The following is a 54,768-nucleotide window of genomic DNA, read 5'->3' on the forward strand; positions in this document are numbered from 1 at the left end:
ATTGGTGGCCAGCGCGCGGCCCACGGCCAGCATCTGCTGCTCGCCGCCCGACAGGGTGCGGGCAAGCTGGGCGCGCCGCTCGGCCAGGCGGGGAAACAGCGCGGCGATGCGCTCGATCGTCCACGGGCCGGGGCGGGCGGTGGCCAGAAGGTTCTCCTCGACCGTCAGATTGCCGAAGCAGCGCCGGCCCTCGGGGCACAGGCCAAGCCCCAGCCGCGCCGCCCGGTGCGGCGGCAGGCGCGAGATGTCGCGGCCCATGAAGGCGATCTCGCCCGAGCGGTGGGGCAGAAGGCGGCAGATGGCGCGGATGGTCGTCGTCTTGCCCATGCCGTTGCGGCCCATGAGCGCCACGACCTGCCCCGCGCGCACCTCGAGGTCCACGCCGAACAGGGCCTGGGCGGGGCCGTAGAAGGCGGTCACGTCGCGCAAGCGCAAAAGGGCGTCAGACATCGGCGGCCTCGGGTCGGTCGTCCTGTCCCAGATAGGTCGCGCGCACCGCCGCGTCGGCGCGGATCGCGGCGGGCGGGCCGTGAGCGATGACGCGGCCCATCGCAAGAACGGTGATGCGGTCGGCCAGGCGGAACACCGCGTCCATGTCATGCTCGACCAGCAGGATCGGAACCTCGCGCCGCAGGGCGTCGAGCAGCTCGGTCATCTGCGCCGCCCCTTCGGGGCCCATGCCGGCCAGCGGCTCGTCCAGCAGCAGCGCGCGCGGCGCGCCGGCCAGCGCGCAGGCCAGCTCGAGGCGGCGGCGCTCGCCATGCGAAAGCTCGGCCGCGGGAACGTCGGCCCGCGCCGCCAGCCCCACGCGCGCAAGCGCGGCGTCGGCGGCCTCGGTCAGCACGCGCTCGCGCGTCAGCGGCCGCGCAAAGCCCCACGCCCCGCCCGCGCGCGCCAGCGCCCCGATCATGGCGTTGCGCCGCGCCGAAAGCGGCAGCGCCAGCGTCGAGACCTGGAACGTCCGCCCCAGCCCCAGCCGCGCGCGCCGCGCCGGCGACAGGCGCGTGACGTCGCGCCCGGCCAGCAGCACGCGCCCCGCATCGGGCCGGATCCAGCCGGCGATCTGGCCGATCAGCGTCGACTTGCCGGCGCCGTTCGGCCCGATCAGCGCGTGGATCTCGCCCGCCCGCAGGTCGAGCGAGACCCTGTCCGAGGCCACCAGCCCCCCGAAGGCCTTGCACAGCCCCTCGACCCGCAGCGCCGTCTCAGCCATGGCGCGCCCTTCCGGCCAGAAGGCCCAGCAGCCCGCCGCGGGCGAACAGCGTCACGCCCAGAAGCAGCGCGCCGAAGACCAGCACCCAGCGCTCGGTCGCCGCGCCCAGGAAATGCTCGAGCAGCACGAAGGCCGCCGCCCCCGCCACCGGGCCGCCCAGCCGCCCGACGCCGCCCAGGATGACGAAGGCCATCAGCTCGCCCGACATCTTCCACGACAGCGCCGAGGGGCCGACGAACCCGTTCAGATCCGCATTGAGCGCCCCCGCCACCGCCGCGACGGCGCCCGACAGCGCGAAGGCGGCCAGCCGGACGGGAAAGGGATCGACCCCCGCGCTCGCCAGGCGCGCCTCGCTCAGCCGCGCCATGGTCAGCGCCGCGCCGAAGCGCGCGCGCATGATGCGCGCCGTTCCCGCCAGCGTCGCCGCCAGCCAGGCGAAGCAGATGACGAAGAAGGTGAGGGGGTCGTAGACGTCCAGCCCCTCGATGCCGTTGCGCAGGTAGATGGGCAGCCCGTCCTCGCCGCCATAGGCCGGCCAGGAGATGGCGAAGTAGTAGAACATCTGCGCGAAGGCGAGGGTGATCATGATGAACTGCACCCCCGAGGTGCGCAGCGACAGCGCCCCGATCAGCAGCGCCGCCAGCCCGCCCGTCGCCGCCGCCGCGGCCCAGACGACGATCATGCGGTCCGTGCCGGACACCACGATGGGCCAGGTCGTCAGCGGGATCTGGTTCGCCGCATGCCATGCGGCCACGCCCGCCGCATAGCCGCCCAGTCCGAAGAAGGCCGCATGGCCGAAGCTGACCATGCCGCCGAAGCCCAGCGCCAGGTTCAGCCCCGCCGCCGCCATGGCCAGGATCGCCACGCGCGCGGCCATGTTGACGTAGAAGGGCTCGCCCATCGCATGCGCGCCTGCTGCCGCCGCCGCAAGCGCGGCCAGCAGCGCCAGCGTCGCCCTGGTGTCGCGCGCGTCCTCAGCCATCGGCCGGAAACAGTCCCTTGGGCCGCAGAACCAGCACCGCGGCCATGAGCATGTAGATCAGCATCGAGGCGACCGCCGCGCCCGCGCCCGCCGCCGTCGCGGGGTCCCAGACGCGCTCGAACAGCGCCGGCAGCAGCGCGCGGCCCATCGTGTCGGTCACGCCCACCAGCATCGCTCCGGCGAAGGCGCCCTTCACCGAGCCCACGCCCCCGATCACGATCACCACGAAGGCCAGGATCAGCACCGGCTCGCCCATGTCGGCCTGCACCGAGCGCAGCGCGCCCACCATGGCCCCCGCGAACCCCGCCAGGCCCGCGCCCAGGGCGAAGACGGCGGTGTAGAGCAGCGCCACGTTCACCCCCAGCGCGGCCACCATCTCGCGGTCGGATTCGCCGGCGCGGATGCGCATGCCCAGCCGCGTGCGCGCGATCAGCGCGTGCAGCCCGGCCGCCGCCGCAAGCCCCGCGGCGATGATCGCCAGCCGGTAGGCCGGGTAGGCCCCGCCGCCCGGCAGCGGCACGGCGCCCGACAGCGCCGCCGGCGGGTCCAGCCACAGCGGCTGCGGGCCGAAGATCCACCGCGCCGCATCCGAGAAGATCAGCGCCAGCGCGAAGGTTGCCAGAACCTGGTCGAGATGATCGCGCCCGTAAAGCCGGCGCACGACCAGGAGCTCGACCGCCGCGCCCGCCGCCGCCGCCGCCAGCGCGCCGCCCGCGAGGCCCAGCCAGAACGATCCCGTCTCGCGCGTCAGGAAGGCGCAGGCATAGGCGCCCGTCATGAACAGCGCGCCATGGGCCAGGTTGATGAGCCCCATGACCCCGAAGATCAGCGTCAGCCCGGCGGCCGCCAGGAACAGCATCACCCCCAGCTGCACGCCGTTCAGCGCCTGCTCGAGCGCCAGCGCCGCGCTCATGGGCGCGGCCCCGGGCCAGGGCGGCGGGCGGCGCCCGGCATCGGCGGGCGCCGGCGGGCGGTCACATGCGGCATTGCGCGGCGTAGGCGTCCTGCCGGTCGCGCATGGCGACGCCGATCAGGCGGTTGGTCGGCTTGCCGTCGCCGGGCACGACCTCGCGCACGTAGATGTCCTGGATCGGGTGGTGGTTGGGGCCGAAGCGGAACTTGCCGCGAACGCTCTCGAAGCGGGCGGCGCGCAGCGCCTCGCGGAAGGCGTCGGGCTCGTTGACCGGGTCGGCCGCGTCCAGCGCCGACAGGATCAGCCGCGCCGCGTCATAGCCCTGGCTGGCGTAGAGCGTGGGCGTGCGGCCATAGGTCTTGCGGAAGGCCTCGACGAAGGCGCGGTTGGCCGCGTTGTCCAGGTCATAGGCCCATTGCGAGGTGTTGCGCGCGCCGATCGCCGCGTCGCCGACCGCGCCCAGGATCACCTCGTCGAACGAGAAGGCCGGGCCGAAGACCGGCAGCGTCATGCCCGCGCCGGCATATTGCTTGAGAAAGGCGATGCCCATGCCGCCGGGCAGGAAGAAGAACACCGAATCGGCGTCCGAGGCGCGGATGCGCGCGATCTCGGCCGCATAGTCGGTCTGCCCGAGCTTGGTGTAGAGCTCGCCGCCCACATCCGCGCCGAAGGTGGACTTGAAGCCCGTCAGCGCATCGGTTCCGGCCGGGTAGTTGGGCGCCAGGATGAAGGGCCGCTTGAACCCCTGCGCCTTCATGTAGGCGCCCATCGCCGCGTGCAGATCGTCGTTCTGCCAGGCGACGTTGAAGTAGTTGCGATGGCAGCCGCGGCCGGCCAGCGCGCTGGGCCCCGCATTGGGCGAGATGTAGAACACCCCCTGGCGCACCGCCGAGGGCACGACCGCCATGGCCAGGTTCGACCAGATGATGCCGGTCAGGATCGCGACCTTGTCCTTCTGGATCATCTCGTCGGCCAGGCTCTTGGCCATGTCGGGCTTGCGCGCGTCGTCGCGCACGATCAGCTCGACGTCCTTGCGCCCGGCCTGTTCGAGCGCGAGCTGGAAGCCGTCGCGCACGTCCACCCCCAGATGCGCGCCGCCGCCCGAAAGCGTGGTGATCATGCCGATGCGCGTCGGATCGGCGGCGGCGCCGCCGGCGGCGACGATGGCGGCCAGCGCGGCGCCCAGAATTCGCTTCTTCATCCCTCGGTCTCCCTGTTGCGCGGATCTTCCCGCCCGTCGGCGCGGGGGGCGTCCATGGGCACAGCTGGACGCAACGCGGCGCCGATTGCAAGCCCCCGCCCGTCGCGCCCGCTCAGCCTTGCTGCATGCGGGCGATGGCCTCGGCCTTGGCCAGAAGGGCGCGGGCGGTCTCGACGTGCAGGTTCTCGACGATGCGCCCGTCCACCACCGCAAGGCCCTTGCCCTCGGCCAGCGCCTGCTCGTAGGCCTCGACCTGACGGCGCGCCAGGGCCAGATCCTCGGCCGAGGGGGCGAAGAGCTCGTTCGCCACGGCCAGCTGGGCGGGGTGGATCAGCGTCTTGCCGTCGAAGCCCATGCGCCGGCCCTGAAGGCACTCGGCGCGCAGACCCTCTTCGTCCAGATAGGCGTTGTAGACGCCGTCCACGCAGGCCAGGCCATGCGCGCGCGCCGCCAGAAGGCACATGCCCAGCGCGGTCAGCAGGGGCTCGCGGCCGGGCACGTGCTCGGCGCCCAGCTCCTTGACCAGATCGTTCGTGCCCAGCACGAAGCAGGCCAGCCGCGGCGTCGCGGCGGCGATGCGCTCGGCGGCCAGCACGCCCTGGGGGGTCTCCATCATCGCCCAGATGGCGCAGCTTTCGGGCGCGCCGGCGGCGGTCATGCGCCGCTCGACCTCGAGCAGATCCTCGGGGGCGCCGACCTTGGGCACGAGAATGGCGTCGGGGCCGGCCGCGGCGGCGGCTTCCAGATCGGCCGCGCCCCATTCGGTGTCGAGGCCGTTGATGCGCACCGCCACCTCGCGATGGCCGAAGCCGCCCTCGCGCACGGTGCGGGCGACCATCTCGCGCGCGGCGGCCTTGTCGGAGGGGCCGACCGCGTCCTCTAGGTCGAGAATGAGCGAATCGGCGGGCAGGCTGCGGGCCTTTTCCAGCGCCCGGGCCTTCGAGCCGGGCATGTAGAGAACCGAGCGGCGCGGGCGGACGATGCGGGCGGGATGGGTCATGGCGTGCGGTCGGGTCCGTTCGTGTGATGGGGCCGCGAGGCGGCGTCTTTCGGGTCGGCCGAAGCTGTATCGCGCCGCAGCATCGTGCGCAAGAAAATGTCGCGTCGCGTGCATCGCGTGCGGTTTCGTTGCGCGCGCTGGGCGGCCCGCGCCCGCGTTAACCGTATCTTGAGCCTTCCGCGCCATCCTGATCGCAGCCGCCGCCCGCGGCGCGCGGCCTCCGGCAGGGGGCGCGCGGCGGGCGCGGGGTCCGCGAGAGGAACCGGCGTTCCGCAAGGACCCCGACGCGCGGCCGGTCCGCGTGCGCGGCCGCGGGCGCCTCAGGAGGCGTCGAGCAGATGATCAGGCCCATTCTCATTCCCTTGCTTCCGGTTCTGGCCGCCGCGTCATGCGTGGCGGCGACCGCAACGGCGGACGATGCGGCGGGCGTTTCCGCGCCCGCCGCCGCGGCGCGCTTCGCCGCGCCGCCCGCGCCCGCCGCGCCGGCCGAGGCCGCGCCCTTCATCCGTTCGGGCGCGATCGCGGCGCGCGCGCCGGGCGCGTCCTGCGGGCCGCGCGCGCGGATGCTGGCGCTGGCGCGCGGCCCGCGCGGCGCGGCGCGTCGGCTGGGGCTTGGCCTTGAGGGCGGGGACGCGGTGGTCGAGCTGTTCGCCGAGGAAGGCGGCGCCTGGCGCATCCTCGTGACCGACCCCGAAGGGCGCAGCTGCCTGGCCGCGCAGGGCGCCGGGTGGATCGGGACCGCGCCGACGCCCGCGCCCGCCGGCCGCGAGGGCTGAGGGCCCGCCCCCGTCCGCGGTCGCCTGCGGCGGCAGAGGGGGCGGGCGGCGGCAAGGGCGAGAGGCGGCCCGGTCGCCCTCGCCCTCGTCCGGGGCGTCGCTGCGAGCGTTGCGGGGCCGCATCGGGGGCCGCGGCGGGGGCTTGAGCGAACGCTGCCGCGGCGCGGCCGCCGGGGTCGACCCCCGGTCTTCCAATGCTTCTCCCAATTCGTCGCCCCGTTCGTGGCCCCGTTCGTCGCGCTGGCCGTCGCCCCTGCGGCGGCGCCGTCGCCCGGCTCGATCGCGCCGGGCGCAAGCGCGCGCGCCGCTCAGGGCGCGGGGCGGCGCAGCTGATCCTTTCGGTTTGCCGCGAAGATGAATATCCTCATCCTCCCGACGGGCGCGCAAGACGCCCGAGGGGAGGGGGGCGCGCCGCGCCGCCGCGCCGAGCGGGGAGGGAATTGATGTCGGCTCAAACCATCCTGATCGCAGAGGACGAGCCGCATATCGTCGAGTCGCTGCGTTTCCTGCTTGAGCGCGAGGGCTATCGCGTCAGCGCGGCGGGCGACGGAGAGGCGGCGCTGCGCCTGGCGGCGGCCACGCGCCCCAGCCTGCTGATCCTGGACGTGATGCTGCCGCGCATGAACGGCTTCGAGGTGTTGCGCCGCCTGCGCGCCGACGCGGCGCTGCGCGGCACGCCGGTGCTGATGCTGACCGCCAAGGGGCAGAGCCATGACCGGCGCACGGCGCAGGAGATCGGCGCCGACGCCTTCATCACCAAGCCCTTCTCGAACAGCGACGTGGTGGCGCAGGTGCGCAGGCTGGCGCGGGCATGAGCGGACCGGACAAGCCCGACCCGCCCTCGGGCCCCGGCGCCGAGGACGCCCCGCGCGCCCTGCGCCGGCGCCGGATCGAGGCGCAGGCCGCCCTGCTGCCGGCGCTGGGGCTGTTCGCGCTGACGCCGCCCTTCATCCGCGTCTTCGCCGAGGGGCGCGGGCCGTTCGGCGCGCCGCTCATCCTTCTTTACATCGGCGGGGTCTGGCTGGCGCTGATCGTGGCGGCGCGGGCTCTGTCGCGGGCGCTCGAGCGGCGATGACGCTCTCGGCCGACCTCGTCCTTGGCGTGGCGCTGGGCTATGTGGCCGTGCTTTTCGCCGTCGCCTTCTGGGGCGACCGGCGCACGCGGGCGGGGCGCGGGCGGTGGCTGCAGTCGCCTCTGATCTACACCCTGTCCATTTCGGTCTACTGCACCTCGTGGACCTTCTACGGCGCGGTCGGTTCGGCGGCGCGCAACGGGCTCGAGTTCCTGACCATCTATCTGGGCCCGGCGCTGGTGTTCGTGGGCTGGCGCACGCTGCTGCGCAAGCTGGTGCGCATCGGACGCACGCAGCGCATCACCTCGATCGCGGACCTTCTGTCCTCGCGCTATGGCAAGAGCCCGGCGCTGGCCGTGCTGGTCACGGTCATCGCGGTCATGGCCGCCACCCCCTACATCGCGCTGCAGCTCAAGGCGGTGACCGCCTCGTTCCAGCTCATCGGCGGGCCGGACCGGACGGGGGGGCTGGCCACGGCCTTCTGGGCGGCGGCGGGCATGGCGGCGTTCACCATCCTGTTCGGCACGCGCAACGTCGATGCGAACGAGCGCCACCACGGCGTCGTCGCCGCCATCGCGGTCGAGGCGCTGGTCAAGCTGTTCGCGCTGCTGGCGGTGGGGGTGTGGGTGACCTGGGGGCTGATGGGCGGGGCGCAGCCCGTCTTCGCCGCGCTGACGCCCGAGATGCTGCGCGCCCCCGAGGTGTTCGACGCGCGCTGGACGGCGATCACCCTGCTTTCGGCCGCGGCGGTGATCTGCCTGCCGCGCCAGTTCCAGGTGACGGTGGTCGAGAACACCGACGAGCGCCACCTGTCCACCGCCGCGTGGCTGTTCCCCCTCTATCTGCTGCTGATCTGCCTGTTCGCGCTGCCCATCGCGGCGGCGGGGCTGGCGCATGCGCCGCCGGGCTCGGACACCGACATGTTCGTGCTGACGCTGCCCATGGCGCATGGGCAGGAGGCGCTGGCCATGCTTGCCTTCCTCGGCGGCTTCTCGTCGGCGACGTCGATGGTGATCGTGGCTTCGATCGCGCTTTCGACCATGGTCTCGAACCACGTCATCACGCCGCTGGCGCTGCGCGCCTCGGCCGACGGGCTGCAAAGCTCGGGCGACGTGCGGCGGCTGCTGCTGACCAGCCGGCGCTTCTCGATCGTGGGCATCATCGGGCTGGGCTTTCTGTATCATACGCTGACCGAGGGCGCGGGGGCGCTGTTCTCGATCGGGCTGATCGCCTTCGTGGGCGTGGCGCAGTTCCTGCCGCCGCTGATCGGGGGGCTTTACTGGCGCCAGGCGACGGGGCTGGGGGCGATCTGCGGGCTGACGGCGGGCGCGGCGGTCTGGGCCTATGCGCTGGCGCTGCCGTCCTTCGGGGGCTCGGCGCTGATGCCGGCCGAGGTGATCGCCGACGGCCCGTTCGGGATCGCGCTGCTGCGCCCGCAGGCGCTGTTCGGGCTGTCGGGCATGGACCCCATCGTGCACGCGACCTTCTGGAGCCTGTCGCTGAACGCCGGCCTTCTGGTCGCGGTGTCGCTGGCGCGCGACCCCAAGCCGCTCGAATGGCTGCAATCGGCGCTGTTCGTGGACGTGTTCCGCGCCGGCGGCGGCGATGCGGCCGAGCGCTTCGTGCGCCGCTCGGCCGCGTCCGAGGATCTGTTCGTGCTGGCCAGCCGCATCCTCGGCGCCGATCCCGCGCGGCGCCTGTTCGACGAGGCCGCGCGCCAGCAGGGCCGCGCCTCGGGGCTGCCCGAGGCGGACGACGCCTTCATCGCCCGGCTCGAGCGCGAGCTGGCCGGCTCGGTCGGCGCGGCCTCGGCGCATGCCATGGTCAGCCAGGCGACGGGGGCCGAGACCATCTCGCTCAGCGAGCTGATGAAGATCGCCGACGAGACCGCCCAGATCATGGAGTATTCCGCCGCGCTCGAGCGCAAGAGCGCCGAGCTCGAGCGCGCCGCCGCGCAGCTGCGCGAGGCCAACGAGCAGCTGCGCCGTCTGGACGCGCAGAAGGACGACTTCCTGAGCCAGGTCAGCCACGAGCTGCGCACCCCCATGACGGCGGTGCGGTCGTTCGCCGAGATCCTGCTCGATTCGCCCGACCTGGACGCCGCGCAGGTCCGGCGCTTCATCGGCATCATTCACGAGGAGAGCCTGCGGCTGACGCGCCTGCTGGACCAGATCCTGGAGCTGAGCGTGCTCGAACGCGGCGAGATGCGCCTGCGCCTGGGCCCCACCGACGTCATGGCCGCCGCGCGGCGGGCCGCGGAGACGGCGCTGGGGGTGGCGCGCGGGGCGCGCGCGCGCATCGAGTTCGCGCCCCTTCCCGAGGGCCTGCCCGAGCCGCTGATCGTGCGCGCCGAGCCCGACCGCCTGGCGCAGGTGTTCCTCAACCTGTTCTCGAACGCGATGAAGTATTCCGACCGCGACGAGCCGCGCATCGTCGTTTCCGCCCGTCGCGAGGGCGGGCAGGCGGTGATCAGCGTGCGCGACGACGGGCCGGGGGTGGCCCCCGAGGATCGCGCGCGCATCTTCCGCAAGTTCTCGCGCGGCTGGGACCGGACCGATTCGGGCGGCGCGGGTCTGGGGCTTGCGATCAGCCGCGAGATCATGCGCATGTTCGGCGGCGATCTGTCGCTGGCGCCGGGCGCGGGGCGCGGGGCCTGCTTCGAGGTGCGCCTGCCGCTTGAAGCCGCGGGCGCGGATCGGGCGGACGGCCCCCCGCAGGACGGCCCCCCGCAGGACGGCGCGTCGCAGGACGGCGCGCCGGCGGGGGGCTGAAGGCGCTCAGGCTTCGAAGGCGTCCTTCCTGTGGCAGGGGTTGAACTCGGTCCTGCCTTCGGCGTTCACGCGCATGCGCCAATCCTGCGCGCAGAAGCCGCGGATCTCGTCCTGCGAGAAGGCGCTCAGCGGCTTGCCCTCGTAAAGGCGCGGATCGGGCGCCATGGCCGACGCCTCCGCCGCCGCGACGGATGCCGCGGCCGGCTGGGCGGCCGGCGCCGCCGGGGCGGGCGCCGCGCCGACATTCTGCGCGACCGTCGTCGCCGGCATGGCCGCGGGGCAGCGCTTCATGGTCATGGCGCGCTCGATGGCCTCATATTCGCCCTTGAGATGCGCCAGCTCGGTCTTCTCGTCGCCGGCGGCCAGCATGAACAGGGCGGGCCAGAACAGCACCAGCCCCACGCCCACGGCCACCGCGTCGCGCGTGGCGGCGTCGTCCTGCGCGTCGGACAGCTCGGCGACCTTGCGCGAGATGTTCAGCCGCTCGGCCGCCAGGGTCGGGCAATCGAAGCCGGCGTAAAGCTGGGGCGAGCGGTAGGCGGCGGCGACGTCCTCGGCCTTCTTGGCGCAGGCGGACAGGACAAGCGCGGCGCACAGGCCGGCCGAAACGGCGGCGCGGCGGCGGGAAGCGGCGGGAAGGATCAAATCCGGGTCTCCTTATCGGCGCCAAGGGCGCGTTCATGAACCCGGAATGGATACGTTAGGGGAACATTCCCGGCAACCGCTTTCCGTCGTTCAGGCCGCCGCGCGTCCGGCCAGCGAGTTGGGCATCGCCTCGACGATCTCGACCGGCACGATGCGGCCGACCTGCTCGGCGCCGATGTCCAGATGCACCGCCTGAAGCCAGGGCGAGCGGCCGACCATCTGACCGGGCAGCCGGCCGGGCTTTTCGATCAGCACCGGCACGGTGCGCCCGACCATGGCGCGCTGGAACTCGGCCTGGTGGCGGGCCAGCAGCGCCTGAAGCCGGTGCAGGCGGTCGGCGGCGACTTCGTCGGGGACCAGCTCGCGCCCCGCGGCGGGGGTGCCGGGGCGGGGCGAGTAGCGGAACGAATAGGCCGAGGCGTAGCGCACCGCCTCGCACAGGGCGAGGGTGTCGGCGAAATCCTCTTCGCTCTCGCCGGGGAAGCCGACGATGAAGTCGCCCGACATGGCGATGTCGGGCCGCGCGGCGCGGATGCGCTCGATCAGGCGCAGATACTGCTCGGCCGTGTGGCGGCGGTTCATGGCCTTGAGCACGCGGTCCGATCCCGACTGCACCGGCAGGTGCAGATAGGGCATGAGCTTGTCCACCTCGCCATGGGCCGCGATGAGGTCATCGGTCATGTCGTTGGGGTGCGAGGTGGTGTAGCGGATGCGCGCCAGCCCGTCGATGCGCGCCAGCTCGCGGATGAGCCGCGCCAGCGTCCATTCGCCGTCGGGCCCCTGGCCGTGATAGGCGTTGACGTTCTGCCCCAGCAGGGTGATCTCGACCACGCCGCGCTCGACCAGCTCGCGCGCCTCGCGCAGGATGCGCTCGGCGGGGCGCGAAACCTCGGCCCCGCGGGTGTAGGGCACCACGCAGAAGGCGCAGAACTTGTCGCAGCCCTCCTGCACCGTCAGGAAGGCGGCGGGCGCGCGCCGGGCGCGCGGGGCGGGCGGCAGGTGGTCGAACTTGTCCTCGGCGGGGAATTCGGTGTCCACGCCGCCCTCGCGCACCAGGCGCGGCAGGCGGTGATAGGCCTGCGGCCCCACGGCGAAGTCGACCAGCGGCTGGCGGCGCATGATCTCTTCGCCCTCGGCCTGGGCGACGCAGCCGGCGACGCCGATCTTCAGATCCGGGCGCGCCTGCTTGAGCGGGCGCAGGCGGCCCAGCTCGGAATAGACCTTTTCGGCGGCCTTCTCGCGGATGTGGCAGGTGTTCAGCAGGATCAGGTCCGCATCCTCGGGCCGGTCGGTCGGCTCGTATCCCTCGGCGGCCAGGGCGCCCGTCATGCGCTCGGAGTCGTAGACGTTCATCTGGCAGCCGTAGGTCTTGACGAAAACCTTGCGCGTGCGGGCCATGCGTTCCTCGCCTTGTTCAACGGCCTTGCGGCGCAGGAGCCCAAGGCGCCCGCGCCGCGTCTGGTGCTGCGTGCATACATCCGGCGGGCGCGGCGCGCAACGCGCCGCGGGTCACTCGGCCGCGGCTTCGGCCTTGGCCGCCTTGGTCGCCGCCTTGGTTCCAGCCTTGCCCCGGCCCTTGGCGGCGCCGGCGGGCTTGCGCCCGAGGCCGATCTTGCGCGCCAGCTCCTGCCGCTTGCGCGCATAGGCGGGCGCGACCATGGGATAGTCGGCCGAAAGGCCCCATTTGGCCCGGTATTCGTCGGGGGTCATGTTGTAGGCCGTCTTGAGGTGGCGCTTGAGCATTTTCAGCTTCTTGCCGTCCTCGAGGCACACGATGTAGTCGTCATGCACCGATTTCTTGATCGGCACGGCGGGGACCAGCTCTTCGGTCTTCTTGGGCGCGTCTTGGGCCAGTTCCGACAGCTTGTCGAACACCGACTGGATGACGGCCGTCAGGTCGTTCGGCGAGACGGGGTTGTTCGAGACATGCGACGCCACGATTTCCGCAGTCAGGGACAGAAGTTCAGACTTGTCTACAGCGCGATCTTCAGACATTCGGCCTCTCTTGCCGCGATGCGCGCGGCGTCGGACAATTCGTTGCATGGGCGGATCGACGGGGGAAGGCGTCGATCTCTACTTCTGATTATTTGAAAAGCGCGAACTCGTCAATTCGCAGAGGGTGAAAAGGTCACGTCTTCGCGACCGTTTTCGCCCTGGCGCAACTTGCGCGTCATCAGAACCGCGTCGATGCGCGCGCCGTCGGGGCGCGAATAGTAGCGCGGGCGAAGTCCGGCGCGCGCATAGCCGGCCGACCGATAAAGCCCCAGCGCGGGCGCGTTGTCGGCGGCGACTTCAAGATGCGCCGTCCGCGCGCCCATCGCCGCCGCGCGCGCCTCGAACGCGGCCAGCAGCCCGCGCCCGGCCCCGCGCCCGCGCGCCCCGGGGGCGACGGCCAGCATCAGCAGCTCGGCCTCGTCCGCCGCGACGCGGCCAAGGGCGAAGCCGTCCTGCGCCGCGTCGAGAAGCAGAAACCCGCCCGGCGCCGCGGCCAGATCGGCGATGGCGCGCGCGCTCCAGGGCTCGTGCGGAAAGGCGGCGGCGTGGATGGCCGCGGCGCGTTCGGCGGCGTGCGCGGCGCTCTGTTCGGCGGGCGGGGCGGGAGGCATGGTCAATCCAGCATCGGGGGCGGCGCCTCGGCGGGCGGCGCCGCGTCGGCCGGGCGCAGATAGATCGGGGCGGGCCGCTCGCGCGGGTCGGCGCCGGCGGCGAGGCGCGCGATGGCGACGGGATGGGGGGCGTCGCCCGCCGGGCCGGGGCCGGCGACGAAGGCCGCGCCCAGCGCGCGGGCCGCCTGCGCGCCGCCCTCGCGCGCGCCGGCCACGGCCGCGAGCTGCAGCGCGCGCCATCGCTCGGCGGCCTCGGCCGGCGTCAGGGCGGCGGCCGGGGCCAGCGGCGCGCCGTCCGCGGCGAAGGGCTGCGCCAGGATCTGCCCGCGCCGACCCGCCGCCACGGCCAGCGCCGCGCGCCCCGGCGTCAGCGCCGCATGCAGCGCCGCCAGCCGCGAGACCCCGATCGCCGGGCGCCCGAGCGCCAGCGCCAGCCCGCGCGCCAGCGCCACCGCGATGCGCACGCCGGTGAAGTTGCCCGGCCCGATTCCCACCCCGATGCGCGCAACGTCGTCCAGCGCCGCGCCGGCCTCGGCGCGCAGCTCTTCGATCAGCAGCGGCAGGCGTTCGGCCTGGCCGCGCTCCATGGCCTCGGCGCGGGCGGCCAGGACGGCCTCGCCTCGAACGAGCGCGGCCGCGCAATGCGCGGCCGAGCTGTCGAAGGCCAGGATGAGCGGCGCGTCAGACATTCACGCCGACGGGGCGCACCTCGGTCACCTCGGGAATGTAGTGACGCAGCAGGTTCTCGATGCCCATCTTGAGCGTCATGGTCGAGGAGGGGCAGCCCGCGCAGGCGCCCTGCATGTGCAGATAGACCACCCCGCGGTCGAAGCCGTGGAAGGTGATGTCGCCCCCGTCCTGCGCCACGGCGGGGCGCACGCGGGTGTCGAGCAGCTCCTTGATCTGCTCGACGATGCGCGCGTCGGGGCCGTCATGGGCGGCGTGGTCGACCGCGCCGCCGGCGCCCTCGATGGCGGGCTCGCCGGACTGGTAGTGCTCCATGATCGCGCCGAGGATGCCGGGCTTGAGATGCGCCCACTCCTGATCCTCGGCCTTGGTCACGGTGATGAAGTCCGAGCCGAGGAAGACGGCGGTCACGCCCTCGACCGCGAAGATGCGCCGCGCCAGGGGCGACGCGGCGGCCGCTTCGGCCGAGGGGAAGTCGGCCGCGCCCGTCTGCATCACCGGCTGGCCGGGCAGGAACTTGAGCGTGGCGGGGTTGGGCGTGGATTCGGTCTGGATGAACATTGGCGCCTCCGTTTCGCAACTGATTTGGACCCGTTGCGCGGCGAATTCAAGCGCCGCGGCGCGCGGGGTCAGCAGACCATGTCCAGCTGCTCTTCGCTCATCGAGCCCGGAACCACGGTGATGGGCACCGGCATGCGCCCGGCCATGCGCCCGGCCAGCTGGCTGACGAGCGGGCCGGGACCGTCGCCCTCGGCGCCCGCGCCCAGCACCAGCACGCCGATCTGCGGGTCCTCGCGGATCTGGGCCAGGATCTGCTCGACGGCCTCGCCCTCGCGGATCACGAATTCGGGCATGACGCCCGCCGTTTCGCGCAGCGTCTCGGCCAGCTCGTGAAAGCGGGCCTCGGCGGCCTCGCGAGCCTCCTGGCGCATGACTTCGGCGACGCCGATCCAGTGCTGGAACTCTTCCGGGCGGATGACGAACAGCATCTGCACGCCGCCGCCGGTCTTGGCCGCGCGGCGCGCCGCGAATCGGATCGCGTTGAGGCATTCGGGCGTTTCGTCCACCACCACGAGGAATTTGCGCACTGCGTCATGCTCCGTGCCGTTGCGCGGGCGCCAAGGATGACCGATCCGCGCCGCCCGCGCAACGCCGCGCGCCGGGCTTGCGCGGCGCCGGGGCTCAGCCGCGGGTGCGCAGCAGGCCGACCAGCTCCTTGGTGCGGGCCAGGATCGGCGCGGCGATCTCTTCGGCGCGGGCGGCGCCGTCGGCCAGGATGCGGTCGAGCTCGGCCGGATCGGCGGCCAGCTCGCGCATGCGCGCGTTGATCGGCGCCAGCCGCGCGACCGCCAGCTCGGCCAGGCGCGGCTTGAAGTCGCCGAAATTGCGCCCGCCGAACTCGGCCAGCACCTGCTCGGGCGTCTGGTCGGCCAGCGCGGCGTATATGCCCACCAGGTTGCGCGCCTCGGGGCGCTCGGCCAGGCCCTCGACCGAGTCGGGCAGGGGCTCGGGGTCGGTCTTGGCCTTGCGGATCTTGCGCGCGATGGCGTCGGCGTCGTCCGAGAGGTTGATGCGGCTCATGTCCGAGGGGTCGGACTTGGACATCTTCTTCGCGCCGTCGCGCAGGCTCATCACGCGGGTGGCGACGCCCTCGATCAGCGGCTCGGGTTCGGGGAAGAAGCCGGGGCAGCCATAGTCGTTGTTGAACTTGACCGCGATGTCGCGCGTCAGCTCGAGATGCTGCTTCTGGTCCTCGCCGACGGGAACATGGGTGGCGTGGTAGGCCAGGATGTCGGCCGCCATCAGCACGGGATAGTCGTAGAGCCCCACCGAGGCGGCCTCGCGGTTCTTGCCGGCCTTGTCCTTGAACTGCGTCATGCGGTTGAGCCAGCCCACCCGCGCCACGCAGTTGAAGATCCAGGCCAGCTCGGCATGGGCCGAGACCTGGCTCTGGTTGAACAGGATCGACTTCGCCGGGTCCAGGCCGCAGGCGATGAAGGCGGCGGCCAGCTCGCGCGTGGCGCGGCGCAGATCGGCCGGGTCGGGGTTGGTGGTCAGCGCGTGCAGGTCGACCATGCAGTAGATCGTCTCCCAGCCGCGCTCCTGCAGTTCGACGAAGCGCTTGACCGCGCCCAGATAGTTGCCGAGGTGCAGGTTGCCCGTCGGCTGGACGCCCGAGAAGACCCGCGTCGGGCGGGGGGCTGGGGCGGTGTCGGTCCGGGCTTCGGTCATGTCCGTTTTCCTCTTGTGCCTGGCGCGTCCGCTCGGCCTTATGAGGCGGCGCGCCCCCCCGGTCAAGCCGTGCGGGCGCGGCGGTTGCGCCGGCCATCGGCGCGCAGACGAAGAGCGCCATGTTCCAGCTGCCCACCTTGCCGCCCCTTCGCCCCGGCCAGCGTCCGGTCCTGTATCTGTTCGCCGCGGTCATGGCCGCGCTCGAGCTGGCGTTCCAGCTGTCGGATGCGGGCGTGCTGGAGCCGGGTCTGCGCATCGCGGCCTTTCGCCGCTTCGCCTTCTTCGACCCGTGGTTCGACGCCTGGCTGGCGGGCCGGCCGGCACCGCCGCAGACGGTCTGGACGCTGCTGACCTACGCCTTCCTGCACGGGGGCGCGACGCATTTCCTGATGAACTGCGCGGCGATGCTGGGGCTTGGGCTGGTGACGATTCGCATTTTCGGCGCGCCGATGTTCCCGGCGCTGTTCGCGGTCACGGCCGCGGGCGGGGCGCTGTGCTTCGGGCTGCTGAGCGCGACGGACGTTCCCATGGTCGGCGCCTCGGGGGTGGTGTTCGGCCTGATCGGCGCGGTGAAATATGTCGAGTATATCTACGTCTTCGGCCATGGCGGCGGGTCTCGGGGGGCGTTCGTGCGCTCGATCGGCGGGCTTGTCGCGATCAACCTGGTGCTGATGGTGCTGGCGGGCGGGATGCTGGCCTGGGAGGCCCATCTGGGCGGCTTCCTGGCCGGTTGGGCCGCCGCCTGGGCCGCGGCGGCCGTGCGCCGCCTTCGCGGGGCCTGAGGGGGCGGGCAAGGGCCGCTGCAGCGCGTCGCAGGCAGGCCCGCCGGGCTGCGCGCGCGGCCGCCGGAGCGCGGCGGGGCTTGGGCGGGGTTTCGGGCGGCGACGGAACGGCGACGGAACGGCGACGAGGCGGCGCTTGGGGGTGGCGCTTGGGCCGACAAGGGCGCCGGCACCCGGCGCCGCCATCCCCGGCCGGCCCGCGCATGCGGCTTCGGCCGGCATTCCGCCGCCGCCGGGCCGGCTGCCGGCGGCGATCGGAGCGCGTCGTCCGGGCGCCGGCTTCGCGCCGCGGGTCGGGCCGCCGCCGCTCGGGAAGGCGGCGCTCTGGCTGGGCGCCTCAGCCCCGCCGCAAGGCGGCGCGCAGCTCGGCCGGGCGCATGGCGCCCAGCGCCCACGCGGCCGCGCCGTAAAGCGCCGCCGACGCGGCCACCAGAACCGCCAGCGCCGCATAGCGCCAGCCGGGCGCCTCGAGCCACGGGGCGGCCGCCGTCGCCATGCCCGCCGCGCCCAGCCCCATCAGCGCGCTGGCCGCGGCAAGGCGCGGGGCGCGTCGGCGCAGCCGCGCGTCGGGCTCGGCCGCGCCGCCGAAGGCGCGCGCGCCTCGCCACAGCAGCAGAAGGTTCAGCCACCCCGCGGCGGTCGTCGCCAGAGCCGCCGAAAGGTAGCCGATCGCCGGCGCCAGCCCGATGGCGATCGCCGCATTCGCCGCCATGCCCCACAGCGCGAAGCGGAAGGGCGAGCGCGTGTCCTCGCGCGCGAAATAGATGGGCTGGACGACCTTCTGCAGCGTGAAGGCCGGCAGGCCCGCGCCGTAGATCGCGGCCGCCAGCGCGGTGGCGGCGACGTCTTCGGGGGCGAAGGCGCCGCGGCCGAACAGCACGCCGACCATCGGGCCGGGCATGGCGATCAGCGCCGCCGCCGCCGGAAGGGTCAGCGCCAGGGCGAATTCGGCCGCGCGGTTGGCGCTTTCGCGCCCGCCCGCCGCGTCGCCCGCGCGCAGCCGGCGCGCAAGGTCGGGCAACAGGACCACGCCGATCGCCACGCCCACCACCCCGAGCGGCAGCTGGTAGAGCCGGTCGGCGTAGTAGAGCCAGGCCACCGCGCCGTCGAAATACGAGGCCACCTGCCGCCCGACCACCAGGTTGATCTGCACCACGCCTCCGGCCAGCGCCGCGGGCAGGGCGACGATCGCCAGGCGCCGCAGCTCGGGCGCCAGGCGCGGCCGGCGCAGGACAAGCGCCATGCCCGCGCGCCGCGCGGCCGCGCGCACCAGCGCCAGCTGCGCCAGCCCCGCCGCCAGGCAGGCCCACGCCAGCACGGTTCCCGCATGCAGCCGCGCGGGCGCGTCCGCGTCGGGCGGGCCGACGGCGGGCAGGGCGCTCAGCGCCCCGGCCGATTCGAGCGCCAGCGCAGCGATCAGCACCACGTTCAGCAGCACCGGCGCCGCCGCCGCCGCCGCAAAGCGCCCGAGCGAGTTCAACACCCCCGAGAACAGCGCCGCGAGCGAGATGAAGAGGATGTAGGGAAAGGCGATGCGCCCCAGCGCCGTCGTCAGCTCGAGCCGCGCGTCGTCGGCGAAGCCCGAGGCCAGCGCCAGCACCAGCCACGGCATGGCCAGCTGCGCCGCCAGCGTGAAGCCGATCAGGATCGCGGTCAGCGCCGACAGCGCGTCTTCGGCGAAGGCGCGGGCGGCCTCGGGGCCCTCGCCCTCGAGCCGCTTTGCGAACATCGGCACGAAGGCCATGTTGAACGCGCCCTCGGCGAAGAAGCGGCGGAAGAGGTTGGGCAGCGAGAACGCCACCACGAAAGCCTGCGCCGCCGGCCCCGAGCCCAGCGCCGCGGCGATCATCACGTCGCGCGCAAAGCCCAGCACGCGGCTGGCCATGGTCCAGAGCCCGACGGTGGCGAAGGCGCGGCCCAGGCGCGGCACGCGGATCATCGCCGCCCGCCCCGCCTTGCGCCCCCATCCTTGCCGCCGCCCGCGCCCGGGCCGCCATCGGCGCCGCCGTCTTCGGGCGGCGCGGCGCGCGGCGCGCGGCGTCGGCCCTTGGCGCCTCTGGGCGCGGTCTCGGCCGCAGGGGCGTCGGCGCTCGCGGTCGGCGCGCGCGGGGGCGGGGCGGCCGCGCCCGTCTCGCCGCTTGCGCCCTCAGCGGCCGCGCCGCGGCGGGGGGCGCGGCGCGCGCGGGTCCGGGGGGCGGCGTCTTCTTCCGGCGTCGGGGGCGGAGCGGCTGGCGCGCGCGTTTCGGTCCCGGCTTCGGCGACGGGCGAAGCGGCGCGGGCCGACGCCCGGCGCGCGGTCTTGCGCGCGCCCTTCGCCGCCGGGGCCGCGCCCGACGTCGCGCCCGTGGCCGCGCCCGTCGCCTCGTCCTTGGCCGCGCCCCTGGCGGCCTTGCGGCGCGCGGGGCGGCGGGCGGGCTTCGCCGGCGCCGCGCCGGCCCCGGCCCCTTCGCCCGGCGCGGCCGAGGCGCCGGCGGGCCGCTCGTCCTGCGAGGCGGCGGCGTCGATGGCGGCGCGCAGGCGCTCTTCGATGGCGCGCATCTTGGCGGGGTTGCGGATCTTCAGCCCGAACAGATCCTTGACGTAGAACACGTCCACCGCCTGCGCGCCGTAGGTGGCGATGATGGCCGACACGATCGAGACGTTGCTGGCCGTCAGAGCCCGCGTCAGATCGTGCAGCAGGCCGATGCGGTCCTGGGTGTCGACCTCGATGACGGTGTAGAGATCCGAGCTTTCGTTGTCGAAGACCACGCGGGTGGGCACGCGGAACTCGGACACGCGCTTCTTGAGCTTGCGCTTGGGCTTGAGCGCCTCGCGCGCGACCACCTCGCCGGCCAGCGTGCGGTCGATCGCGCGCCGCAGCCGGTCGAGCCGCGCGGCGTCGTAGGGCCGCCCGCCGGGGTCCTGGATCCAGAACACCGAGCACGCATAGCCGTCGGCGGTGGTGAAGGTGCGCGCGTCGACCACGTTCGCCCCCGCCAGCGCGATGGCGCCGGCCATGCGGCTGAAGATGCCGGGATGGTCGGCCATGTAGAAGCAGGCGCGCGTGGCGTCGCGGCTGGGATCGGCGGTGATGTCCGAGGCCACCGCGTCGTCGCGCGCGATGCGCGCGAGGCGCGCGAACACCGCCTGGATCTCGGGACGCAGGCCCAGCCAGTAGGCGGCGTAGTGGCGGTTGATCTCGGCCTCGATCTCTTCGGCGGTCCAGTCGGTCAGCAGCTCGCGCAGGGCGGCCTTGGCCTCGTCCACGCGCTCGGCCTTGGTCTGGCGGTCATGGCCGCCGGTCAGCGCCTCGCGCGTGTCGCGGTAGAGCTGGCGCAGAAGCTGGGCCTTCCAGTTGTTCCACACGCCCGGACCCACGGCCATGATGTCGCATGCGGTCAGCACCAGCAGCAGCTTGAGCCGCTCGGGGCTGCGCACCACGTCGGCGAAGGCGCGCACGGTGGCGGGGTCCGAGATGTCGCGCTTCTGCGCCACGTCGGACATCAGCAGGTGGTGACGCACCAGCCACTCGACGGTGGCGCTGTCGGCCTCGTTCAGGCCAAGGCGCGGGCACAGGCGCGCGGCGATCTCGGCGCCGACCTCGGAATGGTCGCGCGGCTGGCCCTTGCCGATGTCGTGCAGCAGAAGCGCGACGTAAAGGACGGTGCGGTTCACCCCCTCGGCCAGGATGCGCGAGGCGATGGGCAGGGCGTCCTTGCGCTCGCCGCGCTCGATCTGGCTGAGGATCGAGATGGCCAGGATCGTGTGCTCGTCGACCGTGTAGTGATGATACATGTTGAACTGCATCATCGCCACGATGCGCGCGAATTCGGGGATGAAGGCGCCGAGCAGGCCGGTTTCGTTCATGCGCCGCAGCGCGCGCTCGGGATTGCCGTGCCCCAGCAGCAGGTTCAGGAACATCTGGTTCGCGACCGGATCGGCGCGCATGGCGTCGTCGACCAGATGCACGCTGGCGGCCATCTTGCGCAGGGCCGCCGGGTGGATGAGCGCGCCCGTGCGCATGCCCTCGTCCAGGAGCCGCAGCATGTTGAGCGGGTCCTTCTCGAAGGCGTCGGGGTCGGCCAGGTCCAGGCGTCCGTCGCGCAGGCGGAAGGGGCCCTCGCCGCGGCGCAGGCCGAAATGGAAGGCGCGCACCAGCGCCCCGAGGCCGGGGCGGCGCTTGACGTGCCGGGCCTCGAGCGCGGCGAGGAAGATGCGCGTCAGCTCGCCCACATTGCGCGCATGGCGGAAATAGGCCTGCATGAAGCGCTCGACCCCGCGCTGGCCCTCGGCGTCGTCGAAGCCCATGCGGCGCGCGACCTCGACCTGCTGGTCGAAGGTCAGCTGATCGTTCGCGCGCCCGGCGGCGTAGTGCAGGTGAAAGCGCACCGTCCACAGGAAGTCGGCCGCCTCGGAGAAGACGCGGCGCTCGTCCTCGTCGAACACGCCCTTTTCGACCAGCGCCTGGGGCGTGGCGGCGTGATAGAGGTATTTGGCGATCCAGTAGAGCGTCTGCAGATCGCGCAGCCCGCCCTTCGATTCCTTCACGTTCGGCTCGAGCAGATAGCGCGAGCCGCCGTGCCGCTCGTGCCGGCGCGCCCGCTCCTCGAGCTTGGCCTCGACGAATTGCGGGCCCGTGCGCTCGAACAGCTCGGACCACAGGCGCTGGTCGAGCTCGGCGTGCAGCTCCATGTCGCCGCAGATGAAGCGCTTTTCCAGAAGGGCGGTGCGGATGGTCACGTCCTCGGCCGCAAGGCGCAGGCAGTCGTCGATCGAGCGCACCGCGTGCCCGACCTTCAGCCGCAGGTCCCACAGGATGTAGAGCGTGCTTTCGACCACGTTCTCGACCCAGGCGGTCTTCTTCCACGGGGTCAGGAACAGAAGGTCCACGTCCGAATGGGGCGCCATCTCGAAGCGGCCATAGCCGCCGACGGCGGCGACGGTCAGCCGTTCGCCGGTGGTGGGGTTGTGCAGGGGGTGCAGCCAGCGCAGGCTGACCTCGACCGCCAGGCGCACGATCTCGTCCGTCAGCCGCGCCACGGCGCGCGAGGCGGGGGCGCCGGCCATGGGGCGCGCCTCGAAGGCGGCGCGGATCGCCTCGTGCCCGCGCTCGAGCTTCTCGCGCAGGATCGCGGTGGCCTCGGCGCGCAGCACGTCGGCGCGGCCCTCGGCGGCCTCGGCGGCGGCGGCCAGCCGCGCCAGCGCGTCGTCGCGGTCGATGATCCGCTCGACGGGCAAGAGCAGCTCGCCGCCCGATTCGGCCGGGCGTTCGGCGGGTTCGGCGCCGGGGGCGGCGACGGGGCTGCGCCCCTCCTCGTCCAGATGCGGCTCAGACGCCGGGAGCGCCAGGCGCGGCGGCGGGGGCGGGGTCGATGACCGTGAACCCATCTTCGTCAACCTCCAGCACCGCCAGCGCGCGTTCGTTCAGGCCGTCCGGGGTCAGGCGGAAGGCCCCCATGGCCCCGATGAAGCCGCGCGGGTCGGTCAGCGCCTCGGCCGCGAAGGGCGCGTCCAGCCCCTCGGCGCGCGCGCGGCGCAGCATCGTCGCGGCGGCGACGACCGCGTCGTGCCCCAGGGGCGCAAGCGCGGTCGGCGGCCGACCATAGGCGGCGGCGAAGCGCTCTGCAAACGCTTCGAGCGGCGCCGGATCGGGGGCGGCGAACCAGCCGCCGCGCAGCGCCGGCTCGCGCAGCGAGGCGGGGTCCTGCCAGCCGCTCAGGCCCAGATACTTCACCTCGAGCGGCGAGACGCCGTGATAGTTGAGGAACGCCGCCGCGGCGCTCAGCCCCTGGCCCTGGTCGGGCAGCGCCACGGCGTTCGCGCCCGCGGCCAGCAGCTGCGCGGCGAAGGGCTCGGCCGCCTCCTGGATGCCCTCGAAGCTGCGCTCATACGCCGCCGCCGCCACCACCGAGGCGCCGTGCCGCGCCGCCGCCGCGCGCAGCGCCGCGCGGGCGGTCTGGCCATAGGCGGTGTCGGGGTGGAACAGGGCCAGCGCCGGCAGGCCCTGCGCGGCGGCGTAGCCGACGATGCGCTCTGCCTCGGTGCGCGGCAGGCTGCCCAGCAGCCACAGATTGCCCCCCGCCACCTCGGCCGTGGTCGAGAAGGCGACGACGTTGAGCCCGCGATCGGCCACGGCCTGGGCCGCGGCGCGCGCGTTCTGGGCGAAGAGCGGGCCGAGGATCAGCGCCGCGCCCTCGTCGGCGGCCTTGCGCGCGGCCTCGGCGGCGCCGTCGGGCCGGCCGCCCGTGTCGAGCACGCTCAGCCGCAGCCCCCGCTCGCCCGATTCGCGCGCCGCCAGCTGCGCGGCGTCCGCCAGGCCCTGCGCCTCGAGCCGCCCGCGCGGGTCGGCGCCCGTCAGCGGAACCAGCAGCGCCACCTGCACGGGGCCGCGCGGATCGACCGCCGCCGGCGCGGCCGCGCCCGGCTGCGCGGGTCCCTGCGCGATGGGCCCCGAGGCCGGCGGGCGCGGCTGTCCGCAGGCGGCCAGAAAGGCCGCGGCTCCGAGCGCCAGCGCGCGGCGGCGAATGCACTTGAGTCGAGCGTTGCGCATGTTACCCCTCTTGTTCGACCGGCGGCGATGCGCCATGACCCCGCCCGGGGTCCGATGCCGGGCGCAGTATGGAGCGAATTGTGGCGGCAAGAAAGCCGATGGAGCGGACATCGCCCGCCGACGCGCCGGACGCCGGCGCCGCGGCCCCCGAAGCGCCCGTCGAAGCGCCCGTCGAGGCGCCGCTCGCGCCGGGGCTTTACGTGGTGGCGACGCCGATCGGCAATGCGGGCGACGTCACGCTGCGCGCGCTGGACGCGCTGCGGCGGGCCGACGTCATCGCCGCCGAGGACACCCGCGCCGCGCGACGGCTGATGGAGATGCACGGCGTGCCGCTGGGCGGGCGGGCGCTGATCGCCTATCACGACCACAATGGCGAGCGCCGCCGCCCCGAGCTGCTGCGCCGGCTGGCCGAGGGCGCAAGCGTGGCGCTGGTGGCCGAGGCGGGCACGCCCATGATCTCGGATCCGGGCTACAAGCTGGCGCGCGAGGCGGCCGAGGCCGGCCACGCCGTGACCGCCCTGCCCGGCGCCAGCGCGCTTCTGGCCGCGCTGTGCGTGGCGGGGCTGCCGACCGACCGCTTCATGTTCGCGGGCTTCCTGCCGACGCGCCGCGCCGCGCGCCGCGCCGCGCTCGCGCCGCTGGCGGCGATCCCGGCCACGCTGGTCTTCTACGAGGCGCCGCGGCGCCTGGCCGAAAGCCTTGCCGACATGGCGGCGGCCCTCGGTCCGGCGCGCCAGGCCGCCATCTGCCGCGAGCTGACCAAGCGCTTCGAGGAGGTCCGCCGCGGCGCGCTGGGCGCGCTGGCCGCCGAGCTGGCCGCCGAGCCCGCGCCGCGCGGCGAGGCGGTGGTGGTCGTGGGCCCGCCCGCCGCCGCCGAGGCGCCGCGCCGGGACGAGAACGCGCCCGAGCTGGACGCGGCGCTTTCGCGCGCGCTGAAAACCATGTCCGTCAAGGACGCGGCGCGCGAGGTCGCCGCCGCCTTCGGCCTGCCGCGCAAGACCGTCTACGCGCGCGCGCTGGATCTGGCCAGGGGCGACCGGCCGGCGGCGGACGCCCCCGCGCCGGACGAAGCCGAGGACCCGGATGCGCCGGACGCGCCCGCAGCCCCGCGCGCCCGCGGCGAGGGGCGGGCGCCCGAGGGCGGGCGCCGCGGCGGCGACCCGGCGCGCGACGGAACGGCGCGCCGCCGCGGCCGGGGCGCAAGGGACGAGCGGCCATGAAGGCCCCCGCCTCGCATGCCTCCGGCGGCGGCCTTGCGCCCGACGCGCCGGGCCGAACTCGAACCGGGGCACGCGCGATCGCCGGGTCCCGCGCGCGGCGCGGCCTGCGAAGCGGCGTTCGGTCCGGCCCCGGCGGCGGCGTGCGAGCCGGCCTGCGCGCCGATCTTCTGCCGGGCGCCCGAGCCTGCGTGCGAGAGGGCTTGCGCAGCGGCGGCGGCCTTGCGCCCGACGCGCCCGGCGGATGCCCTGCCGAGGCGCGCTCGGGCGCCCGAAGCGGCGCGTGGCGCCGATTGCGAAGCGGGGCTCGTTCGGCCGCCCGAGCCTGCGCGCGGCGCGGAATGCGAAGCGGATTGCGCGCCGCCGTCCTTGCCTGCGTCCGGGCCGGTCCTGGCGGCGGCGTGCGCACGGGCGCGCGGCCCGGGGGCGCGGCCAGCTCGCGCGCGCGAAAGCGCCTTGGCTGCCGGGGCGCGATCGCCGTCCGGTCGTTCTTGCGGACCGGGGCCGCGACGTCGGCCGCCCCCGCAAGCCCCATCCTCGCAAGCCGCACCCCCGCAAGCCCCGTTCCGGCAAGCGCCGCCGGCCCCTGCGCCGGCGCGCCGCGCCGCGCCCTTCGCGCGGCGACGCCGGCGCCCGTCAACGACCTTTCCGAGGGAACCTGCCCATGAGCCTTTCCGTCGCCATCCAGATGGACCCCATCGCCGGCATCGACATCGACGCCGATTCGACCTTCCGCCTGGCCGAAGAGGCGCAGGCGCGGGGGCATCGCCTGTTCTACTACCACCCCGACGACCTCGCCTGGAACGAGGGGCGCGTGACCGCGACGGGCTGGCCGCTCGAGGTGCGCCGACGCAAGGGCGACCACTTCGCGCTGGGCGAGCGGCGCACCGTGGATCTGGCCGAGCAGGACGTGGTGCTGCTGCGCCAGGACCCGCCCTTCGACATGGGCTACATCACCACCACCCACCTGCTCGAGAAGATCCACCCGCGCACGCTGGTGGTGAACGATCCCTTCTGGGTGCGCAACTGCCCCGAGAAGCTGCTGGTGCTGGACTTTCCCGACCTGACCCCGCCGACGGCGATCGCCCGCTCGCTCGAGACGCTGCGCGCCTTCAAGGACCGCCACGGCGACGTCATCCTCAAGCCGCTCTACGGCAATGGCGGGGCGGGGGTGTTCAAGCTGGCCCATGCCGACGCCAACCTCAACGCACTGCACGAGCTGTTCTGCGGCATCAGCCGCGAGCCGCTGATCGTGCAGAAGTTCCTGCCCCAGGTCGAGCGCGGCGACAAGCGCGTGATCCTGGTCGACGGCGAACCGGTCGGCGCCATCAACCGCGTGCCCGCGCCGGGCGAGATGCGTTCGAACATGCATGTCGGCGGACGCCCCGAGCCGGTGGCGCTGGATGCGCGCGACCGCGAGATCTGCGCGCGCATCGGCCCCCTTCTGCGCGAGCGCGGGCTGATCTTCGTGGGCATCGACGTCATCGGCGGCATGCTGACCGAGATCAACGTCACCTCGCCCACCGGCATTCAGGAGCTGGAGCGCTTCGACGGGGTGAACGCCGCGCGCCTGGTCTGGGAGGCGATCGAGGCGCGCCGCGCCGCGTGCTGACGCCCGGCCCGGCGCCGCTGAAAGGAATTGAACGGCGCGGAGCGATGCGTCACATTTCTTTCTCCGAAACATGCGACAAGGCGTCGCCGCCCGTCCGGGCGGCGCGCGCAATCAGACAGGGAGAAGAACGCATGGCCAGATCCACCCTTCGCGCCGTCGCGGCGCTGGCCGGCGCGGCGCTGGCGCTGGGCGCGGCCTCGGCCTCGGCCGAGACGCTGCGGCTGCTGACCTGGGGCGGCTACGCCCCCGACGACGTCGTCGCCATGTTCGAGAAGGAGACCGGCCACAAGGTCGAGGTCACGCTGTCGAACAACGAAGAGATGATCGCCAAGCTGCGCGCCACCGGCGGCGGCGGCTTCGACCTGGCCCAGCCCAGCCAGGACCGCATCGCCGGCGCCCAGGCCGAGTTCGGCATCTACAAGCCGCTGGACCTGTCGCGCATCGACGCGGCGCAGTTCATTCCCTCGATGCTCGAGGCGACCAAGCGCAACACCACCGTGGACGGCAAGGTGTATGGCGTGCCGCATGTGTGGGGCACCTCGGGGCTGGTGGTGAACACGGCCAAGGCGCCGGGAGTGAAGGATTACCTCGACCTGTGCGACCCGGCCTTGAAGGGCCGCGTCAGCTACCGGCTCAAGCGCCCGACGCTGATCGCCTTCGCCTTCGCCATGGGCGAGGACCCCTTCGCCGCCTATGCCGACCCCGACGCCTACAAGGCCATCCTCGACAAGGTCGAGAAGAAGCTGGTCGAGTGCAAGGCGAACGTGAAGACCTACTGGTCCGGCGGGGACGAGATCCTGAACCTTCTGCGCTCGGGCGAGGTCTGGGCCGCCATGGCCTGGGACACCGGCGGCTGGAAGCTGAACGCCGAGAACCCCGACATCACCTTCGTCGCGCCCGCCTCGGGGGCGCTGGGCTGGATCGACACCTTCGCCCTGCCCAAGCGCGGGCGCGCCGACGACGCCGCCTACGCGTGGATCAACTTCGTCATGCGGCCCGAGATCGCGGCGCGGATCACCGCCTCGGCGGGCAACTTCACCGCCTCGAAGGGGGCGGACGCCTTCGCCGATCCCGCGCTCAAGGCCCGCTTCCAGGCCAGCTTCCCGCCCGAGGCGATCGACAACATCAAGTGGTATCCGCCGGTGCCCGCCGGGCTCGAGGCCATGGAAGGCGCCGTGCTGGACCGCGTGAAGGCGGCGCAGTAAGACGCCGCGGCAACGCTTGTGCGACGATCCGGGGCCGGGCGGCCGCGCGCCGCCCGGCCCCGCCATGAAGGTCAGGAGAGCGGATGACCGACACCCCCGATCTCGAGGCCGTCCGGCTGACGCGCCGCTTCCAGGACTTCACCGCGGTGGACGAGGTCAGCTTCGCCGCGCCGCCGGGCAGCTTCTTCTCGATCCTCGGCCCCTCGGGCTGCGGCAAGACCACCCTGCTGCGCATGATCGCCGGGTTTCTCGAGCCCAGCTCGGGCGCCTTGCGCATCAAGGGCCGCGACATGGTCGGCGTGCCGCCCAACCGCCGCCCCGTGGCGATGGTGTTCCAGCACCTGGCGCTGTTTCCGATGATGGATGTCGGGCGCAACGTGGGCTTCGGCCTGCGCCAGCGCCGCGTGCCCTCGGCCGAGATCGAGCGCCGCGTGGCCGACGCGCTCGAGCGCGTCGGTCTGCCCGGCTTCGAGCGCCGGCGCGTCGATCAGCTGTCGGGCGGGCAGAAGCAGCGCGTGGCCATCGCCCGCGCCATGGTCATCGAGCCGGCGCTGCTGCTGCTGGACGAGCCGCTGGGCGCGCTGGACCTGAAGCTGCGCGAGCACATGAAGGTCGAGCTCAAGCGCCTGCAGGAGGCCTTCGGCGCCACCTTCGTCTACATCACGCACGACCAGTCCGAGGCGCTGGTGATGTCGGACCAGGTGGCGGTGATGAACCGCGGCCGCTTCGAGCAGATCGGCCCGCCGCAAGAGCTTTACTACAACCCGCGCACCGCCTTCGTCGCCGGCTTCGTGGGCGACGCCAACCGCCTGCGCGGCAAGGTGCTGCGGCGCGAGGGCGACGCGGTCGAGGTCGCCGACCCCGCCGGTCAGCCCCTGCGCGCGGCGGCGGCCTCGGCCGGGCTGGCGCCGGGCGACGAGGCCGAGCTGTTCGTGCGCCCCGAGGCGATCCGCGTCTCGCGCCAGGCCGAGGACGTGGCGGGCATGGACAACGTCTTCGCCTGCGAGGTGCGCGACATCCTGTTCAACGGCGCCAACAGCCGCATCAACGCGCGCGTGGCCGGTTCGGCGCGCGAATTCGACGTCGCCGCCCCGCAGACGGGCGAGTTCGCCGACCTGCGCCGGGGCGAGCGCATCCACATCGGCTGGAACGCCGCCGCCGCGCGCGCCTTCGCCGCCGAGCCCGCCGAGCCCGCCGAGCCCGGCAAGGCGCAGGCCGAGGAGGGCGCCGCATGAGCCGCCCGGCGGGCCGCCTGACGCTGATCCTTCTGCTGGCGCCGCTGCTGCTGTGGCTGACGCTGCTCATCGTCATTCCCCACGCGGCGATGCTGTTCGTCTCGCTGCGCGAGCGGGTGGGCGTGGGCGAATACGCCTTCGGGCTGGGCAACTACCTGACCTTCCTGGCCGAACCGCTCTACTGGAACACCTTCGTGCGCACCGCCTGGATGTCGGTGCTGGCGACGGCGCTGACGCTGCTCATCGGCTTTCCGGTGGCCTGGCACATCGCCAAGATCGCGCGCGGGCGCGCGCGTCAGGCGCTGTTCCTGGCGTGCCTTGCGCCGTTCTGGGCCTCGGAGCTGGTGCGCACCTATGGCTGGATGATCCTGCTGCGCGAAAGCGGCGTGTTCTCGGCGGTGCTGCAATGGGCGGGGCTGGCCGAGGGTCCGGTCGAGATGCTTTACAACGACGTCGCGATCATGGTCGGACTGGTCTACACCTCGATGCTGTTCATGGTGGTGCCGCTGGTGACGACGCTCGACAGCCTGGACGACAGCCTGATCGAGGCCGCCTACGACCTGGGCGCCTCGGGCTGGACCATCCTGCGCGAGATCGTCATTCCCCACGCGCGGCCGGGCATCGCGTCGGGCTGCATCGTGGTGTTCATGATGTCGCTGGGCAACTACCTGACGCCGATCCTGCTGGGGGGCAAGAGCTCGCTCTGGTTCACGGGGCTGATCTACGACCAGTTCATCACCCGCTTCAACTGGGAGCAGGGCGCCGCCTTCGGCTTCCTGCTGCTGGGGCTGTCCTCGGCGATCGTGTGGGCCGGGCTGCGGCTGTCGGGGCAGTCGCTGCGCTCGGCGATGGCGCGGCCATGATCCCCGGCATTCCCCAGCCCCGCGCGCTGCGCTGGCTGTGGCGCGCCTATGTGGCGGCGTTCTTCGTCTATCTGGCGCTGCCGCTGGTCGTGGTGTGCGTCTTCGCCTTCAACAAGTCGCAGTTCGCGGCGCTGCCCTGGAACGGCTTCACGCTGGACTGGTTCATCGGCGACCAGCGCCCGTGGCTGGGCGTGTTCAACGACCGCGGCATTCTCGAGGCGCTGAAGATCTCGGCCATCGTGGCGTTCTGGGTCTCGGCGGCGTCGGTGTCGGTGGGGGTGACGACGGCCTTCCTGTTCGTGCGCCACGACTTCCGCTTCAAGCAGACGCTCTACGTCCTGATGCTGCTGCCGCTGGTGATCCCCGGCATCATCCTCGGCATCTCGATCCTGGTCGAGACCAGCTATCTGGCCAACTGGCTCGAGGACGCCACCGGCCTGTGGTTCGACGGGCTGCGGCCGGGGCTGACGCTGGTGGTGCTGGGGCAGTTCGCCTTCATCGCCACCTTCGCGACGCTGGTCATCTCGGCCCGGCTCGAGAAGTTCGACCGCAGCCTCGAGGAAGCGGCGCTCAATCTCGGCGCGACGCCGCTGGGGGCGGTGAGGCAGGTGACGCTGCCCTATCTGGCGCCGGCCATCGTGGGGGCGGCGCTGGTGTCGATGCTCATGAGCTTCGAGAACTTCAACACCACGCTGATGCTGGTCGGCTCGGACGCGCCGCTGACGATCGAGATGTTCGACCGCATGAAGCAGGGCTCGACGCCGGTGCTCAACGCGGTGTCGCTGCTGCTGATCGTGGCCTCGTCGGTTCTCGGGGGCGTCGCGCTCGCGCTGCGCCGCGCGCGATGACGGGGGCGGCGAAGGGGGAGGGCGGGCGCACGCTCTTCATCCATATGGGTCAGCCCAAGACGGGCACGACCTGGCTGCAGGCGGCGCTGCGCCTGAGCCGCGATGCGCTGGCCGGGCAGGGCGTCGCCTATCCGCCCGCGCCGGGCGGCGAGCCCGACGACCCCGCCGCCATCACCTCGGGCAACGGCAAGGGGCTGCTCGACGGCCCGCAGGCGTTGGCCGCCCGCCTGGCCGAGGCGAAGGACGCGCGCGCGGCGCTGTTCTCGAGCGAAAGGCTGCAGGATGCGCTGCTCGACCTGCCCGACCCGTCCTTCATCGCGCATGAGGCGGCGCGGGCGGGGTTCGCGCGCATCGAGGCGCTGCTGTTCATCCGCGATCCGGTCGAGCATGCGGCGTCGCTCGGCCAGCAGCGCGTCAAGCGCCATGGCGCGACCGAGGGCCCCGACGCCCTGATCGCGCGCTTCGACCAGCCCGCACGCGCGGCCGAGGCGATCGCGCGCATCGCGGCGCTGGATGGGACCGCCGGCGTGCGGGCCAGGTTGACGGTGCGCAACTATTCGGTCTGCCGGCGGGCGCTGCTGCCCGAGCTGGCCGCATGGCTGGGCGCGCCGCCCGAGCTCTTGCGCGCGCCGCCCCTGGCGCGGGCCAACCGGGCGCTGACGCGGTCCGAGCTGGCGCTGCAGCTGCGGCTCAATCGCGCGCTGGCCGACGCGCCCGACGCGGCCGCGCGCATCGGCGCGGACGCGTTCTGCCAGCGCGTTCCCGACCTCCCCGCCGGCCAGAGCGCCGATCCCTTCCGCGCCTCGCCCGAGGCCGAGCGGCGGATGCTGGCGCGTCTGGCCCCGGCGATGGCGCGGGTCGACGCCTTCGTCTCGCCCGAGCATCGCTATCGGCCCGAGCGCGCGCGCCCGCCCGCGCCGTCGCCCGAAACCGCGGCGGGGCACATGTTCGACGACGCGCAGCTCGACGCGCTGGCGGGCGGCGTCGCCGACGAGGTGCTGCGCCTGCGCGCCGAGCTTGCGCGGCTGCGCGCCGCGCCCGAACAGGGGCTGGGCGCGCGGCTTCTGGCGCGGGCGCTGTTGCGCCGGCTGGGGATGCTGGCCCGCGGCCGGGCGCGCTGAGGGCGGCGCGGGGCTGGAGTCGTCCGGCGCGCGATGCTAACGCAAGGGCCCCTCGGCCACCGCGCCGCAGCGAAGGAGGATCGACGCGATGCCCCGGACCGACCCGTTCGATGCCGCGCGCGCGGCGCGGCTGTCCGTCGCGCCGATGATGGACTGGACCGACCGCCACTGCCGCATGTTTCATCGGCAGCTGACCCGGCGCGCGCTGCTTTACACCGAGATGGTGACCGCCGCCGCCATCGTCCGCGGCGACGCCGAGCGCCTCCTGGAATTCTCGCCGCTCGAGCGGCCGGTGGCGTTGCAGCTGGGCGGCTCGGACCCGGATGAGCTGGCGCGCGCGGTGCGCATCGCCGCGCAATGGCCGTATGACGAGATCAACCTGAATGTCGGCTGCCCCTCGGATCGCGTGCAGTCGGGCGCCTTCGGCGCCTGCCTGATGAAGACGCCGGGCCTGGTGGCCGAATGCGTCGCGGCGATGATCGAGGCCTCGCGCGCCGCGGGCGGGCCGCGCATCACCGTCAAGTGCCGCATCGGCGTCGACGATCAGGACCCCGAGCAGGTTCTGCCCGCCTTCATCGACCGGGTGGCGGCGGCGGGGGTGCGGGCCTTCGCCATCCACGCGCGCAAGGCGTGGCTGCAAGGGCTCAGCCCCAAGGAGAACCGCGAGATCCCGCCGCTCGATCATCCGCTGGTCGTGCGGATGAAGCGCCACCGCCCCGACCTCGAGATCGCGGTCAATGGCGGGGTGACCTCGCTCGACCAGGCCGAGGCGCTGCTGGCGCAAGGCGTCGACGGCGTGATGATCGGGCGCGCGGCCTATCATGAGCCCGCGCGCATTCTGGCCGCCGCCGACCGGCGCATCTTCGGCGCGCCGGGGCCCGACGCCGACCCCGTCGCGGCCGTGCGCGCGATGCTGCCCTATGTCGAGCGCGAGCTGGCGCGGGGAACGCGCCTTGGGCAGATCACGCGGCACATGCTTGGCGCCTTCGCCGGCCGGCCCGGCGCGCGGCGCTGGCGGCGCGTGCTGTCCGAGGGGGCGCACAGGCCCGGCGCGGGGCCCGAGCTGATCGAGGCGGCGCTGGCCGAGGTCGCCGACGCGCCGGCCCGAACTCCTGCCTGAAGCCGGTCTGAACCGAGCCCGGACCGCCGCCTGAACCCCGCCCCGAGCTCGCCCCGAGAGCGCGTCCGAAAACGCGCGTGAATCCTCGCCCGATCCCCCGTCTTGATCCTCGCCGGTCCCCCCGGGCCGCCGGGGGCGGGGCGCCGCATTTCGGGCGAGCCGGGGCGCCCATGCCGGGCGGGCCGCGCCGCGGCGGGCGGCGATGGGCGGGGCTCATTCGCGGCGCGCCTCTTGCAAGGCATGGCCGCGCGGCGGGCCTCGCCGAAGCGAGCGGCGCGCGCAAGGGATCGGGCAGCGCGCCGGAACGCCGCGAGCCCGCGGATCAGCGCTTGAGCAGGGCCTTGTCGCCGCGGAAGGTCAGCTCGCTGAGCCCGGCAAGGAAGCTCATGCCCAGAAGCGGGCTGTGCAGCGCGCCGCGCTCGGCCACCGCGGCGCGGACGTTGTGCAGCTCGACGTCGCCCACGCGCAGGCTCTCAAGCGTCACCGGCGCGACGCGCGCGCCGCCATTGGCGGTTGTGATCGCGGTCGAGTAGCGCAGGCGGCGTGTGTCGATGCCCACGGCCTCTGCATCCTCGTGACGCAGAAGCACGATCGACGCGCCCGTGTCGATCAGCATGGGCAGGGGGGCGTCCTCGCGCCCGTTGACCACCACCGGGGCGCGGAAATGCCCGTCCCAGGTCCGGGTCAGCTCGACCTCGCCGCCTGCGCGGGCCAGCGCGACCAGCGGCGCCTGGCGGCCGAGGGCGCGGTCATAGGCGGCCGACAGCTCGGCGCGCCAGGAATAGCCGCCGACGATGGCCGCGAAGACCGCCGCCCAGACCAGCGCCGCGGCGGCAAGGCGCCCGCGCCAGAGCCGCGCCAGCGCCGCGACGCCGAGGCTGGCCAGCAGCGCCACCCCCGCGAAGGCCAGCCGGCGGGCGCCGTCCTCGTCGGAAAACTCGTGCGGAAAGGCCAGACGCAGCGCGCCGAGAATGGCGCCGGCGGCAAGGATTCTGGACAAGAGCACTGGCACGCGCTGGGCTCCGCTTGGCGATCGAACGGGCCGGGAAACCGCCCCGGACGGGTTCAGAATAACGCCGTTCGGCGTGAAACTCGACTGCAAAAAGACGGCATTCACGCTTAACGGAAGGTTGAGCGCAGGGCCGCGCGCCTTGTCATCCGTCGCCCCGGCGGGCGCGGCGGCGGGCGCTTGGGCGCGCGCCGGCTTCGGTCAGGCGGGGGCGGCGGGCGGGCAGCTCGGCCATGAGGGCGCGGCGCTCGTCGTCGCTCATGCGCGGCCAGGCGGCGATCTCGTCGGCGGTGCGCAGGCAGCCCACGCACAGCCCCGCGCCCGGATGGATGAGGCAGACCTTCACGCAGGGGCTTTGCGGCTCGTCGCGGCGCCAGACTTCGTCGTTCATCGCCGATCCTCGCGCGAAAGGGCGGCAAGACGGTCGAGCGCGCCCTGCAGGATGTAGGCGGCGGCGACATGGTCGATCACCTCGGCGCGGCGCTTGCGCGAGGCGTCGGCCTCGAGCAGCGCGCGCTCGGCCGCGACGGTCGAGAGCCTTTCGTCCCACATCGCCACCGGTGCGTCTGTCAGACGCGCGAAGTTGCGCGCGAAGGCGCGGGCCGATTGCGCGCGCGGACCTTCCTCGCCGGTCATGTTCACGGGCAGGCCGATGATCCAGCCGCCGATCTCGCGCCCGGCGGTCATGGCCAGAACGGCCTCGGCGTCGCGCATGAACTTCTTGCGCCGGACCGTGCCGATGGGGCTGGCGATCGAGCGCGTCGCGTCGGACAGCGCCACGCCGATGGTCCGATCGCCCACGTCCAGCCCCGCCAGCTGCGCGCGCGGGCCCAGAAGCGGCGCCAGCGCGGCGATGTCGAGGATCGGCGCGCTCATCGCGCGATCCCGGCGCGGTCGGCGGCGGCCTCGAGCGCGGCGCGCGCCTGCGCGTCGTCGCCATGGGCGGCAAGGGCGCGCTCGAGCGCGGCGCGCGCCTCGTCCTTGCGCCCCAGAACGGCCAGCGCGCCGATGAGCCGCGCCCATTCCTGCGCCGAGCCGCCCTGCTCGGCCAGCCGGTCGTTCAGTCGCGCGACCATGCCCTCGATCATCTGGCGGCGCTCCTCGTCCGACATGGCGGCGGCGGCCTGCATGTCCTCGCGCGTGGGGCCGGGGGCGGCGCCCGCGGCGGGGGGCAGGGGCGGCTCGGGCAGGCCGGCGGCCTTGGCCGCGGCGGCGATCTGCGCGCGGATCGCGGGCGCGTAGGGGGCGTCGGGGTTCTCGCGCACCAGCTGGGCCCAGATGGGCAGCGCCAGGTCCGCGCGCCCGCTTTGCGCAAGGGTCAGCGCGGCGTAGAAGCGCGCCATGGGCTGGGCGGGGTCGAGCTCGAGCGCGCGGCGGATCTCGGCCTCGGCCTCGGGCGAGACATAGCCCTCGACCGCCAGGATCATCAGCTCGGCCAGTTCGGCGTGATCGTCGGCGCCGGCCTTGTCGCCCAGCAGCTCCATCACGCGGCGCTGGGCGGCGAGGGCCTCTTCATGGCGGCCAAGGCGGCGCAGCGCCCCGACCAGCAGGCGGTGGCCGCGCAGATCGTCGGGCCGCGCCTCGAGCACCGCGCGCAGCCGCTCGACCAGCGGCGCAAGGCGCGCGGCCTCGGGGTCGGCGTCCTCTTGGGCGTCGGGCGCGGGCGCGTTCGCGCGCGCCTCGGCCAGGCGCCGGGCGACCTCGTCCTGCGAGGGGCGCTCGCGGGCGGCCCGCTCCATCTGCGCGAAGCGCTCGGCCAGGGGCTGATCGGGCAGCCCCGGCGCGCCGATGCGCCAGTAGATCCCCGCCGCGCCGCCCGCCACGACCAGCGCCAGCGCCGCCGCTGCAAGGCGCGAGACGCGGCGCGGCGCGGGGGCGGGCGGCGCCTGGCGCTCGGCCTCGGCGGCGGCGGCCAGCAGGCGGCGCGAGATCTCGGCGCGCGCGCCCTCGGCCTCTTCGGCCGGGATCACGCCGCGCTCGACGTCGCGCGCCAGCGCGGCCAGCTGGTCCTTGAACACCTGCACGTCATGGGCCGCGCGCGGCAGCGAAGGCGCCTCGCGCCGCAAGAGCGGGCGCAGCGTCAGCGCGGCGACGAGCAGGGCGCCCGCAAGCGCCGCCAGCCAGAAGATCATGAGCGGTTCTCCGAAATCGTCATCGCCGCGAACCTAGCGCCGGCGGCGCGCCGCGTCCATGCGGCGCGGCGCCGGGCCGCGGGGTCGGGTTTGGCGGCCCATGCGGCGGATTCCGTTGCGGCCCGGCGCGCAGGCGCGCATAGAAAGCCCAAGGGGGCGCGCCGCCGCCCGCAAGAACGTGACGCGCGGCCCGCCGGCGGGCCGCCAGACAGGAGGGAAAGGCCCCATGGCCCGCTATTCCGCCTTCGCCATCGCCCGTCAGGCGCTGAACTATCATCAGGGCTGGGAGCGCGCCTGGCGCTCGCCCGAGCCGCGCGCCGAATACGAGGTCGTGATCGTGGGCGGCGGCGGGCATGGCCTGGCCACGGCCTACTACCTTGCGGCCAATCACGGCATCCGCAACGTCGCGGTGCTGGAAAAGGGCTGGCTGGGCGGCGGCAACACGGGCCGCAACACGACCATCATCCGCTCGAACTACCTGCAGGACCCCTCTGCCGACATCTACGAGCTGTCGCGCTCGCTTTACGAGGATCTGAGCCAGAAGCTGAACTTTAACATCATGTTCAGCCCCCGCGGCGTGCTGATGCTGGCGCAGACCGAGCACGAGCTGCGCGCGTGGAAGCGCACCTTCCACGCCAACCGCATCAACGGAATCGAGAGCGAGATGGTCGGCCCCGACCGCATCCGCCAGATCGCCCCGATCCTGAACGTCGACAGCCCGCGCTACCCGGTGCTGGGCGGGCTGTGGCAGCCGCGCGGCGGCACCGCGCGCCATGACGCGGTGGCCTGGGGCTATGCGCGCGCGGCGTCGGATCTGGGCGTGGACATCATCCAGAACTGCGAGGTCACGGGCATCGACGTGACCGGCGGGCGTGTGAGCGGCGTGCGCACCACGCGCGGGCAGATCCGCACGCGCAAGCTGTGCCTGGTGGTGGCGGGGCATGCGGGCGTGCTGGCGCAGATGGCGGGCTTTCGCCTGCCGCTCGAATCGGTCGCCCTTCAGGCGCTCGTCTCCGAGCCGATCAAGCCCTGTCTCGACTGCGTCGTCATGGCCAACACTGTGCATGGCTACATGAGCCAGTCCGACAAGGGCGAGCTGGTCATCGGCGGCGGCACGGACGGGTTCAACAACTACACCCAGCGCGGCAGCTTCCACCATGTCGAGGAGACCATCCGCGCGCTGGTCGAGATGTTCCCGGTCATCTCGCGGCTCAAGATGCTGCGCCAGTGGGGCGGGATCGTGGACGTCACCGGCGACCGCTCGCCCATCATCGGGCGCGCCCCGGTCGAGGGGATCTATCTGAACTGCGGCTGGGGCACGGGCGGCTTCAAGGCCATTCCCGGCTCGGGCTGGGCGACGGCGGGCCTTCTGGCGCGCGGCGAGGATCCGGTGGCGGGGCCGTTCGGGCTCGAGCGTTTCACGGAGGGCCGCATGATCGACGAGAGCGTCGCCGCGGCCGTGGCCCATTGAGGGCGCGCGGCTCAGTCGCCGCGCTCGCCCTCGCCGCCGCGTGGGCGCGGGCGCGGGCGCAAAAGGTCGACGGCGACGTAGATCGCCAGGACCGCGACGGTGATGAGAAGGACGCTGGCCGCGTGGCTCAGGCCGAACAGGGTCAGCTCGGGGTCGGGCTGGGGAATACGCTCCATCTTCAGACCTCACATACGCTACGCAAGACGACATCGACGCGCCGACAGGGTATCGCATCCGGGCCGGCGCGCGCAATCGCCAAGCAAAGAGGCGCTCCATGCTGCAACTGACCTGCCCGTGCTGCGGCGCGACCGGCGAGGAAACCGAGTTCCACCCCGGCGGCGAGGCGCATCTGCGCCGCGTCGGCCCGGGGGCGAGCGACGAGGAGTTCGCCGGCTACCTGTTCACCCGCAAGAATCCCAAGGGCGTGCATTTCGAGCGCTGGCGGCACGTCTATGGCTGCGGCAAGTGGTTCCACGTCGCGCGCTGCACCGCCACGCTCGAGGTGTTCGGGTCCTACCGCGCCGACGTGACCGCGCCGCCGCCCGAGATCCTGGCCCGCATCGCGCAGCGCCGCCCCGGCTGGCGGCTCGAGGACTGGACGGGCGAAGCGGCGCCCGGCGAAGACGTTGAAGGGGGGCCGAGCGCATGAGCACGCGCATTTCCCATGGCGGGCGGGCCATCGACCGCAGCCGCCCGGTGTTCTTTTCCTGGAACGGCAAGCGCCTTCAGGGCTTTCACGGCGACACGCTGGCCTCGGCGCTGCTGGCCAACGGGCAGGTGCTGACGGGGCGTTCGTTCAAGTATCACCGCCCGCGCGGCATCGTCGCCTCGGGCGCCGAAGAGCCCAACGCCCTTGTCGGGCTGGGCGAGGGGCCGCGCTTCGAGCCCAACCAGCGCGCCACCGGAACCGAGCTGTTCGAGGGGCTGTCGGCGCGCTCGCAGAACCACTGGCCCAGCCTCGAATTCGACATCGGCGCGATCAACGCCGCGCTGTGGCGGTTCTTCCCGGCCGGGTTCTACTACAAGACCTTCATGTGGCCGCGCGCGGCGTGGAAGCATGTGTTCGAGCCCGTCATCCGCCGCGCCGCCGGCCTGGGCGAGGCCCCCAAGCTGCCCGACCCCGACCGCTACGAGCACTTTCATTTCCACGCCGACGTGCTGGTGGCCGGCGGCGGCGCGGCGGGCCTGACCGCCGCGCGCCGCGCCGCCGAGGCGGGGGCCCGGGTGCTGCTGCTCGAGCAGTCGCATCTGTGGGGCGGGCGCGCGCTGGCCGACGGGGGCGAGATCGACGGCATGCCTGCGCATGAGTGGATCGCCGCGCAGGTCGCCGCGCTCGAGGCCATGCCCAACGTCGTCATGCGCCTGCGGACCATGTGCGCGGGGGTCTACGATCACGGCTACGCGCTGGGCTACGAGCGCGTGGCCGATCACACCCCGGGCGACGGGCGCCCGCGCCACCGGCTGTGGAAGATCCGCGCCCGGCGCATCGTGGTCGCGGCCGGCGCGCTCGAGCGCCCGCTCGCCTTCGCCGACAACGACCTGCCGGGGGTGATGCTGGCCTCGGCCGTGCGCGACTATCTCGAGCTTTACGGCGTCAGCCCGGGCGATCGCACGGTGATCGTGACCAACAACGACGACGGCTACCGCACCGCCATCGCGCTGCGCCGGGCGGGGCTGGACGTGCCCGCCATCATCGACCCGCGCGCCGATCTGCGCGGTCCGCTGGCCGAAGAGGCGCGCAGGATGGGCCTGCGCATCGAGGCCGGCCGCGCCGTGCGCCGCGCGCTGGGCGGCAAGCGCGTGCGCGGGGTCGAGATCTGCGCCGCCGGCGGCGAGGGCGCGCCCATCGACCGCATCGCCTGCGACGCGGTGGCCATGTCGGGTGGCTGGTCGCCGGTGGTGCATCTGTGGTCCCATTGCGGCGGCAAGCTGATCTGGGACGATGCGCGCGCCATGTTCCGCCCCGACCCCGAGCGCCCGCCGCTGGGCGCCGACGGGCAGGGCTTCGTGCTGTGCGCGGGCTCGGCCTCGGGCTTCCTGTCGCCCGACGAGGCGCTGGCCGACGCCGCCGAGGCCGGCGCGCGCGCCGCGCGCGAGGCCGGCTTCGCCGATGCGCGCGCCCACGCCCCCGCCGCCGCGCGCGTCGAAGAGGCGCCCATCATGCCGATGTGGATCATGCCCGCGGCGGCCGGGCCGAAGCTGGCGTCCAAGGCGTTCCTCGACTACCAGAACGACGTCAAGGCCTCGGACCTGCGCCTGGCGGCGCGCGAGGGCTACGAAAGCGTCGAGCACGCCAAGCGCTACACCACGCTGGGCATGGCCACCGACCAGGGCAAGCTGAGCAACATCAACGGCATCGGCATCCTGGCCGACGCGCTGGGCCGCCCGATTCCGCAGGTCGGCACCACCACCTTCCGCCCGCCCTACACGCCGATCTCGTTCGGCGCCATCGTCGGCGAGGCGCGCGGTCCGCTGTTCAAGCCCACGCGCAAGACCCCCATGGACGCCTGGCACGACGCCAACGGCGCGGTGTGGGAGCCCGTGGGCGACTGGCGCCGGCCCTACGCCTATCGCCGCGCGGGCGAGTCCACGCAGGACGCCGTGCGCCGCGAAATCCTGGCCACGCGCGGCTCGCTGGGCATGCTCGACGCCTCGACGCTGGGCAAGATCCTGGTCAAGGGCCCCGACGCCGGCCGCTTCCTGGACCTGCTCTACACCAACATGATGAGCACGCTGAAGGTCGGGCGCTGCCGCTACGGGCTGATGTGCAACGAGAACGGCTTCATCTTCGACGACGGCGTGGTCGTGCGCCTGTCCGAGGACGCGTTCCTGTGCCACACCACCTCGGGCGGCTCGGACCGGGTGCATGCCTGGATGGAAGAGTGGCTCCAGACCGAGTGGTGGGATCTGAAGGTCTACGTCGCCAACCTGACCGAGCAGTTCGCCCAGATCGCCGTCGTCGGCCCCAACGCGCGCAAGACGCTCGAGAAGCTGGGCGGGGTCGACGTCTCGAAGCAGGCGCTGCCCTTCATGGGCATGGCCGAGGGCCGGCTGGGGGGCATCCCGGCGCGGATCTTCCGCATCAGCTTCTCGGGCGAGCTGAGCTACGAGATCGCGATCCCCGCCTCGCAGGGGCAGGCCATGTGGGACATGCTGCGCGAGGCGGGCGCCGAGTTCGACGTCACGCCCTACGGCACCGAGGCGCTGCATGTGATGCGGGCCGAGAAGGGCTTCATCATGGTCGGCGACGAGACCGACGGCACCGTCACGCCGCAGGATCTGGGCATGAGCTGGGCGGTGTCGAAGAAGAAGGCCGACTTCATCGGCAAGCGCGCCCAGGAGCGCCCCGACCTGACCCGCCCCGACCGCAAGCAGCTGGTCGGGCTCGAGACGCTGGACCCCCAGACGGTGCTGCCCGACGGCGCTCACGCGGTCGAGGGCATGCGCCGCCCCGGCGTGCGCAAGACGATCGGCCATGTGACCTCCAGCTATTTTTCGCCGACGCTGGGACGCTCGATCGCCATGGCGCTGATCGAGGGCGGGGCCGGGCGCATGGGCCAGGTGCTGGAATTCGCCGCCGAGGGCGACGCGGTCATCAAGGCGCGCGTCGTCGATCCGGTGTTCTACGACAAGGAAGGGACGCGGCAGGATGTCTGATGCGATGACGAAGGCGCGCAGCGCCCTGAACGGGGCCGCGCGCGACGGGGCCGTGCGGATCGAGGAGGCCGGCCTGCAGGGCATGCTGACCCTGCGCGGCGATTTCGAGGACGCGCGCTTTCGCGCCGCCGCCGAGGCCGCGGCCGGCGGCGCGCCCTTTCCCGAGCGGCGGCGCATCTCGCGCAAGGGCGAGCGGGCGCTGTTGTGGATGTCGCCGGACGAGCTTCTGGTCCTGCTGCCCTGGGCCGAGGCCGACGCCGCCGCGGCCGAGGCGGCGCGCGCGCTCGACGGCCTTCATCACCTCGCGGTCAACGTGTCGGACGCGCGGGCGATGTTCCGCATCATCGGGGCCGGCGCGCGCGAGGTGCTGGCCAAGGGCGCGCCGGTCGATCTGTCGCGGCAGGCCTTCGGGCCGGGCGATCTGCGGCGCACGCGCATGGGCCAGCTGGCGGTGGCCTTCTGGCAGGAGGACGCCGAGCCCGAAACCTTCGGGCTGATCTGCTTCCGCTCGGTGGCGCAATACGCCTTCGACGCGCTGTGCGTCGCCGCGCGCGAGGACTCGCTGCCGCGGGCGCTCTGAGCGCCGCGCCAGGCGCTGCGCCGCGTCGGCTCGCGGGCAAAGCGGCCGCGGCGGCCGGGCGCGGCGCGCGCTGCGGGGACGATGGCGGGCTGGGGCCGGCTTGCGCGCCATGCGCGGCGCGCAAGCCGGCCTTTCCTTTTTGTGCGGTGCACAACGCGCGGGGCGCGCCTATATCCCGGCTCAAGCGAACGGGGCTGCACCCGCGTTCGGGCAAAGGAGCCGAAAGATGAACGCCTTGCGCATGAGCAACGATGAGATGAACGCGATCCTGCGCCGCGCCGAAGCCGAGCGCGCCGCCGCGATCCGCAAGATGTTCGCCGCCGCCTGGCGCGGCGTCGCCAACGCCGTCGTCTGGGGCGTCGCCGCCCTGACGCACGCCAAAGCCGGCCGCCGGACCGCCTGACGGCCGCGCGCGGGGCTTCCTCCTCCCGGTCCCGCAAGCGCAGCCCCGGCCATTGCGCGGGTTTCCTCCCTGGCCCGCGCAGGCGCCGGTCCGGATGCCGGCCAGACGCCCGGCCGCCCTCCCTCGCGGGCCGGGCCTCGCAGAGCCCCCGTTCGGTTCCTCCCGCCGAACGGGGGTTTCCTGTGTTGGCGGCGCGCCAGGGCGCGTCAGCGGTTCAGGAACCAGAGAATCAGGTTCAACGCCACCGTCGCCGCGACCGAGATCACCAGCGCCGTGACGATGGGGAAATGGATGCGCAGATTCTCGCGCTCGATCACGATGTCGCCCGGCAGGCGGCCAAGCCCCATGCGTGCGAACAGGGGCCAGAGCAGCCCCAGCACGATCAGCAGAACCCCGATGGCGATCAGCAGGCGCGACATGGCGTGATGATGCCAGAGGGGCGCGCGCCGCGCCAGCCCCCGCCGCGGCGCAAGGGCGGCCGCGAGCTCAGCGGCGCGGCTTGCGCCCCTTGCGCGGCCGTTCTCCGGGGCGGCCCGCGGTCGAGCGTCCGCGCGCCGGCGCGGCGGCGGCCAGCTCTGCGGGGCGAATCATCGGATCGGCGCCGACCGCCAGCTCGACCGCCTCGAGGCGCTTGATCTCGTCGCGCAGGCGGGCGGCCTCTTCGAACTCCAGATTCTCGGCCGCCTGCATCATCTGCTTGCGCAGCTCGGCGATGTGCGCGGCCAGATTCGCGCCCGGGCGCGGCGCGTCCACCGTCGCGGTCACGCGGGCCATGTCGGCATCGCCCTCCCACAGGCCTTCGAGCACGTCGTCGACGTTCTTGCGGATGGTGGCCGGGGTGATGCCATGCGCCTCGTTGTAGGCGATCTGCTTGGCGCGGCGGCGGTCGGTCTCGGCGATGGCGCGCTCCATCGAGCCGGTGACGCGGTCGGCATACATGATGACCCGGCCCTCGACGTTGCGCGCGGCGCGGCCGATGGTCTGGATCAGCGAGGTTTCCGAGCGCAGGAAGCCCTCCTTGTCGGCGTCGAGGATGGCGACCAGCGCCACCTCGGGAATGTCCAGCCCCTCGCGCAGAAGGTTGATGCCGACCAGCACGTCGAACGCCCCCAGGCGCAGGTCGCGGATGATCTCGATGCGCTCGATGGTGTCGATGTCCGAGTGCATGTAGCGCACGCGCACGCCCTGCTCGTGCAGGTATTCGGTCAGGTCCTCGGCCATGCGCTTGGTCAGCGTGGTGCACAGCACGCGCCCGCCCCTGGCGATCACGGCGCGCGCTTCGTCCAGCAGATCGTCGACCTGGGTCTCGGCGGGGCGCACCTCGATGCGCGGATCGACGAGGCCGGTGGGGCGGATCACCTGTTCGACGAAGACGCCGCCCGTGCGCGCCAGCTCCCACGGGCCGGGGGTGGCGGACACGAACACCGATTGCGGGCGCATGGCGTCCCACTCCTCGAACTTGAGCGGGCGGTTGTCCATGCACGAGGGCAGGCGGAAGCCGTGCTCGGCCAGCGTCGCCTTGCGCCGGTAGTCGCCCTTGTACATCGCGCCCAGCTGCGGGATCGTGACATGGCTTTCGTCGGCGAAGACGATGGCGTTGTCGGGGATGTATTCGAACAGGGTCGGCGGCGGCTCGCCGGGGGCGCGGCCGGTCAGGTAGCGCGAGTAGTTCTCGATGCCGGGGCACACGCCCGTGGCCTCGAGCATCTCGAGGTCGAAATTCGTGCGCTGCTCGAGCCGCTGCGCCTCGAGCAGCTTGCCCTCGGCGACGAACTGGTCGAGGCGCCGGCGCAGCTCTTCGCGAATGCCCTTGATCGCCTGCTGCATGGTCGGGCGCGGCGTGACGTAGTGCGAGTTGGCGTAGATTCGCACCTTTTGCAGCTGGCCCGTGCGCTGCCCCGTCAGGGGGTCGAACTCCTGGATCGATTCGAGCTCTTCGCCGAAGAACGAGAAGCGCCACGCGCGGTCCTCGAGATGCGCGGGCCACAGCTCGAGCGAATCGCCGCGCACGCGAAAGGCGCCGCGCTGGAAGGCGGCGTCGTTGCGCTTGTATTGCTGGGCGGTCAGCTCGCGCATGACGGCGCGCATGTCATAGGCGCCGCCGACCTCGAGATCCTGGGTCATGGCGCCGTAGGTCTCGACCGCGCCGATGCCGTAGATGCAGCTGACCGAAGCGACGATGATGACGTCGTCGCGCTCGAGCAGGGCGCGCGTGGCCGAGTGGCGCATGCGGTCGATCTGCTCGTTGATCTGCGATTCCTTCTCGATGAAGGTGTCCGTGCGGGGCACGTAGGCCTCGGGCTGGTAGTAGTCGTAATAGGATACGAAATACTCTACGGCATTGTTCGGAAAGAACTTCCTGAATTCGCCGTAAAGTTGCGCGGCCAGGGTCTTGTTGGGCGCCAGGATGATGGCCGGGCGCTGCGTGGCCTCGATGACCTTGGCCATGGTGAAGGTCTTGCCCGTGCCCGTCGCGCCCAGAAGAACCTGGTCGCGCTCGCCGCGCTCGATGCCCTCGACCAGTTCGGCGATGGCGGCGGGCTGGTCTCCGGCGGGCGAGAACTCGGTCTCCATGACCAGCCGGACGCCGCCCTCGAGCTTTTCGCGATTTTTAGCGGAACTGGCCTTCAAGGGCGAAATTTCCGGCATGCGTTTACGCTCCATCAACCATTTTCCCCGATGTTGGCCTTGTCGCAGGGTTAATCAACCTCGGCGGCGCTGGCAGCCCTCGAATGGGGCGTAACTGGGGATGAAGAACCCGTACATGAATTTCCTGCGGTCGAACTCCACAAAGTGGGTTTCAGCCTAGGCTTGGATCGCAGGAAGGATCGCCGGCCGGACGCGGCATCACCCACCCCACCCCTCGCTCCCAAGCGTTCGGTCGGCGATCAACCTTTTCCCGTCATCCGGCTCCCGTCCTCGGGGCAGGCCTCGCGCCTTGCCCAGCCATGGCCCCCGGTGGCATAAGGCGCGCGTCCGCAAGCTGATCGGAGCAACGCCATGATCGCGCGAATCTACCGTCCCGCACGCAACGCCATGCAGTCCGGCGTGGCCAACACCCGCAAGTGGGTGCTGGAGTTCGCGCCGTCCGAACCCAAGCGGCCCGACCCGCTGATGGGCTGGACCGGATCGGGCGACACGCTGGGGCAGGTGCGCCTGACCTTCGACACCCGCGAGGCCGCGGTGGAATACGCCGAGCGGCACGGGCTCGAGTATCAGGTCGAGACCCCGAAGCCCCGCCGCCCCAACATCCGCCCGCGCGGCTACGGGTCGAACTTCGCCCATGACCGCCGCATGCCCTGGACGCACTGACGCCCCTCAGCCGCGCCGGATCCAGCCTCCGCCCAGCACGCGAGAGCCTTCGGGCGCGTAGAAGACGCAGGCCTGCCCCGGCGCGACGCCCTCTTCGGGCGACAGCAGCTCGACCTCGGCCCGGTCCGGGCCGAGGGGGCGCAGGCGGGCGGGGGCGGGCTCGCGCGTCGAGCGCACGCGCGCCAGGATCTCCCACCCTTCCTCGGGCGCGGCCTCGAGCGGCGCATCGCCCAGCCAGTTGATCTCGGCCACCGGCACGATGCGCGTGGCCAGCGCCTCGCGCGGGCCGACGACGACGCGGCGCGTCTCGGGCTCGAGGCGGATGACATGCAGCGGCTCGCCCGTCGCCACGCCAAGGCCGCGGCGCTGGCCGACGGTGTAGCGGATCAGCCCCTCGTGCCGGCCCAGAACGCGCCCGTCCAGATGCACGATCTCGCCCGGCTCGGCGGCGCCCGGGCGCAGCTTCTCGATCACCTCGGCGTAGCGGCCGTTGGGAACGAAGCAGATGTCCTGGCTGTCGGGCTTGTCGGCCACGGTCAGCCCGAACTCGGCCGCCAGCGCGCGCGTCTGCGCCTTCGAGGTCAGCCCGCCGAGGGGAAAGCGCAGCCAGGCCAGCTGCTCGCGCGTGGTGGCGAACAGGAAATAGCTCTGATCGCGGCGCGGGTCGGCCGCGCGGTGCAGCTCGGGGCCGCTGGGGCCGTCCTGGCGGCGGATGTAGTGGCCGGTGGCCATGCAGTCGGCGCCCAGCTCCCTGGCGGTGTCCAGCAGGTCGCGGAACTTGACGCGCTCGTTGCAGCGCACGCAGGGGATGGGTGTTGCGCCGGCGAGATAGCTGTCGGCGAATTCGTCCATCACCGCCTCGCGAAAGCGATTCTCATAGTCCAGGACGTAGTGCGGAAAGCCCATGGTCTCGGCCACGCGGCGCGCGTCGTGAATGTCGCGCCCGGCGCAGCAGGCGCCCTTGCGCGCCAGCGCGGCGCCATGGTCGTAGAGCTGCAGCGTCACGCCGACCACGTCATAGCCCTCGCGCGCCAGCATGGCGGCGACGACCGAGCTGTCGACCCCGCCGGACATGGCGACCACCACGCGCGTCTGCGCGGGCGGCTTGGCGATTCCCAGGCTGTTGATGCGCGCGTCGGTCATGGCCGCTCCTGTCGCTGGTTGGGGGGCATATAGGGCCGGGCCGCCCGGCGCGGCAAGTCGGCTAAAATTCGAAAATCCCGCATTTGCAGGTTTCACCGCCTCTTAAGCAGCCGCTTCTAGCGTCGTTCTCGGGTGAGTGAAACAGAGTGAGGGAGCGTCATGCATTCCGAACGCAATGAACGCCCGATCAGCGTGATCGGGCCGGACGGCCGTCCTTTGACCAAAGACGACCTGCCGCCCCCCGACACGCGGCGCTGGGTGGCGCGGCGCAAGGCGGCGGTGGTGGCCGCGGTCAATGGCGGGCTGCTGTCCGAGGAGGATGCCTGCCGCATGTATGATCTGTCGGAGGAGGAGCTGGACAGCTGGCGCACCGCCGTCGCCCGTCACGGCATCAATGCGCTGCGCACGACGGCGTTGCAAAGATACAGGTCGCCTAGAGGTTGAGTTGAAGGCTTAACTCGCGTTAAGGTGGTAACGGTTCGTTCACCATTCTTGCAGATTCTGGGATCGCCGGAGATTCGAGAATTTGCCGAGGAGCCTGACATGCGAGTTCTGCTTATCGAGGACGATCACTCCATGGCCCAGAGCATCGAGTTGATGCTGAGGAACGCCAACCTCAACGTCTACTCGACCGATCTGGGCGAGGAGGGGATCGACCTCGCCAAACTCTACGACTACGACCTGATCCTGCTGGACCTCAACCTGCCGGACATGAGCGGGTATGAGGTCCTGCGCAAGCTGCGGCTGGCCAAGGTGGACACGCCGATCCTGATCCTCTCGGGCCTTGATGAGACCGAGAACAAGATCAAGGGCTTCGGATTCGGCGCGGACGACTATCTGACCAAGCCCTTCAACCGCGAGGAGCTGATCGCGCGCATCCACGCCATCGTGCGCCGCTCGAAAGGGCACGCGCAGTCGGTGATCGAGACGGGCAAGCTGCGGGTGAATCTGGACGCCAAGACGGTCGAGGTGGACGGCCAGCCCGTGCATCTGACGGGCAAGGAGTATCAGATGCTCGAGCTGCTGAGCCTGCGCAAGGGCACCACCCTGACCAAGGAGATGTTCCTCAACCATCTTTACGGCGGCATGGACGAGCCCGAGCTCAAGATCATCGACGTGTTCATCTGCAAGCTGCGCAAGAAGCTGTCGGCCGCCACCGGGGGCGAGAACTACATCGACACCGTGTGGGGCAGGGGCTACGTGCTGCGCGATCCCGCTCCGGCCGAAGAGCCGAAGATGGCGATGCGCGCCTGACCCGGACCGGCGCAGGGCCTGGCAGAACGCCGGCCGCTCCGGCTCCTCGGGTCGGCGCTTGACGGCCTTGCGGCAAGCGCGCAAACAGCTCCCGTTCGAACGGGAGCACGCTCATGCACGAAGACGATCCGCGCGCGGCGCCCAACGCCGGCGACGACCTGTCCGGCGTGCCGGTCGAGGCGCTCGACCGCGACTCCGCCGCGCGCGAGCTCGAGAGGCTCGCGAAGCTGATCGCGCGCCACGACATCGCCTATTACCAGCGCGCCGAGCCAGAGATCACCGACGCCGAATATGACGCGCTCAAGGCGCGCAACCGCGCGATCGAGGCGCGCTTTCCCGATCTCGTGCGCCCCGACAGCCCGTCGCTGCGCGTCGGCGCGCCGCCGGCCGAGGGCTTCGCCAAGGTCCGGCATGCGATCCCCATGCTCTCGCTCGCGAACGCGTTCGACGACGAGGATCTGCGGCGCTTCGTCGCCGGCGTGCGCCGCTTTCTCGGCATGACCGAGGAAGAGCCGCTCGATTTCACCTCCGAACCCAAGATCGACGGCCTTTCGCTGTCCATTCTCTACGAGAATGGCGTGATGACCCGGGCCGCAACGCGCGGCGACGGCGAAACCGGCGAGGACGTCACCGCCAACGCGCGCACGATCGGCGACCTTCCGAAAAGGCTTTCCGACGCGCCCGCCAGGCTTGAAGTGCGCGGCGAGGTCTACATGCGCCACGAAGACTTCGCCGAACTCAACCGCCGCCAGCAGCAGGCCGGGCTCAAGCCTTTCGCCAATCCGCGCAATGCGGCGGCCGGATCATTGCGCCAGCTCGACGCGAGGGTGACCGCGCAGCGTCCCCTCAGGTTCTTCGCCTACGGGTGGGGCGAGCTGTCCGAACCGCTTGCGCAGACCCAGTTCGATTCGATGCAGCGTCTGGCGGCCATGGGTTTTCCCGTCAATCCGTTGATGCGCCGCCTGAACGATGTCGAGGAAATGCTCGCCCATTACCGGTTGATCGAGTCGCAGCGCGCATTGCTGGGCTATGACATCGACGGCGTCGTTCACAAGGTCGACCGTCTCGATCTGCAGGCCCGCCTCGGCGCGCGGGCCAACGCCCCCCGCTGGGCCATTGCGCACAAGTTTCCCGCGCAGACCGCGACGACGATCCTCGAGGCGATCGAGATCCAGGTCGGACGGACCGGCGCGCTGGCGCCCGTCGCGCGGCTTCGGCCGGTGACGGTGGGCGGCGTCGTGGTGTCGAGCGCGACGCTTCACAACGAGGATTACATTCGCGGCGTGGGGGCCGACGGGCGCCCGATCCGCGGCGGCAAGGATCTGCGCGTTGGCGACACGGTGGTCGTCTACCGGGCGGGCGACGTGATTCCCCAGATCCTCGATGTGGACTTGTCCAAAAGGCCGCCCGATGCGCGCCCCTTCGTCTTTCCGACCGTGTGCCCCGAATGCGGCTCGGCCGCCGTGCGCGAGCCGGGCGAGGCCGTGCGCCGGTGCACGGGGGGGCTGGTCTGTCCGGCGCAGCGGGTCGAAAGGCTGAAGCATTTCGTCTCGCGCGAGGCGTTCGACATCGAGGGGCTCGGCGCCAAGCAGATCGAGGCGCTGCACGAGGCGGGGTGGATCCGCGAGCCCGCCGACATCTTCGCGCTGCGGCGGCGCTACGGGCCCGGTCAGCCGCAGCAGCTCGCCAACAGGCCCGGCTGGGGCGAAAGATCGGCCCGGAAGCTTTTCGACGCGATCGACGAGCGCCGCCGCATTCCGCTGGACCGCTTCATCTACGCGCTGGGCATCCGGCATGTCGGAGAGGTGACGGCGCGGACCCTGGCGCGCTTTTACGGGTCCTGGCGCGCATTCGAGCAGGCGATGCGCGCCGCCGCCGCCATGGAGGGCCCGGCATGGGAGCAGCTGCTGGCCATCGACGGCATCGGACCAGTCGTTGCGCGATCCGTGGCCGAATTCTTCGCCGAAGAGCACAACCTTGCGGCCTTGCAGCGCCTCTTGGCCGAGGTCGAGATCCTGGACGTCGAGGCGCCCGCGGCGGCGAGTCCGGTGGCGGGCAAGACCGTGGTGTTCACCGGCACGCTTGCTCGCATGACCCGCGCAGAGGCGAAGGCGCGCGCCGAGGCGCTCGGCGCGAAGGTCTCGGGCTCGGTCTCGTCGCGGACCGATTTCGTGGTCGCCGGCGAGGACGCCGGCTCGAAGCTGCGCAAGGCTCAGGAGCTGGGCGTGCGGATACTGTCCGAGGACGAATGGCTCGAGATGATCGGGGGCTGAGGCGCGACCTCACGCGCGCGAGTCCCTGATGCTGCCTTGTTCGTTCAGCGCCACCTTGTCGCCCGCCGCGGTGTATGCGCCAAGCTCGCGGCGCGCGGCGCGCGCCTTGTCCAGCCAGGCGCGCGCCTGGCGGATCCCTTCGCGATACGCCTCCAACGTGGCGAGACTGCGCGCGGCCGCGTCGCGCAACGCGCCAAGGCTTGCTGCATCGGGCGGCGCGCCGTTCTCGAGCGCCTGAGCGAGCGGCGTCTTTTGCGCCTGCAACGCGGCGAAAGCGGCCAGATCGCCCGCCAACAGGGCCTCGCGCTCCTGGCGGAACAGCTCGGTCAGCCTGCGGGCGGCGCCGGAAGGGGTCATGCTCATCGCGCGGCTTCCTTTCTCTTGAGCGATTCGAACAGGCTCTCGGCCAGACCTATGCCGCCCCGTCTGGCCAGAAGGCGGGCTTGTTCCTGCGTCAGGAGGCTTGAGAAGGCCTCTTCGCCGGCGCCGCCCCCCATGGTTTCGAGCGGTTTTCCAAGGCCGGCATAGGTCAGCATCTGCGCCAGAAAGGTCGCTTCAAGCTCCTGGGCGACCGCGCGCAGGCGGGCGTCGCGCGAATCGGTCGCCGGCATCGGGGGCGGCGCGAGGCGGCCGGGCTGGATCTGCATGGGCGTCTCCTTTCGCCGCCGATCTTCGCGCGACTCGGTAAATGATTGGTAAGGCTTCGCGCCGATGATCGTGCCAGTTCCCATCGCAGCCATGAGGCCCAGGATGATCGTCGCCCCCGCCACGCAGACCGAGTCGCTTGCGCCTGCGGCCGCGCCTTCGCCGCGTCGGGGAGAATCGCCCGCGCCCGAAGCGGACTTCGCCGCCGCGTTCCGGGCCGGCCTGGGCGAAAGGAGCATCGCGACGGCGACCGTCAAGGCGCCGCCGATGGCCGCTGGCGCGTCGATGCCGCCGGACGGCGGCGAAGAGGGGGATGAGGCGGAGCCGGAAGGCGCGCCCCGACCCGATTTTGCCATGTCCCTGCCCGATGATGCGCTTGGAAGGGTGGCGGAACTTCCGCAATCTTCGGCGCCGGTTCGGGACGGCGCGGCAAGCGAGTCGCGCGATTCTCGCGAACCGACGGCGGAGCGAGACGATGCGCCGCCCGCGCCCGGTCACGCGCCTGAAGTCGTGACGTCCGGGCCTCGGACGTCGATTGTCGAGAGCCCCCAGTCGGCCCCCCACGGCCCGGGCTCGGACCAGAACGGCGCCGAGACCGCCGCGCTCGCGGCCGCCGACTTGGCGTTCCCTCGCGTGGCGAAGCCTGACGAGGCGGGCGATTCAGCCGCTTCCGAGCGTGCCGGCAGCGTCGACAAGATCGGCGCCGAAGCGCCCGAGAAGGGTGAGGCGAAGAAGCGGGTTTCGAATGGCGCCGGGCAGGGGGGGGAGGCTGCGACGCCTCCGCTCGCGAATGCATTCCCGACATCGGCCGATCCGGCGCAGACCCTTGGCGCGCCGCCCGGCGGACCGGCAGAGCCTGCCGCGCCGCCGGAGGTCATCTCCGTGGAACAGACCGATCAGACCGCCCCTCCGGCGCGTCCGACCGTCGGGCAGGGGGCGGAGCCGCCCTTGGCTCTCGGCTCCGCCGAGGCGTTGCGCCAAGGGCGCGAGATCGCAGACCGCGATGCGGCCGAAGCCGAGGGGAAGGCGGAGGCCGACGGTCCCGATGTCTTGCAGCCCGCTGCGCGGGCCGAGCGCGCCGAGCGGTTTCACGCCGCCGCGCCGCCTGCGCATGGTCCGGATCGGGCGTCCGCCGGGCACGTCATCCGGCAGCTGACCGAAGCGGTGTCGCGATCCGACGATGGGGCGGTCGAGGTGCGGCTCGATCCGCCCGAGCTCGGCCGGGTTCGGATCACCATGAGCGCCGTCGACGGGACCATGAACGCGCATGTTTCGGCAGACAGGCCCGAGGCCCTTGACCTTATGCGCAGGCATGCAGAGCAGCTCTCGGCCGAGCTTGCGCGCCTGGGCCATGCGCGGGTGGATCTGTCCTTCTCGTCGGGCGGAGGGCAGCCTGGCCGTCCGCGCGGGCATGACGCGTTTTTCAGCGAGGCCGCGTCCGACCCGGCCGAGCCGCCCGCCTTGCGCCGCGTCTTCGTGACCGGCCTCGACATGCGAGTGTAACGAAAGGAATCGCGCGACATGGAAGTGAATTCAGCAACGACTGCGGCGGCGGCGTCGGCGGGCGCCCGCAACAGCGACTCCGCACGACAGATCGCGTCCGACTTCGACACCTTTCTTCAGCTGCTGACGACGCAGATGCGGAACCAGGATCCGCTCAACCCGACCGATTCGACCGAGTTCGTCGCGCAGCTGGCCAATTTTTCGGGCGTCGAGCAGCAGGTGAAGACCAACGAGCAGCTCGAGTCGATCAGGAGCATGCTTGCGGCAAGCGCCTCGGGCGCGGTGCAATGGATCGGGAAGGAGGTGCAGGCCCCGACTTTCGCCCGCTTCGACGGCGCCCCGATCGAGGTCGCCTTCGACGCGGGGGCGCCGGCCCAATCGGCGCAGATGGTCGTCTATGACGAATCGGACCGCGAGGTGGCGCGCATGGCCGTCGATCCCGCGTCTTCGACGGTGATATGGGATGGCACGATCGACGGTCAGCCGGCGCCCGAGGGCCTGTATCGTTTCGAACAGCTGCGCAGCGGAGAGGATGGTCTGGAGCGCGCCGAGCCTGGCCGCGTGTTCGCGCTGGTGCAGGAGGTGAGGCTTTCGGGCGGCGAGGCGCTTCTGGTGCTTGAAAACGGTCGAACCGTGAGCGAGGCCGAGGTCGCCGCCGTGCGCGCGCCCTCGTGAATTCCGCGCGAACAGGGGTCTTGCGAACGACCCTTGCTCGATATATAGCCGTGCCCATCGCCGGGGTCCGCCCCGAGCGGGTCGGAGTGTAGCTCAGCCTGGTAGAGCACTGTCTTCGGGAGGCAGGGGCCGGTGGTTCGAATCCACTCACTCCGACCATCAACTTCCCTCAAGCTGCATCAAGGAAGCCGCGTGAGTGCGCCGTCGGCGCTTGTCGTCCCGTCGGGCGCCGCAGAGCCTTCGCCGTGACCGCGGGCGCGTGCATCGCGCCAGGATGGGGGCAAGTGCAGTCGGGACCGGGGGCGTCGTCGACGCGGGCCGAAAGCGCTCGAGCCGCCGGCGACGGCGAGCGGGTTCCCGGACGGGTTCGCCGGACGGGGGCGGCGCGGGATCCTTTCGTGCCAACCATCGACGCCCCTTCGCCGCGGCGGTTTCGAGCGGTTTGCCGTCGCCCCGGCCGCAGGCGGCCCCGATGCGGGGATGCCTGCGGGGCGCGGAGGGCGTCATCTCGCCATGGGCCGTGGCGCGATTTCGTCTGCCACACGCGACGGCCCGGATCGCCCGGTCCGGCGGCGGTCGAAGCGCGCGGCGTCGAAATCCGCCGCCGCGCCAGGACGTGAGGCGGGCGGATCAGCCTGCCTCGGGCGTTCGCGCCAATGCCGCGTCAATGGCCTGGCGCACCAATGGATTTGGGAAGCGCCGCCGCAGGGTGACGGCGTGGAACGTCTCGCTCAGCCCGTCCAGGCGCGCAAGTTCGGCCAGCCGGCCCGAGGCCAGCTCGTCCCGCACCACGATCGGCGGAATCACCGCCAGGCCCGCGCCCGAGCGCGCCAGAAGGCGCAGCATCGCCATGTCGTCGGCTTCGGCGGCGATGCGCGGCGCGATGGACAGCGCGTCGAGCAGCGCGTCGAAGCCCGCGCGAAGGGCGTCTTCGGCCGTGGGCAGGATCAGCGGCTCGTTCTCGAGCAGGTCGCGCAGCTCGCGCCCCGCCAGGGCGGGCGGTCCGATCAGGCTGACGGGCTGCTCGGCGATGCGGTGCACGATATGGCGGCTGGCGGCGTCCTGCGCGGGCGGGCGGTTGGTCAGCACCACGTCAAGCGCCAGCGCCTCGAGCGCGGCCAGAAGCTGCGCCTGCGGTCCCGAGCGCAGCACCACCTCGACGTCTGGGCGCGACAGGAAGGGCGCGATGAACGCGATCTGGAAGTTGCGCGACAGCGTCGAGAGCGCGCCGACGCGCAGCGCCTGCCGCGGGGCGCCGCGTTCGCGCAAGGTGGCCACCAGGTCCTCGGCTGTGCGGAAGATCGCCTCGGCGTGATCGAGGGCGATGCGCCCGGCCTCGGTCAGGACCAGGCCGCGGCCGCGCCGCTCGAACAGCTCCTGGCCCAGCGCCGCCTCGAGCGTGCGGATCTGCGTCGACAGCGCCGATTGCGACAGGTTCAGCCGTCGCGCCGCGCCGGTCAGCGTGCCCTCGCGCGCGACCGCGCGGAACAGGCGCAGGTGATGCAGGTTCAGCATGTCGAACGTTCCATCAGATAGAATGATTTCCGCAAAAATATGTAATTTTGTCGAACAGGGCCAGCGGCTATCACCACTCCGCTTCTCTTGGCAGCAGACGGAGTTCGGTCATGACGGCTTTCCCGCTCGCTCCCGCGCAGCTGGCCCCGTTGGTTCTTGCGATCGCCGCCGCGGCGATGATGACGCGCCCCGGCCGCAGGCCGCCGGCGGCGCGCTGGCTGCCTCAGGCGGCCAGTCTTGCGGCGTTGGCGCTGGCCCTTGGCGGGGCGGCGCTGGCGGGGGCGGATGAAGGGGGCGGGCCGATGCGCGCCGACGCGATCGGCGCGACCATGGCGACGCTGGTCGCCTTCATCGGATGGATCGTGACGCGCTACGCGGCGCGCTACATGGATGGCGAGCCGCGCGAGGGGCTGTTTCACGCGCTCATGCTGGCCACCCTGGCGGCCGTGCTGGTTCTGGCGCAGGCGGCGCATCTTGCGCTGCTGGCGGCGGCCTTCGCGGCGACGGGCCTCTTGCTGCGCCAGCTTCTGCTTTTCTATCCCGAGCGGCCGGCGGCGCGCCGCGCG

Annotated in this window: 51 protein-coding genes, 1 tRNA gene and 2 pseudogenes (2 of these 54 running past the window's edge); 26 read left to right on the top strand and 28 right to left on the bottom strand. The window is 72.6% G+C overall.

The window, feature by feature from the left end; translation table 11 throughout:
* The 6 genes from BMW67_RS09780 to BMW67_RS09805 form a co-directional block, all read right to left on the bottom strand.
* Positions 1-450 carry the 5' portion of an ABC transporter ATP-binding protein gene (locus BMW67_RS09780; RefSeq protein ID WP_072747346.1) on the bottom strand. The gene continues 243 nt to the left of window position 1, outside the view, so the window shows 450 of its 693 coding nt (coding positions 1-450); it begins with the start codon at positions 448-450; its stop codon lies beyond the left edge, outside the window.
* Entirely contained in the window at positions 443-1,213 is a 771-nt protein-coding gene (locus BMW67_RS09785) for an ABC transporter ATP-binding protein (protein ID WP_072747347.1), read from the bottom strand. The genes BMW67_RS09780 and BMW67_RS09785 overlap by 8 nt, the downstream gene beginning before the upstream one ends.
* A complete protein-coding gene (locus BMW67_RS09790) occupies positions 1,206-2,195 on the bottom strand; it encodes a branched-chain amino acid ABC transporter permease (RefSeq protein ID WP_072747348.1) in 990 nt (329 codons plus the stop codon). The genes BMW67_RS09785 and BMW67_RS09790 overlap by 8 nt, the downstream gene beginning before the upstream one ends.
* A complete protein-coding gene (locus BMW67_RS09795; RefSeq protein WP_072747349.1) occupies positions 2,188-3,108 on the bottom strand; it encodes a branched-chain amino acid ABC transporter permease in 921 nt (306 codons plus the stop codon). Before BMW67_RS09795 ends, BMW67_RS09790 begins: the two co-directional genes overlap by 8 nt.
* A gap of 61 nt (positions 3,109-3,169) precedes the next feature.
* Positions 3,170-4,309, bottom strand: a complete 1,140-nt coding sequence (locus BMW67_RS09800) for an ABC transporter substrate-binding protein (RefSeq protein ID WP_072747350.1) — start codon at positions 4,307-4,309, stop codon at positions 3,170-3,172.
* A gap of 112 nt (positions 4,310-4,421) precedes the next feature.
* Entirely contained in the window at positions 4,422-5,309 is an 888-nt protein-coding gene (locus tag BMW67_RS09805; RefSeq protein ID WP_072747351.1) for an HpcH/HpaI aldolase/citrate lyase family protein, read from the bottom strand.
* 338 nt (positions 5,310-5,647) lie between these two features.
* Between BMW67_RS09805 and BMW67_RS15720 the strand changes: the two genes are divergently transcribed.
* The 4 genes from BMW67_RS15720 (at position 5,648) to BMW67_RS09825 (ending at position 9,928) form a co-directional block, all read left to right on the top strand.
* Positions 5,648-6,085 carry a hypothetical protein gene (locus BMW67_RS15720; protein WP_072747352.1) on the top strand — a complete coding sequence of 146 codons (438 nt, stop codon included), beginning with the start codon at positions 5,648-5,650 and terminating at the stop codon, positions 6,083-6,085.
* 443 nt (positions 6,086-6,528) lie between these two features.
* On the top strand, positions 6,529-6,900 hold the full coding sequence (locus BMW67_RS09815; RefSeq protein ID WP_072747353.1) for a response regulator transcription factor: 372 nt from the start codon (positions 6,529-6,531) through the stop codon (positions 6,898-6,900).
* Entirely contained in the window at positions 6,897-7,160 is a 264-nt protein-coding gene (locus tag BMW67_RS09820) for a hypothetical protein (RefSeq protein WP_072747354.1), read from the top strand. Before BMW67_RS09815 ends, BMW67_RS09820 begins: the two co-directional genes overlap by 4 nt.
* Positions 7,157-9,928 (top strand): sensor histidine kinase, encoded by a 2,772-nt coding sequence (locus tag BMW67_RS09825; RefSeq protein ID WP_072747355.1) that lies wholly within the window; start codon positions 7,157-7,159, stop codon positions 9,926-9,928. Before BMW67_RS09820 ends, BMW67_RS09825 begins: the two co-directional genes overlap by 4 nt.
* Positions 9,929-9,934: 6 nt before the next feature.
* Here BMW67_RS09825 and BMW67_RS09830 read toward each other — a convergent pair whose 3' ends face one another.
* The 8 genes from BMW67_RS09830 to trpS form a co-directional block, all read right to left on the bottom strand.
* A complete protein-coding gene (locus tag BMW67_RS09830; RefSeq protein ID WP_072747356.1) occupies positions 9,935-10,573 on the bottom strand; it encodes a hypothetical protein in 639 nt (212 codons plus the stop codon).
* 90 nt (positions 10,574-10,663) lie between these two features.
* Positions 10,664-11,971 (bottom strand): tRNA (N6-isopentenyl adenosine(37)-C2)-methylthiotransferase MiaB, encoded by a 1,308-nt coding sequence (gene miaB, locus BMW67_RS09835; RefSeq protein ID WP_072747357.1) that lies wholly within the window; start codon positions 11,969-11,971, stop codon positions 10,664-10,666.
* 111 nt (positions 11,972-12,082) lie between these two features.
* Entirely contained in the window at positions 12,083-12,568 is a 486-nt protein-coding gene (locus tag BMW67_RS09840) for a Ros/MucR family transcriptional regulator (protein ID WP_072747358.1), read from the bottom strand.
* Positions 12,569-12,678: 110 nt separating this feature from the next.
* Positions 12,679-13,179 (bottom strand): GNAT family N-acetyltransferase, encoded by a 501-nt coding sequence (locus tag BMW67_RS09845; protein WP_072747359.1) that lies wholly within the window; start codon positions 13,177-13,179, stop codon positions 12,679-12,681.
* Positions 13,180-13,181: 2 nt separating this feature from the next.
* On the bottom strand, positions 13,182-13,868 hold the full coding sequence (gene tsaB, locus BMW67_RS09850; protein ID WP_072747360.1) for a tRNA (adenosine(37)-N6)-threonylcarbamoyltransferase complex dimerization subunit type 1 TsaB: 687 nt from the start codon (positions 13,866-13,868) through the stop codon (positions 13,182-13,184).
* A complete protein-coding gene (locus BMW67_RS09855; protein WP_072747361.1) occupies positions 13,861-14,427 on the bottom strand; it encodes a NifU family protein in 567 nt (188 codons plus the stop codon). The genes tsaB and BMW67_RS09855 overlap by 8 nt, the downstream gene beginning before the upstream one ends.
* Before the next feature lie 68 nt (positions 14,428-14,495).
* Positions 14,496-14,954 (bottom strand): universal stress protein, encoded by a 459-nt coding sequence (locus BMW67_RS09860; protein WP_072747362.1) that lies wholly within the window; start codon positions 14,952-14,954, stop codon positions 14,496-14,498.
* Positions 14,955-15,048: 94 nt separating this feature from the next.
* Positions 15,049-16,098 (bottom strand): tryptophan--tRNA ligase, encoded by a 1,050-nt coding sequence (gene trpS, locus BMW67_RS09865; protein WP_072747363.1) that lies wholly within the window; start codon positions 16,096-16,098, stop codon positions 15,049-15,051.
* 119 nt (positions 16,099-16,217) lie between these two features.
* On the opposite strand from trpS, the gene BMW67_RS09870 reads away from it, so the two are divergent.
* Complete coding sequence (locus BMW67_RS09870; protein ID WP_072747364.1) at positions 16,218-16,880, top strand: rhomboid family intramembrane serine protease; 663 nt, start codon at positions 16,218-16,220, stop codon at positions 16,878-16,880.
* A gap of 337 nt (positions 16,881-17,217) precedes the next feature.
* On the opposite strand, the gene murJ is transcribed toward BMW67_RS09870, so the two are convergent.
* The 3 genes and pseudogenes from murJ to BMW67_RS09885 form a co-directional block, all read right to left on the bottom strand.
* Entirely contained in the window at positions 17,218-18,819 is a 1,602-nt protein-coding gene (gene murJ / locus BMW67_RS09875) for a murein biosynthesis integral membrane protein MurJ (RefSeq protein ID WP_177174499.1), read from the bottom strand.
* A 536-nt stretch (positions 18,820-19,355) separates the two neighbouring features.
* A pseudogene (locus tag BMW67_RS09880) lies at positions 19,356-22,247 on the bottom strand ([protein-PII] uridylyltransferase); the annotation flags it as partial.
* A complete protein-coding gene (locus BMW67_RS09885; RefSeq protein WP_072747366.1) occupies positions 22,189-23,409 on the bottom strand; it encodes a penicillin-binding protein activator in 1,221 nt (406 codons plus the stop codon). The pseudogene BMW67_RS09880 and the gene BMW67_RS09885, both read right to left, overlap by 59 nt.
* A 98-nt stretch (positions 23,410-23,507) precedes the next feature.
* Between BMW67_RS09885 and rsmI the strand changes: the two are divergent.
* From rsmI to dusA, 8 genes and pseudogenes are all read left to right on the top strand, one after another.
* A pseudogene (rsmI, locus tag BMW67_RS09890) lies at positions 23,508-24,437 on the top strand (16S rRNA (cytidine(1402)-2'-O)-methyltransferase); the annotation flags it as partial.
* Positions 24,438-25,290: 853 nt separating this feature from the next.
* Complete coding sequence (gene gshB, locus BMW67_RS09895) at positions 25,291-26,238, top strand: glutathione synthase (protein ID WP_072747368.1); 948 nt, start codon at positions 25,291-25,293, stop codon at positions 26,236-26,238.
* Between the two features lie 131 nt (positions 26,239-26,369).
* Positions 26,370-27,443: an extracellular solute-binding protein gene (locus BMW67_RS09900; RefSeq protein WP_072747369.1), complete on the top strand. Its 1,074-nt coding sequence runs from the start codon at positions 26,370-26,372 to the stop codon at positions 27,441-27,443.
* Between the two features lie 83 nt (positions 27,444-27,526).
* Entirely contained in the window at positions 27,527-28,678 is a 1,152-nt protein-coding gene (locus BMW67_RS09905) for an ABC transporter ATP-binding protein (RefSeq protein WP_072747370.1), read from the top strand.
* Positions 28,675-29,541, top strand: coding sequence for an ABC transporter permease (locus BMW67_RS09910; RefSeq protein ID WP_072747371.1), 867 nt, complete (start codon positions 28,675-28,677; stop codon positions 29,539-29,541). Before BMW67_RS09905 ends, BMW67_RS09910 begins: the two co-directional genes overlap by 4 nt.
* Positions 29,538-30,389, top strand: coding sequence for an ABC transporter permease (locus BMW67_RS09915; RefSeq protein WP_072747372.1), 852 nt, complete (start codon positions 29,538-29,540; stop codon positions 30,387-30,389). Before BMW67_RS09910 ends, BMW67_RS09915 begins: the two co-directional genes overlap by 4 nt.
* The gene (locus BMW67_RS09920) at positions 30,386-31,510 is read left to right on the top strand and encodes a hypothetical protein (RefSeq protein WP_072747373.1); all 1,125 of its coding nucleotides are present in this window, start codon (positions 30,386-30,388) and stop codon (positions 31,508-31,510) included. The genes BMW67_RS09915 and BMW67_RS09920 overlap by 4 nt, the downstream gene beginning before the upstream one ends.
* An 88-nt stretch (positions 31,511-31,598) precedes the next feature.
* The gene (dusA, locus tag BMW67_RS09925) at positions 31,599-32,630 is read left to right on the top strand and encodes a tRNA dihydrouridine(20/20a) synthase DusA (protein WP_072747374.1); all 1,032 of its coding nucleotides are present in this window, start codon (positions 31,599-31,601) and stop codon (positions 32,628-32,630) included.
* 322 nt (positions 32,631-32,952) lie between these two features.
* Here the strand turns inward: dusA and BMW67_RS09930 are convergent, their stop codons facing one another.
* The 4 genes from BMW67_RS09930 to ccmI all read right to left on the bottom strand — a co-directional run bounded on the left by BMW67_RS09930 (position 32,953) and on the right by ccmI (position 35,771).
* Positions 32,953-33,642, bottom strand: coding sequence for a retropepsin-like aspartic protease family protein (locus tag BMW67_RS09930; RefSeq protein ID WP_177174500.1), 690 nt, complete (start codon positions 33,640-33,642; stop codon positions 32,953-32,955).
* Between the two features lie 142 nt (positions 33,643-33,784).
* Complete coding sequence (locus BMW67_RS09935) at positions 33,785-34,030, bottom strand: DUF1289 domain-containing protein (protein WP_072747376.1); 246 nt, start codon at positions 34,028-34,030, stop codon at positions 33,785-33,787.
* Positions 34,027-34,515, bottom strand: coding sequence for a Holliday junction resolvase RuvX (gene ruvX, locus BMW67_RS09940; protein WP_072747377.1), 489 nt, complete (start codon positions 34,513-34,515; stop codon positions 34,027-34,029). The genes BMW67_RS09935 and ruvX overlap by 4 nt, the downstream gene beginning before the upstream one ends.
* The gene (gene ccmI / locus BMW67_RS09945; RefSeq protein WP_072747378.1) at positions 34,512-35,771 is read right to left on the bottom strand and encodes a c-type cytochrome biogenesis protein CcmI; all 1,260 of its coding nucleotides are present in this window, start codon (positions 35,769-35,771) and stop codon (positions 34,512-34,514) included. The genes ruvX and ccmI overlap by 4 nt, the downstream gene beginning before the upstream one ends.
* A gap of 226 nt (positions 35,772-35,997) precedes the next feature.
* On the opposite strand from ccmI, the gene BMW67_RS09950 reads away from it, so the two are divergent.
* The gene (locus tag BMW67_RS09950; RefSeq protein WP_072747379.1) at positions 35,998-37,242 is read left to right on the top strand and encodes a sarcosine oxidase subunit beta family protein; all 1,245 of its coding nucleotides are present in this window, start codon (positions 35,998-36,000) and stop codon (positions 37,240-37,242) included.
* An 11-nt stretch (positions 37,243-37,253) separates the two neighbouring features.
* Here BMW67_RS09950 and BMW67_RS15725 read toward each other — a convergent pair whose 3' ends face one another.
* Positions 37,254-37,418, bottom strand: a complete 165-nt coding sequence (locus BMW67_RS15725) for a hypothetical protein (protein ID WP_170258929.1) — start codon at positions 37,416-37,418, stop codon at positions 37,254-37,256.
* A 98-nt stretch (positions 37,419-37,516) separates the two neighbouring features.
* Between BMW67_RS15725 and BMW67_RS09955 the strand changes: the two genes are divergently transcribed.
* The 4 genes from BMW67_RS09955 to BMW67_RS15730 all read left to right on the top strand — a co-directional run bounded on the left by BMW67_RS09955 (position 37,517) and on the right by BMW67_RS15730 (position 41,882).
* Positions 37,517-37,891, top strand: coding sequence for a sarcosine oxidase subunit delta (locus BMW67_RS09955; protein WP_072747380.1), 375 nt, complete (start codon positions 37,517-37,519; stop codon positions 37,889-37,891).
* Positions 37,888-40,899: a sarcosine oxidase subunit alpha family protein gene (locus BMW67_RS09960; RefSeq protein WP_072747381.1), complete on the top strand. Its 3,012-nt coding sequence runs from the start codon at positions 37,888-37,890 to the stop codon at positions 40,897-40,899. The genes BMW67_RS09955 and BMW67_RS09960 overlap by 4 nt, the downstream gene beginning before the upstream one ends.
* A gap of 4 nt (positions 40,900-40,903) precedes the next feature.
* A complete protein-coding gene (locus BMW67_RS09965) occupies positions 40,904-41,479 on the top strand; it encodes a sarcosine oxidase subunit gamma (protein WP_072747382.1) in 576 nt (191 codons plus the stop codon).
* A 109-nt stretch (positions 41,480-41,588) separates the two neighbouring features.
* Positions 41,589-41,882 (top strand): RSP_7527 family protein, encoded by a 294-nt coding sequence (locus BMW67_RS15730; protein ID WP_125827074.1) that lies wholly within the window; start codon positions 41,589-41,591, stop codon positions 41,880-41,882.
* A 206-nt stretch (positions 41,883-42,088) separates the two neighbouring features.
* On the opposite strand, the gene BMW67_RS09970 is transcribed toward BMW67_RS15730, so the two are convergent.
* A complete protein-coding gene (locus BMW67_RS09970; RefSeq protein ID WP_072747383.1) occupies positions 42,089-42,301 on the bottom strand; it encodes a DUF2905 domain-containing protein in 213 nt (70 codons plus the stop codon).
* Between the two features lie 67 nt (positions 42,302-42,368).
* Positions 42,369-44,531, bottom strand: a complete 2,163-nt coding sequence (gene uvrB, locus BMW67_RS09975) for an excinuclease ABC subunit UvrB (protein ID WP_072747384.1) — start codon at positions 44,529-44,531, stop codon at positions 42,369-42,371.
* Positions 44,532-44,882: 351 nt separating this feature from the next.
* Here uvrB and BMW67_RS09980 point away from each other — a divergent pair, with 351 nt between their 5' ends.
* Positions 44,883-45,194 carry an ETC complex I subunit gene (locus tag BMW67_RS09980; RefSeq protein WP_072747385.1) on the top strand — a complete coding sequence of 104 codons (312 nt, stop codon included), beginning with the start codon at positions 44,883-44,885 and terminating at the stop codon, positions 45,192-45,194.
* A gap of 6 nt (positions 45,195-45,200) precedes the next feature.
* On the opposite strand, the gene mnmA is transcribed toward BMW67_RS09980, so the two are convergent.
* Positions 45,201-46,337, bottom strand: coding sequence for a tRNA 2-thiouridine(34) synthase MnmA (gene mnmA / locus BMW67_RS09985; protein ID WP_072747386.1), 1,137 nt, complete (start codon positions 46,335-46,337; stop codon positions 45,201-45,203).
* 159 nt (positions 46,338-46,496) lie between these two features.
* Here mnmA and sciP point away from each other — a divergent pair, with 159 nt between their 5' ends.
* From sciP to ligA, 3 genes are all read left to right on the top strand, one after another.
* The gene (sciP, locus tag BMW67_RS09990; RefSeq protein ID WP_072747387.1) at positions 46,497-46,781 is read left to right on the top strand and encodes a CtrA inhibitor SciP; all 285 of its coding nucleotides are present in this window, start codon (positions 46,497-46,499) and stop codon (positions 46,779-46,781) included.
* 99 nt (positions 46,782-46,880) lie between these two features.
* A complete protein-coding gene (ctrA, locus tag BMW67_RS09995) occupies positions 46,881-47,591 on the top strand; it encodes a response regulator transcription factor CtrA (protein ID WP_072747388.1) in 711 nt (236 codons plus the stop codon).
* Positions 47,592-47,704: 113 nt separating this feature from the next.
* Positions 47,705-49,864, top strand: a complete 2,160-nt coding sequence (gene ligA / locus BMW67_RS10000; protein WP_072747389.1) for an NAD-dependent DNA ligase LigA — start codon at positions 47,705-47,707, stop codon at positions 49,862-49,864.
* A gap of 9 nt (positions 49,865-49,873) precedes the next feature.
* Here ligA and BMW67_RS10005 read toward each other — a convergent pair whose 3' ends face one another.
* Positions 49,874-50,227, bottom strand: coding sequence for a hypothetical protein (locus BMW67_RS10005; protein ID WP_072747390.1), 354 nt, complete (start codon positions 50,225-50,227; stop codon positions 49,874-49,876).
* The gene (locus BMW67_RS10010) at positions 50,224-50,511 is read right to left on the bottom strand and encodes a rod-binding protein (protein ID WP_072747391.1); all 288 of its coding nucleotides are present in this window, start codon (positions 50,509-50,511) and stop codon (positions 50,224-50,226) included. Before BMW67_RS10010 ends, BMW67_RS10005 begins: the two co-directional genes overlap by 4 nt.
* Before the next feature lie 103 nt (positions 50,512-50,614).
* On the opposite strand from BMW67_RS10010, the gene BMW67_RS10015 reads away from it, so the two are divergent.
* From BMW67_RS10015 to BMW67_RS10025, 3 genes are all read left to right on the top strand, one after another.
* On the top strand, positions 50,615-52,012 hold the full coding sequence (locus tag BMW67_RS10015; RefSeq protein WP_125459024.1) for a flagellar hook-length control protein FliK: 1,398 nt from the start codon (positions 50,615-50,617) through the stop codon (positions 52,010-52,012).
* A gap of 18 nt (positions 52,013-52,030) precedes the next feature.
* Complete coding sequence (locus tag BMW67_RS10020) at positions 52,031-52,687, top strand: flagellar hook capping FlgD N-terminal domain-containing protein (RefSeq protein WP_072747393.1); 657 nt, start codon at positions 52,031-52,033, stop codon at positions 52,685-52,687.
* An 82-nt stretch (positions 52,688-52,769) separates the two neighbouring features.
* A tRNA-Pro gene (locus BMW67_RS10025) sits at positions 52,770-52,846 on the top strand.
* 471 nt (positions 52,847-53,317) lie between these two features.
* On the opposite strand, the gene BMW67_RS10030 is transcribed toward BMW67_RS10025, so the two are convergent.
* Positions 53,318-54,202 (bottom strand): LysR family transcriptional regulator, encoded by an 885-nt coding sequence (locus tag BMW67_RS10030; RefSeq protein WP_072747394.1) that lies wholly within the window; start codon positions 54,200-54,202, stop codon positions 53,318-53,320.
* 110 nt (positions 54,203-54,312) lie between these two features.
* Here BMW67_RS10030 and BMW67_RS10035 point away from each other — a divergent pair, with 110 nt between their 5' ends.
* On the top strand, positions 54,313-54,768 hold the 5' portion of the coding sequence (locus tag BMW67_RS10035; protein ID WP_072747395.1) for a proton-conducting transporter transmembrane domain-containing protein. It continues 1,083 nt past the right edge of the window; 456 of the gene's 1,539 nt are visible here — the first part of the coding sequence; the start codon lies at positions 54,313-54,315; the stop codon falls past the right edge of the window.

This window comes from Oceanicella actignis (assembly GCF_900111545.1).
GTDB classification, from domain to species: Bacteria; Pseudomonadota; Alphaproteobacteria; order Rhodobacterales; family Rhodobacteraceae; genus Oceanicella; species Oceanicella actignis.

What these genes read in the sequence shown, in the direction of transcription:
- BMW67_RS09785 (WP_072747347.1), bottom strand. Translation starts at nt 1,213, where the DNA reads ATGGCTGAGACGGCGCTGCGGGTCGAGGGGCTGTGCAAGGCCTTCGGG.
- BMW67_RS09790 (WP_072747348.1), bottom strand. Translation starts at nt 2,195, where the DNA reads ATGGCTGAGGACGCGCGCGACACCAGGGCGACGCTGGCGCTGCTGGCC.
- BMW67_RS09795 (WP_072747349.1), bottom strand. Translation starts at nt 3,108, where the DNA reads ATGAGCGCGGCGCTGGCGCTCGAGCAGGCGCTGAACGGCGTGCAGCTG.
- BMW67_RS09800 (WP_072747350.1), bottom strand. Translation starts at nt 4,309, where the DNA reads ATGAAGAAGCGAATTCTGGGCGCCGCGCTGGCCGCCATCGTCGCCGCC.
- BMW67_RS09805 (WP_072747351.1), bottom strand. Translation starts at nt 5,309, where the DNA reads ATGACCCATCCCGCCCGCATCGTCCGCCCGCGCCGCTCGGTTCTCTAC.
- BMW67_RS15720 (WP_072747352.1), top strand. Translation starts at nt 5,648, where the DNA reads ATGATCAGGCCCATTCTCATTCCCTTGCTTCCGGTTCTGGCCGCCGCG.
- BMW67_RS09815 (WP_072747353.1), top strand. Translation starts at nt 6,529, where the DNA reads ATGTCGGCTCAAACCATCCTGATCGCAGAGGACGAGCCGCATATCGTC.
- BMW67_RS09820 (WP_072747354.1), top strand. Translation starts at nt 6,897, where the DNA reads ATGAGCGGACCGGACAAGCCCGACCCGCCCTCGGGCCCCGGCGCCGAG.
- BMW67_RS09825 (WP_072747355.1), top strand. Translation starts at nt 7,157, where the DNA reads ATGACGCTCTCGGCCGACCTCGTCCTTGGCGTGGCGCTGGGCTATGTG.
- miaB (WP_072747357.1), bottom strand. Translation starts at nt 11,971, where the DNA reads ATGGCCCGCACGCGCAAGGTTTTCGTCAAGACCTACGGCTGCCAGATG.
- BMW67_RS09840 (WP_072747358.1), bottom strand. Translation starts at nt 12,568, where the DNA reads ATGTCTGAAGATCGCGCTGTAGACAAGTCTGAACTTCTGTCCCTGACT.
- BMW67_RS09845 (WP_072747359.1), bottom strand. Translation starts at nt 13,179, where the DNA reads ATGCCTCCCGCCCCGCCCGCCGAACAGAGCGCCGCGCACGCCGCCGAA.
- tsaB (WP_072747360.1), bottom strand. Translation starts at nt 13,868, where the DNA reads ATGTCTGACGCGCCGCTCATCCTGGCCTTCGACAGCTCGGCCGCGCAT.
- BMW67_RS09855 (WP_072747361.1), bottom strand. Translation starts at nt 14,427, where the DNA reads ATGTTCATCCAGACCGAATCCACGCCCAACCCCGCCACGCTCAAGTTC.
- trpS (WP_072747363.1), bottom strand. Translation starts at nt 16,098, where the DNA reads ATGACCGAAGCCCGGACCGACACCGCCCCAGCCCCCCGCCCGACGCGG.
- BMW67_RS09870 (WP_072747364.1), top strand. Translation starts at nt 16,218, where the DNA reads ATGTTCCAGCTGCCCACCTTGCCGCCCCTTCGCCCCGGCCAGCGTCCG.
- murJ (WP_177174499.1), bottom strand. Translation starts at nt 18,819, where the DNA reads ATGATCCGCGTGCCGCGCCTGGGCCGCGCCTTCGCCACCGTCGGGCTC.
- BMW67_RS09885 (WP_072747366.1), bottom strand. Translation starts at nt 23,409, where the DNA reads ATGCGCAACGCTCGACTCAAGTGCATTCGCCGCCGCGCGCTGGCGCTC.
- gshB (WP_072747368.1), top strand. Translation starts at nt 25,291, where the DNA reads ATGAGCCTTTCCGTCGCCATCCAGATGGACCCCATCGCCGGCATCGAC.
- BMW67_RS09900 (WP_072747369.1), top strand. Translation starts at nt 26,370, where the DNA reads ATGGCCAGATCCACCCTTCGCGCCGTCGCGGCGCTGGCCGGCGCGGCG.
- BMW67_RS09905 (WP_072747370.1), top strand. Translation starts at nt 27,527, where the DNA reads ATGACCGACACCCCCGATCTCGAGGCCGTCCGGCTGACGCGCCGCTTC.
- BMW67_RS09910 (WP_072747371.1), top strand. Translation starts at nt 28,675, where the DNA reads ATGAGCCGCCCGGCGGGCCGCCTGACGCTGATCCTTCTGCTGGCGCCG.
- BMW67_RS09915 (WP_072747372.1), top strand. Translation starts at nt 29,538, where the DNA reads ATGATCCCCGGCATTCCCCAGCCCCGCGCGCTGCGCTGGCTGTGGCGC.
- BMW67_RS09920 (WP_072747373.1), top strand. Translation starts at nt 30,386, where the DNA reads ATGACGGGGGCGGCGAAGGGGGAGGGCGGGCGCACGCTCTTCATCCAT.
- dusA (WP_072747374.1), top strand. Translation starts at nt 31,599, where the DNA reads ATGCCCCGGACCGACCCGTTCGATGCCGCGCGCGCGGCGCGGCTGTCC.
- BMW67_RS09935 (WP_072747376.1), bottom strand. Translation starts at nt 34,030, where the DNA reads ATGAACGACGAAGTCTGGCGCCGCGACGAGCCGCAAAGCCCCTGCGTG.
- ruvX (WP_072747377.1), bottom strand. Translation starts at nt 34,515, where the DNA reads ATGAGCGCGCCGATCCTCGACATCGCCGCGCTGGCGCCGCTTCTGGGC.
- ccmI (WP_072747378.1), bottom strand. Translation starts at nt 35,771, where the DNA reads ATGATCTTCTGGCTGGCGGCGCTTGCGGGCGCCCTGCTCGTCGCCGCG.
- BMW67_RS09950 (WP_072747379.1), top strand. Translation starts at nt 35,998, where the DNA reads ATGGCCCGCTATTCCGCCTTCGCCATCGCCCGTCAGGCGCTGAACTAT.
- BMW67_RS15725 (WP_170258929.1), bottom strand. Translation starts at nt 37,418, where the DNA reads ATGGAGCGTATTCCCCAGCCCGACCCCGAGCTGACCCTGTTCGGCCTG.
- BMW67_RS09955 (WP_072747380.1), top strand. Translation starts at nt 37,517, where the DNA reads ATGCTGCAACTGACCTGCCCGTGCTGCGGCGCGACCGGCGAGGAAACC.
- BMW67_RS09960 (WP_072747381.1), top strand. Translation starts at nt 37,888, where the DNA reads ATGAGCACGCGCATTTCCCATGGCGGGCGGGCCATCGACCGCAGCCGC.
- BMW67_RS09965 (WP_072747382.1), top strand. Translation starts at nt 40,904, where the DNA reads ATGACGAAGGCGCGCAGCGCCCTGAACGGGGCCGCGCGCGACGGGGCC.
- BMW67_RS15730 (WP_125827074.1), top strand. Translation starts at nt 41,589, where the DNA reads ATGCGCGGCGCGCAAGCCGGCCTTTCCTTTTTGTGCGGTGCACAACGC.
- BMW67_RS09970 (WP_072747383.1), bottom strand. Translation starts at nt 42,301, where the DNA reads ATGTCGCGCCTGCTGATCGCCATCGGGGTTCTGCTGATCGTGCTGGGG.
- uvrB (WP_072747384.1), bottom strand. Translation starts at nt 44,531, where the DNA reads ATGCCGGAAATTTCGCCCTTGAAGGCCAGTTCCGCTAAAAATCGCGAA.
- BMW67_RS09980 (WP_072747385.1), top strand. Translation starts at nt 44,883, where the DNA reads ATGATCGCGCGAATCTACCGTCCCGCACGCAACGCCATGCAGTCCGGC.
- mnmA (WP_072747386.1), bottom strand. Translation starts at nt 46,337, where the DNA reads ATGACCGACGCGCGCATCAACAGCCTGGGAATCGCCAAGCCGCCCGCG.
- sciP (WP_072747387.1), top strand. Translation starts at nt 46,497, where the DNA reads ATGCATTCCGAACGCAATGAACGCCCGATCAGCGTGATCGGGCCGGAC.
- ctrA (WP_072747388.1), top strand. Translation starts at nt 46,881, where the DNA reads ATGCGAGTTCTGCTTATCGAGGACGATCACTCCATGGCCCAGAGCATC.
- ligA (WP_072747389.1), top strand. Translation starts at nt 47,705, where the DNA reads ATGCACGAAGACGATCCGCGCGCGGCGCCCAACGCCGGCGACGACCTG.
- BMW67_RS10005 (WP_072747390.1), bottom strand. Translation starts at nt 50,227, where the DNA reads ATGAGCATGACCCCTTCCGGCGCCGCCCGCAGGCTGACCGAGCTGTTC.
- BMW67_RS10010 (WP_072747391.1), bottom strand. Translation starts at nt 50,511, where the DNA reads ATGCAGATCCAGCCCGGCCGCCTCGCGCCGCCCCCGATGCCGGCGACC.
- BMW67_RS10015 (WP_125459024.1), top strand. Translation starts at nt 50,615, where the DNA reads ATGATCGTCGCCCCCGCCACGCAGACCGAGTCGCTTGCGCCTGCGGCC.
- BMW67_RS10020 (WP_072747393.1), top strand. Translation starts at nt 52,031, where the DNA reads ATGGAAGTGAATTCAGCAACGACTGCGGCGGCGGCGTCGGCGGGCGCC.
- BMW67_RS10030 (WP_072747394.1), bottom strand. Translation starts at nt 54,202, where the DNA reads ATGCTGAACCTGCATCACCTGCGCCTGTTCCGCGCGGTCGCGCGCGAG.